The sequence below is a fragment of the Polaromonas sp. P4_F9 genome (assembly GCF_056401235.1).
In genome coordinates this window covers 1-56,530 of sequence record NZ_JBFUJT010000030.1, presented here as the reverse complement: position 1 = coordinate 56,530, position 56,530 = coordinate 1, and the positions used below count along the sequence as shown (strand labels likewise).

The window sequence follows — 56,530 nt, the reverse complement described above, 5'->3', positions numbered from 1 at the left end:
GCAGTTCGCTGCGCTTTTGCGTCAAATGTCTTGACCTGGGGTATCACAGCGCGGTTTACCAGCATGTCGCACTGGCCCGCTGTCCGCTTCATGACTTGCCGCTCGAAGACGCTTGCCCGCATTGCAATCATGCGATTGTTCCAACGTTTCTGAGCGCCATTCAGCATCCTTTCGAGTGTCCGAATTGCGATGCCGCCCTGGCTCGCACCGTGCCGCGACCTCAGGATGGACACGACGCCATGCTGGCAGACCAGATGGCCGGAGGCCGCAGGGGCATGCTGGTCGCCGAGCCGGACAACCGGCGCTGGGATGTCTATCTACACAATGCCAGGGTGTTGGTCGGTCCGCCCGGCCGCAACCTGGCATCACGGCACTATCAGCGCCTGTGTATCTGGGCTGATCGATCCAACACCCACTGGACTCATTTTTCGGAGGAAACCCTGCACCTGGTGCCTGTTCACACGCGTGGGCCAACTGAAAGCGCAGATTCGCTGGACTTGGCGCTGGCCGCAGAACGTGTGCTCATCTGGTTGCGGCAGGTCTGCTATGCGCATGAGTATTCAGCGATCCGCCTGGCCTACCGTCTAGGGAGGTACCCGCGTGGGCTGCGCATCAACGCACATGGAAGTCTGGTGGGCGCGGCTCTGTACAAGCTGGCCGTAGCCTATGACCTTGTGCAGGAGATGCAAACACTTTTCGATGCCGACGTGCTGGCGCTGGACCAGCCGGCCAAAGCCACGACCGGGCGCAAGGTGGTGCGCTACGGCGCCTCCTGCCCGGAAGAGCCAGAGCTAGACTTTCGGCTGTTGCAGCTAGAAATGTTGGGCATGTTCGCCAAGTTCCTGGTATCACATCGTCACCTGGACCCCATGTACAAAGTGAGTTGGCTGCAACTACCTCATCCCATGGAGTACGCCCCGAACTGGAAAACCGAGAAAGTCTCGAGCGGTGTGTGCTACCGCATTCGCGCCAGGGCCACCGAAATTTCCGTGCAGCGCTTGGTCATTCGCAAATGGCACGACGAGCTGGCCTACTTTAACCAGGACCCCGATACACCGAATGGGTATTGGCTCTATAACCAGCTCGATACGGTCTGGAGTGATCGGCCACCGACTGCGGACATCGTCTTCGCGCGCCGTGAACGTCCCGTAGACGTGCCCTTGCGCCCGATACGCCCACTGTCAGAAATGTTTACGCCTGGATCGAAAAAAACATCGCCTGCCTAACTATTTCAACCGCACTGCGTGGCTGTTTATTGAAGCTCAGCAAGCCGGACATCCATCATCGTGTTCGTTCATTTCGACATTTCGTCACAAACGTGTTGAGCGCTGTTTCGCGCAGTGGACAATCAGGAGCTCAATTAGATATAGAGCTATTCAAGCCTATTAGTATCTTTCGCGACCCCGTACCCCTATGCCATGGAGTGAAACAGGGCAAGAGAGTGAAAGCGGCACGACGAGAAAGTGTCGCGAAGAACACAGATCGAAAGCTGCAGGAGGCCACGGAAATTTATAAGGCTATTCGCCGCCATCTCTGGCGGCATCATGTTTGCAAGCATCGTGTTTGCGCACATCATGCGATGAAAGCGCTATGGTGGGATCTTCATGGAGAACGGACCAATGCGTTTTGCAGAACGGCTTTGGCGTTCATTCGGTGGCGCATGCAATGGGAGAGGGGGAGGGTCAGTGCTTGCAGGTGGGGTGCTATTTCGGGAGAAATTGATGTACTGAGGGACTTCAGTATGAAACTCGACCCACTGCTTGCCGAAACTCTAACGCAACCTTGTCGCGGTGAAGCGCAGTGCTTTAACCACCAACGAAAAGGCTGGTGAAGGTTGACGCTTGCTGGGGTAATAGAGATGATAACCAGCGAACTTTGGGCACCAGTCCTGCAGTACACGAACCAAGTGACCCGATTCGATGTGCTGCATCAGTTCATCTTCAGGTAACAGCGAGATACCCAGTCCAGCGAGCGCTGCGTCCACCTGCGGAGGGGCGGTGTTGAAGATCAATGGACCATCGACGCGGACATTGAGCTTGCGGCCGCGCTTCTCAAAATCCCATACATACAGTCCACCCGACGTGGGCATTCGCTGGTTAATGCATTGATGGTTGACCAGGTCGGAGGGAGTCTTGGGGATGGGATGACTTGCAAAGTAGTCGGGTGACGCCACCACCGCCATTTGCAGCGGCGGGCCTATGGGCACGGCAATCATGTCGTTGTCAATCGTATTCCCCATGCGTACACCGGCATCGAAGCGGTCGGCCACGATGTCTCGAAAGCCGTAGTTCATGTCGAACTCCAGCTTGATGTCCGGGTACTCGCGCAGCAGCGGCATAAGCTTGGGCAGAAGAACTGTGTGAAGCACATGATCGCCGCAGGTTATGCGCACGGTACCTGCAGGTTTGTCGCGCAGTTCTGTCAACGCCGCGAGCTCGGCCTCGATCTCGTCGAAGCGGTGACCAATGGCCTTCATGAGCCGTTCGCCAGCTGATGTCGGTGCGACACTGCGCGTGGTGCGCGTCAGCAGGCGGATCTTGAGCCCTTCTTCCAGTCCCCGGATCGTCTGGCTGAGTGCCGACTGCGTCACGCCGAGCGTGCCGGCAGCCTTGGTGAAGCTGCCTTCACGTGCGACTGTCACGAAAGCCAATAGATCATTGAGATTACGTCGTGGCATGCCGATTTCGCTTTCTGCGGAAATTGATTAGTTTGAGTAATAAATGTATTAAGCATTCATTATCTAGTCAATGGGCGAACTGTTTGGCAAACTTCTTTAACGCTGAAAAGCACCCTCTGACATGGCGATACGTGATTGCCTTGTCGCATATTTTCTAAGGAATCAACCGTGAAAACATCCGCAGACAACACCTTCGCCCTCCCTGTAAAGCAAGCCAGCGAGGCATCCGATCGACGTGAGTTTCTGAAGATCGCAGGCACTAGCGTAGTCGCCGTTGGCATACTGTCCACCGCCGGCGAGATATCCGCAGCGACTCCGAAAAAGAGCACCGTCCTGCCCAATGGCGCCGACAATTTCTACACGAGCGACAAGGTTACTGTGCAGAAGGTCACGTTCAAGAACCAGTACCAGATGACTGTGGCAGGGAACCTCTTTGTTCCCAAGACGCTTGACAGGAAAAAGCGTAGCCCGGCGCTTGTCGTGGGGCACCCGATGGGCGCGGTGAAGGAGCAAAGCGCGAATCTGTATGCCACCAAGATGGCGGAACAAGGATTCGTGACGCTGTCTGTCGACCTCGCATTTTGGGGCGGTAGTGCAGGTCAGCCGCGTAATGCAGTCTCGCCAGACATGTACGCCGAAACGTTCAGCGCCGGCGTCGACTTTTTGAGTAGTCAGGCGTATGTGGACAAACAGCAGATCGGCGCTATCGGCGTTTGCGGAAGTGGAAGTTTTGTCATTAGCGCCGCAAAGATCGACCCTCGAATGAAAGCCATTGCCACGGTCAGCATGTACGACATGGGCGCTGCCAATCGCGACGCGCTTAACCACTCGCAGACCCTCGAGCAGCGTAAGAAGATCATTGCGGCGGCAGTCGAGCAACGCCAGGTGGAGTTCAACGGCGGCCCAATCCAGTACACCGGTGGAACTGTCCATGAACTGACCGCAGACACGCATCCGATTCAGCGTGAGTTCTACGATTTCTATCGTACGCCGCGTGGCGAAGTCACACCCGCAGGTGGATCGCCGCGCACCACGACACATCCGACCTTGGCTAGCAACGTCAAGTTTATGAACTTTTACCCATTCAACGACATCGAGACGATCTCACCCCGCCCTATGCTATTTATCACCGGTGACCAGGCGCACTCCAAAGAGTTCAGTGAACTGGCCTACAAGCTGGCTGCCGAACCCAAGGAACTGCACATGGTGCCCGGGGCCGGTCATGTGGACCTTTACGACCGCGTACCGTTGATTCCGTTCGACAAGCTGACGTCGTTTTTCCGCAGGCACCTCGTCACGACGAACGCGGCATGACCGCGCAGGCCATCGACTCAGGCGCGGGCTGCGCCTCATTGCAGGACAGGCGAGCAGCGCAGCCCGCGCACTGGGGCGGTGTCTTCGCGATGACTTTGTGTGTTTTCGCGCTCATCGCCTCAGAGTTCATGCCGGTAAGCCTGCTGACACCAATGGCGTCCGATCTCGGAGTCACCGAAGGCATGACCGGGCAGGGCATTGCCATTTCCGGTGCTTTTGCAGTGCTTACGAGCTTGTTGATTTCGGCGATTGCTGGAAGGATTGACCGCAAGACGCTGTTGCTTGGGCTGACGGCCTTGATGTGCCTCTCTGGTGCAATTGTGTCGTTCGCTCCGAACTATCTGACCTACATGGCAGGCCGAGCCTTAATTGGCGTTGTCGTTGGTGGCTTTTGGTCCATGTCGGCGGCTACGGCCATGCAGTTGGTGCCGGCTACTGCGGTGCCTCGAGCGCTGGCGATCTTCAATGGTGGCAATGCGCTGGCGACAGTGGTGGCAGCGCCGCTCGGTAGCTACCTGGCCTCGATCGTCGGCTGGCGCGGCGCGTTTTTCTGCCTCGTGCCGGTGGCTGTCGTCGCATTCATCTGGCAATGGGCTAGTTTGCCTTCAATGCAAGCGCAGCCCCGCGTGCCGGGTTCCGGCAACGTCTTTAGACTATTCAAGAGTCGGCTAGTAGTGCTCGGTTTGCTGGCTGTCGGCATCTTTTTCATGGGGCAGTTTGCCTTGTTCACCTACCTCCGGCCGTTCCTGGAAACGGTGACGGGGGCCGATGTGTCGACCTTGTCGCTCATCCTGTTGACGCTTGGCATCGCGGGCTTCATCGGCACCACGGTCATCAGCAGGTTTCTGAAAATTGGCTTCTACGGCACGCTCGTGGCAATTCCCGTGCTGATGGCAGTCATCGCGGTGACGCTCATCGTCGTTGGCGCCTCCGTGACCGCCACGACGGTGCTGCTGGCGCTCTGGGGTTTGGTGGCCACTGCCGCACCGGTCGGCTGGTGGACATGGATTGCAAAAACACTGCCGCACGATGCAGAGGCTGGGGGCGGATTGATGGTGGCCGTGGTCCAACTCTCAATCGCACTGGGCTCGACGGTGGGGGGAATGCTGTTCGATAGTCGCGGCTACAAAGGCACTTTTGTGTTCAGCGCAAGCGTGCTGCTGATCGGCGCAGTTCTTGTCTTTTTTACAGCGCGTGCAGACCGCGGATCGCCGATATGACAAAAACCTGTGGCCCATCTTCCCTAAGAGTCCTACACCATCGCGCTTGGCGCTTGCGTGCAGAAATGTTGCTGCTGGGCCTGCTCGTCGTCGGGGCTTGCAAGGCCGACCAGCGCCCTGGGCTAAGTGCTCGGGTTGCTGCGGCCGCGGATGTCGCTGAGGCTTCCTTGAAATCAAAGGAGTTACGCATGTGGATGACCGTCGGTACGCAACGCTTCGCCATTACCCTGGCCGACACCGAGGCCGCCCGTGCGTTCGCTGCGCGGTTACCGTTGACGCTGGAGATGACCGACCTTAATGGCAACGAGAAGAAGGTCGACTTGCCGACGTCGCTGCCAGCAAACGCAAGTCGGCCCGGAACAATCCGCAATGGTGACCTCATGCTGTACGGCTCGAACACCGTGGTTCTTTTTTATCTGACATTTGATTCTTCATATTCGTACACGCGCCTCGGCCGCGTGGATGACCCTACAGGCTTGGCTCAGGTACTCGGGCGTCGCGACGTAACGGTCAAGTTCTCCGTAAATTGACCTTTCGAGGTGCGAGGTCGGTGGACTGGAGAGGTCGATCGCTCGCCTGAGTGCCATGGGCTTGACTGGCTGGAGAGATCCCGGTCGTTCCACTCTCCTCGCGCGAGGTTGCCCTGTCGTGACGATTAAGTAGTGCAGGTAATAAAGGCTTTAAGCATTCCCTATGTAGTCAATCTGAGACGCGATTGCCACACTGAGGCTTGGCGAAGAATAACCAAAAAGTCGCGCGCGAGCGTCAATGTCAATGTTTGGCCTGTCGCCAACGCATTCAACCTTTTAAAAAGGACATATTCATGCCCCACGAAATCAATACTCATGTGCCGCCTGAACTGAGTTCCGATGAAACGGCTCTTCTTGCGGAAATGCCAAACCTGAGTGGTGTCGGACAGTCACGGCGCACTTTCATGATGCAGACCGGTGGTGGCAGCATCGGGCTCTTCGCTGCCAATCTTCTGGCAACGGAGTCGGCGCTCGCGCAGATGGCACCGGTGGCGGGTGCAGCGTCGTCGCCTGTTAAGGCTCAAAACGTCGTGAAGGTCTCGTTCCAGGTCAACGGTGTTTCACAAGCACTGGAGCTCGACTCGCGCGTGGTTTTGCTCGACGCACTTCGTGAGCGTCTGGCGTTGACCGGAACCAAGAAGGGCTGCGATCAAGGCCAGTGCGGGGCGTGCACCGTGCTGGTGGACGGGCAACGTGTCTTGTCCTGCCTGACATTGGCCGCAACGCTCCAGGGCCGAGAGGTTACGACTATCGAAGGACTCGCGAAAGGTGATCGCCTGCACCCCGTCCAGGCCGCCTTCATCAAACACGATGGTTTTCAATGCGGCTACTGCACGTCAGGCCAAATTTGTTCCGCCGTCGGCATGCTGGCAGAGGCCCAGCGAGGGCAGGTCAGCCATGTTACGGATAACGTTAGCAAGACCACGACGCGTCTGACCGACGATGAGATCCGCGAACGCATGAGCGGCAATATCTGCCGTTGCGGTGCCTATCCCGGTATCGTCGCGGCTATCCAGGAGGTCCATTCGGGTCGACAGGCGGCCCAGACCTGGGGCTTCGCGACCGAAACGGAACTGGCCCTGGCCCAGAGCGACAAGAAGGAGGACAGCCATGCGACCGTTTGAATACGTACGCGCGGCAGATGCCGCCTCCGCGACGGCTGCCGTGTCGGCCCTTTCGCAAGCCAAGTTTCTGGCCGGCGGCAGCAACCTGCTGGACTTGATGAAAGAGGATATCGAGCGCCCCTCTCGCTTGGTGGATATTACCCGGCTGCCGCTGCGGGAAATCCAACGAACCCCTTCCGGCCTGTCCATTGGTGCATTGGCGACCAATACTGCGACAGCCAACCATCCGCTTGTCCGCGAGAACTATCCGCTGCTCACGCAGGCGATCGTTGCGGGCGCCTCCGGGCAACTGCGCAACATGGCCACCAATGGCGGTAACCTGTTGCAGCGCACGCGCTGCAACTACTTCTACGACACGGCCATGCCGTGCAACAAGCGCGAGGCCGGGAGCGGCTGCGGTGCGCGGGAGGGGTTGAACAAGATCCACGCCATCCTGGGTTGGAGCGAGGCCTGCGTCGCGACCTATCCTGGTGACATGGCCACTGCGTTGTATGCGCTCGACGCCAAGGTGCGCGTTCGCGCGCCGGACGCCAGCGAACGCCTGATCGCGGTCACCGATTTCCATCGCCTGCCGGGCGACACGCCGCAACGCGACAATAACCTTGAGCACGGCGAGCTGATCGTCTCGATTGAGCTCCCCGTGTCCGCGGCCGGCTTTGCGCGCAATTCGCATTACTTGAAGGTGCGCGATCGTGCTTCCTACGCTTTCGCTCTGGTCTCGGTCGCAGCCGCGCTCGACCTGGACGGCGGGAAGATCCGGCAGGCGCGTGTGGTCCTGGGCAGCGTAGCCCACAAGCCATGGCGCAGTGCCGAGGTCGAATCGGTGCTTGTTGGCCAGCGCGCCGACGAGGCCACGTTCCGGCGGGCCGCCGAAACTGCATTGCGAGACGCGCGTCCGCTAGCGCACAACGCCTACAAAGTTGAATTGGGTCAACGTTCTGTCGTGCGAGCGCTGATGCGCGCCGCACGGCTGGTTTGAGGAGAAAGGTCGTCATGGCACGCTATTTAGGCAAAGAAACCACCCGCGTCGACGGCCTCGCCAAGGTCACCGGCAAGGCGAAATACACGGCTGAGTTCCAGGTTCCGCATGTCACCTATGGTTTCATCGTGCTCAGCACAGTGGCCAAGGGCCGCATCTCGTCCATTGACACACGCGAAGCCGAGCAGGCCGGCGGCGTGATTCGCATCTTCACCCACCTGAACGCGGGCAAGTTGGGCCCGGCACCGGCGGCGGGTGCCCCGGCGCAGTGGTCGTGGCCGTTGCAGTCGGACCGTGTATTTTTCAACGGCCAACCGATCGCGCTGGTTGTCGCCGAGAGTTACGAGCAAGCCCGGCACGCTTCGAGGCTGGTGAAGGCAACGTACGAGACGGAATCTCACAACACCGACTTTTCGGTGGCGCTGGATCGCGCGCAGCCGGACCCGGATACGGCAAAGGGCAAGCCGCGCGGCAATCCTGTCGCCGCCATGCAAGCCGCGGCAGTCAAGATCGAAGCGGAGTACAGCATCCCTATCAATCACCACAACCCGATCGAGCCGCACGCGGCCATTGCGTTCTGGCAGGGAGATCAGCTGACGATCTTCGACAAGACCCAGAACGTTTATGGAGTTCAGGCGCATCTTGCGGAGAGTCTGGGCGTACCGGCCGGCAACATCCGCGTGGTGTCGCCCTTTGTTGGCGGCGCCTTCGGATCTTCTCTGAACCCCAACTATTACCCCTCGTTGGCAGCCATGGCGGCACGCGAGCTCAAGCGCCCGGTCAAGGTGGTGTACACACGAACTCAGATGTTCACTGGACACGGCTACCGGCCTCACACCATCCAGAAGATCGCTATAGGCGCCGACCGCAACGGCAAGCTGTCGGCCGTGATTCATGAGGCCTTCCACAACACCTCATCATTTGAGCCATTCTCCGATGCCACTACGGGTTTCACCCGGCAGGTCTATGCCTGTCCCAATCTGCACGCGCCACTCAAGGTCGCGGCGACGGACCTGGCCACGCCCACGTGGATGCGCGCGCCCGGTGCGGTGAGCGGCATGTTCGCACTGGAGAGCGCCATGGACGAACTGTCCTACGTGCTCAAGATCGATCCCATGGAACTGCGACTCGTCAATTACGCCGAAGTCGACCCGGAAAGCGGCAAGCCCTTCTCCAGCAAAGCCTTGCGTGAGTGCTATCGCCTTGGCGCTGAGAAGTTCGGCTGGAAGAACCGCAAGGCCGAGCCGCGCTCGATGCGCGACGGACCCCTGCTGGTTGGCTGGGGCATGGCGTCAAGCGTCTGGGGCGCGATGCAGCAGCCCGCCAGCGCACGCATCACGTTCCGGGCCAATGGCACGGCCGGCGTCACCAGCGCGACCAGCGACATCGGACCGGGCACCTATACCGTGATGACCATGATCGCGGCCGAGTTCCTCGGGCTGCGGCTGGACCAGGTGCACTTCGAGCTGGGTGATACGAGACAGCCCAAGGCCCCGGCTCAAGGCGGCTCGTGGACCACCTCAAGCGTCGGCTCGGCGGTGCAGGGCGCGGCGCTGACTATCGTTGCCAAACTGCTGGAGCTGGCGAACCGCGATGCCGCCTCCCCGCTGAAAGGCGCGAACGCCGTGGATGTGGAGATGCTCGATGGCCGCTTGCGCCTAAAGACCAATCCGTCGCGTTCGGTCGATGTTGCTGACGTCATGCGTCGTACGGGGACGACCGAAATCACCGAGACTTACGATTCGACGCCATCGCCGGAGCGCGCGAAGTACGCGACGCTCGCGCATGGCGCCCAGTTCGTCGAGGTAAAGGTCGATCCGGACCTCGGAACCGTGAAGGTTACGCGCGTGATCGAGGTGACCGCCTGCGGCAAGATTCTGAACCCGCTCGCGTCGCACAGCCAGGAGATTGGCGGCGTGGTCTGGGGCATCGGTATGGCGCTGGAGGAGGGGACCGAGATCGATCACCGCTACGGCCGCATCATGAATGCCAACCTGCAGCACTACCACGTGCCGGTGAACGCCGACATACATTCCATCGAAACCATTTTCGTAGAGGAAGACGACACTATCGTCAATCCGCTGGGCGTGAAGGGCATGGGCGAGCTCGGTATGGTGGGCATTCCGGCCGCCATTGCCAATGCGATCTTCCATGCGACTGGTAAGCGCGTGCGAGACCTGCCGATCACGCCCGAGAAGCTGCTGTGACGTCGCAAAGACTGAGAGCTAGGAAGGTGATCAGCAGCGGGCGACTTAGCCGCTAGACCAGGCATGGTCGCTTTGGGTCCAAAGCATACCGGTGCGCGAGACAGCTCGGTCCTGTTCGCGCTTTGTCCGATCATGCTCATCATGCTTCTGAGCTTCGTCACAATCGGCATGGCGTTGCCTGTGCTGCCGTTGCATGTACGTGAGGGGCTAAGGATGGGCCCGATTGCCGTTGGTCTCATCTCCGGGAGCCAGTTCGGAGCATCATTGCTCTGCCGACCCTGGGCAGGGATTATTGCGGATCGAAGCGGGGGAAAACATGCGGTTGTGGTCGGGCTGGTTGCTGCCGCTGCGGCGGGCGGCCTCTACCTTGCATCATTGCGGTTTGCAAATCTGCCCTTAGTATCGGCAGCGGTGCTTCTCGCTGGCCGGGGGGTTCTTGGTGCGGCCGAGAGCTTCATCATTACAGGCGCCCTCGGATGGGGCCTCGGAATGGTCAGTCCTCAGCAAACCGGACGAGTCATTGCATGGGTCGGCACGGCCATGTTCGCCGCCTTCGCCGTGGGCGCACCAGCGGGATCGACTTTGTATGGAATTTTTGGCTTTGGTGCAGTGGCCACGACAACGATCGTCCTCCCGCTGCTGACGTTGTTCATCGTTGGGCTGATCAAAGGCGTACCGCCCGTCGTCGCGGAGAGAGCCTCCGCGCGGGAGGTGTTGAGTGCGGTATGGTTGCCCGGTTTGGGTCTCGCATTGAGTTGCATCGGCTTTGGCGCTATCGTGGGGTTTGGATCGCTTCTCTTCCTTGACCGAGGCTGGTCGCCGAGCTGGCCGATCTTTACAAGCTACGCAATCGCCTTCATCTCGGCTCGCATCGCCTTCGGCCACTTGGCCGATCGTTTCGGCGGCGCCCGCGTTGCGCTCGCGTTTCTTATCATCGAAGCCATTGGACTTGCATTGCTGGGCCTGGCTTTGACCCAAGCGATTGCACTCGTTGGCGCGGCTTTGACAGGATTCGGATTTTCGTTGGTCTTCCCCGGATTTGGTGTTGAAGCCGTCCAGCGGGTTCTGCCTTCCAACCGTGCGCTTGCGATGGGGGTATACACGGCATTCCTTGACCTTTCGCTCGGTCTTGCCAGTCCGGCGCTGGGCTGGATCGGCGACGTTGCCGGACTTCCGATGATATTTTTGTTCAGTGCTTTTACTGCGCTGGGCGCGACAGTTGTTGCAATCGGTTTGTTCAAGCGCAAGATGGGGGAGAAAATTGCGACGCCTCACCTGTCAAGAAAGTGCATTCGCGACCTACCGAGCCGTTAAACCATAGACAGGCCACCGATATGAAGATCCAGATGACTTTGAACGGGACCGTTATTGCAACGGCCACCCTCGACACCAATGACAGCGCTATGGAATTTGCAGCAATGCTGCCGCTGGACCTGGAGTTGACTGATTACGCATCTACCGAAAAAATTGCAGACTTGCCTCGGAAGCTGTCGCTGAAGGGTGCGCCAGCAGCCTATACACCCGCCTCGGGTGACCTTGGCTACTACGCCCCTTGGGGCAATCTTGCCATCTTCTACAGGGACGGTGAATTTTCGGAGGGGCTGGTTCGCCTCGGGAGGCTTGATTCGGGAATCGACGCTGTCCGTCGTCCCATCTCCGCCATCGTTACGGTGGAACACCAGAACCCAATACTTTGAGCCGCGATAACCAACGCAAGAGGTAGGTGCGATCTGCCGGCGTAATAGAGGTGGTACCCAGGGAGGCTTGGTCACCAGTCTTCGAACGCCGAGACCAGCCAGCCCCTGCGCGATGACTGGTTTCGAGCGAACTACTGTTCCTCGAATCCCATGATCGCCTTCACTTCCAGATATTCCTCGAGCCCGTAGACGCCCATGGCGCGCCCGTTTCCTGACTTCTTGTAACCGCCCATGGGCGCTGCAGGATTGCTCGATGCGCCATTGAAGAAGACACGGCCAGCCCTGAGCCGCCGACAGAGGTCAAGCCCAGCATCGCGGTCCTTGGTAAAAGCGTAGGCGCCCAGCCCATATTCCGTGCCGTTCGCGATGTCGATGGCCTCCTTCACGTCGGAATAGGAAATCAGGGCCAACACCGGGCCGAAGACCTCTTCCTGTGCGAGCGTCGAGTTCGGGTTCACCTTCGCGAACACGGTGGGTTTGGCGAAATAGCCGCGCTCCAGGCCTTCCGGGCGACCCAAGCCGCCGCATACCAGCTCCGCGCCCTCGTCGATGGCTTTCTGTATGTATTTCTGCACCCGTTCGAATTGGCCCTGGTTGATCAGCGGTCCCATCGTGGTTGCGGAATCGAATGGGTCGCCTGGCTTCACTTTCTCCGCTTCCTTCCTCAGCGCGCCGATGGCCTCGTCGATCTGGCTTTCATGCACCAGCAATCTGGTGGGTGCATGGCACGATTGACCGGTGTTGAAGAATGCACGGCCCATGGTCCACTCGGCTGCCGCCGCAACATCTGCATCCTGCAACACGACGCAGGCAGATTTGCCGCCCAGTTCCTGGGATACACGTTTCACCGTGGGCGCGGCGGCTTCGGCCACCAGTATCCCCGCGCGGGTCGAGCCCGTAAACGACACCATATCGACTTCCGGGTGCGTGCACAGCGCATTGCCCACCGTCGCACCGTCGCCGATCACCAGATTGAACACACCGGGCGGCACGCCGGCATCGTGCAGGATCTCCGCGAAGGCGACCGCACTGAGCGGCGTGAATTCGCTTGGCTTGAGCACCATGGTGCAGCCGGCTGCCAGCGCATAGCCGACCTTCGTGCCCAGCAACTGAAGAGGCCAGTTCCAGGCGGCGATCAATGCGCAGACACCGATGGGGTCGCGACTGATCAGGTTGGACCCCTGAAAGGCCTCGAACTTGTAGTTCTTCAGCGTGGTGACGGCCTCCTTGAACATGCTCAAGGTGCCTGCGGTATGAATGGTCGCGCTCTTCGGCGCACCGAGCTCGGAGCAGACAATGTCGGCCAGCTCGGCTTGCCTTGCCGTGAAACGGGAGATGATGCTCTCGAGCAACTCGATGCGTTGTGCCGTCGAGGTCCGGCTGAAGGCGGGGAAGGCGCGCCGGGCGGCTTTGACGGCGTGGTCGGCGTCGGCCGCGGTAGCCATCGTAAGCCGCACCAGCGGCTCTTCGGTCGTAGGATTCTTACGCTCGAAGCTTTCGCTGCCGCTGACGGGTACCCATTGCCCGTCGATATAGCATTTGTCTAATGTTTTCATGTCGGTTGTCGTTGAGTACGCGGTTGATGGTAGGCCCGCTGAATGCGTCCGGTCCCTCGATGTAGCCGGAATCACGTCGGGAAAGCGTCGGATACGGCGGGGTCCGAAGTGCGGCCTTATTCCATTAAGGTGGGATTACTTTACGGGCTGCATGCGAGACCGTCCATTCGTAAATTATTGACCAACCGTAAGCTGAACTTACCGGGACCGTACCGCCCAAAAGGGTGGTGGCGCGACAGGCCAAACCACCCGCGCAGACATCGCTTGCGTTCGTCAGTTTGGTTTACCGGTGCACGCATGAAATGTGACTGGACGCGCATTTTCCAGTGCGTCAAAGTCTGGCAACCCCGAGCTGCGCCCCGCGCAGCAGGGGCGAACGCACAGGCGGCATCACCAGGATGCGCTGGACACGATTCGAATAACAAGGAGACGACATGACGCAGCAGGCAGTTGTACATGCCCCGATGGATTCCGGGGTTCCAGAAGATGCGCGCGACTTCAGCGTACGAGATCGGGTGGTCATCATCACCGGTGCGGGACAAGGCATCGGCCGGGAGTTCGCGCGCCAATTCGCGGCGGCGGGTGCGGTCGCGGTGGTCGCCGATCGCGATGAGGGCAAGGGCGCGGAAGTGGTGGCGGAGATTGTGCGGGCCGGCAGTCGTGCCATGGCGATCAAGGTCAATATCGCGGACGAACGCTCAGTGGAGGCCATGGCGTCCGAGGTGGCGCGGGTGCATGGGCGCATCGATGTCCTGGTCAACAACGCCGGTATCTTCGCCACGCTGGGCAGGAAGCCTTTCGACCAGATCTCGCCAGGCGAGTGGGACCAGGTCATGCAGGTGAACGTGACCGGAACCTTCTTGTGCGTGCGCTCCGTATCGGCTCACATGCGTAAGGCGCGGTGGGGGCGTATCGTGAACATCGCTTCGGATGCCGTTGTGCTCGGCGTGGCCAACTACCTGCACTATGTCGCGTCCAAATCGGCCGTGATCGGCATGACCAATGCCCTGGCGCGAGAACTTGGGCCGCATGGCATCACGGTCAACGCCGTGAGGCCGGGCGGGGTGGCTACCGAAGTGGAGCGCACAGTGAACCCCTCCATCGAAAGGCGAACGGCCATGATGGCCCAGCAGTGTTTGCCGCGCGGGCAGATGCCGACCGATCTGGTCGGGCTGGTCATGTTCCTGAGCACGCCCGCGTCAGACTTCGTGACCGGGCAGACCATCGCATGTGATGGCGGCCTCACGCACTGCTAGGTCGAAGCCACCCCTCAGGAGCAACCCTCATGCTACAGATCGTTCGATCCTTCATCCTTGCCGGCTTGGCAGGCCTTGCCGCCCAGCCATCGCTGGCCCAGCAACTCACGTTCCCAACGCCGATCCGGCTGATCGTGCCCTTCGGCGCCGGTGCGCAGACTGACGGCCTCGCGCGGGTGGTTGCGGCGCAACTCGGGCCTCGGCTGGGCACGAACGTGATCGTGGAGAACCGGGTCGGCGCGTCCGGCCTCATCGGCGCCAGCGCGGTGGCAAAGGGCCCCCGGGACGGATCAATGCTGCTCTTTCATTCATCCAGTTTGGTGACGACGGCCGCCACGGTTGCCAAAATGCCGTTCGACGTGTCCGTCGACCTGACGCCGGTGGCGATCGTGGCCAATGGGCCGATGATCGTCGGCATCTCCGCCAAATCGGGCATCACCACGCCAGCCGGCCTGGTGGCGGCGGCACGCGCCAACCCCAACGGTTTGAAGGCGAGCTCAAGCGGCGTCGGAACAGTAGGCCACCTCGCCGCCGAACTGCTGAACGAGTCGGCCAAAACCCAGATGATGCATGTACCGTACAAAGGGGCCTCGCAAGCCGTGGTCGACCTGTCGGCGGGTATTGTGGACATGCTGGTGGGTTCGTACTCGACTTTGGCGCCGCAGATCAAGGCCGGCAGGATCATTCCGGTGGCGGTGACATCGGCGCAGCCACATCCGGCGTTTCCGGGTATACCCACCATGGCATCCGCGGCCAACGGCTACACCTCGGGAATCTGGTACGGGGTGTTCGCGCCAGCAGGGCTGTCGATGCCTGCGCTGCAGCGCCTGAACCGTGAGATCAACGAGATCTCGCAGTCTCCTGAATTGATGGCTCTGCTGAATGCCGACGGTGCGACCCCACCCATGCTGGCCTTGGACAAAGCCGACCAGTTCGTCAAGGACGACTACATGGTCTGGAAAAGGTTGGCCATTGAGAAACACATCGTGGCTGAATGAGCGCCCCGATGAAGCAATCTTTCGGTGGCGTGTTGGATGCCGCCTTTTTCGCAAGGCACGCAGCAGTGAAGCCAGCCCCGCGTGCCTTGTTGTCATCAACCCTGGACATGAGTACATTGAAGCATGAGCTACCCTCAAAACCTGAAGACCCTTCGCGAATTGCTGGGGCCTGACCTGCAGATCAGTTTCGTCGTGAAAGACCTGGACGCCGCACTTGATTTCTGGACGCGGCAGATGGGCGTCGGCCCATTCGTGGTGTTCGAGAAGTCCCTCGGCGACCGCCGCTTCGTGCACCGTGGCGAGGTCAGCGACGTGCAGATGTCAGTCGCGCTGTCCTATCGCGGTGAGACCCAGATCGAGCTGATCACCCAAGCCAACGACGCGCCTTCCATCTACTCTGAGTTTTTTGCCTCGGGCCGGGAAGGCTTGCAACACATGGCATTTGCTGCAGCCGATTACGAGCAGGCCTGCAAGCGCTTTCAGGCCATCGGTTTCGAGGAGTTGAGTTCGATCCACATGCCCGACGGAACCAAGAACGTGAGCTATTTCAAGAGTCCTGAAAGCATGGGAGTCGTTGTGGAACTGGTGCCCATGACATCTGCACGCCGGACCTACTACGACCGCATCAAGGAACTCGCCGCGTCGTGGGATGGCTCAGAACCGGTGCGGCGCTACCGCGACAGTGTCGAGTTTCTGGCCAAAGGCTGCAGCTGATCGGCGCCGGTCGGGAGCCGGCTTCGTGCGCGTGCCTGAAGCCTGTGCGCAGCCGTCATTCCGAGGCTTGGATGTTGTTGTCCTTGATCACTTTGCCCCAGCGTTTGGCCTCGCTTTTCATTGTGGCGCTGACGGCCGGCGCATCCTTGCCTTCTGCAAAAAAGCCGATGGCGTTCAAGCGGGTCAGGACCCCCGGGTCCTGCAAGGCCTTGGCAAACGCGTCATGTTCTCGCTGGATGACTTTGGCAGGCGTGGACGCGGGCGCCATGAAGGCGTACCAGAGCCGCGGATTGAAATCGGCAAAACCCAGTTCCTTCATGGTGGGCACACCGGCGAGTTCCTGGATCCGGGAATCGGTCGTCACGCCAAGCACCCGGATCCTGCCCGACTTGAGCAACGGAAAAGCCTCCGCGGTGGAAGGGAAGAAGAGCTGCACCTGGCTGCCCATCAGCCCTTGCATGGCGTCTGGGCTGCCGCGGTAGGGAATATGGTTGCCGGTGCCGGCCAGCTCGTTGACCAGCCTGGCAGCGGCGAGATGGGCCAGGGTGCCGGCGCCGCCGGAGGCGTAGGTAATGCCTTCCTTCGACTTGATCGCAGTGGACAAGTCGGCAAATGACTTGAAAGGCGAGGCGGCCGGAACGGCCAGCACCATCGGCAGTGAGCCGACCCCGAGTATGGGCGCAAGATCGCGCTCGAGGTTGTAAGGGACGTCTTTCAATACGGACACCACCACTCCCGATGAGGGCATCGCCAGGATGGTGCATCCATCGGGCTTGGCGTTTACCACAGCGCTGGTGCCGATGGCGGTGGCGGCGCCGGCGCGATTCTCGATCACGATCGGCTGCTCCAGAATGGTGCCCGCCTTTTCCGAGATGATCCGGGCCACGATGTCACCGATGCCGCCCGCCGGGTTCGGCACGATCATCTTGATGGCGGAGCCGGTACACGCGTGGGCGGCCTGCAAGCCGGTGGTGGCCAGCAGTGCGGCGATCGCCAATGCGAGCGGGCCGCGGAAGGCGCTTGTCTTTTTCATTCATGTCTCCTGTCATTTGTCAAAACGGGCCGCCGGTAATGGCCGGTAGAGCCATCGCCTGGTCACTTGAAACGGTTCGTCAGTACGCCGAGGCCGGCGATCTCGATGGAGACCTCGTCTCCGGGCTTGAGGAACCGCGGGGGATTGAAGCCGATGCCCACGCCGGCAGGCGTGCCGGTTGCGATCACGTCTCCCGGCAACAGTGTCAGGCCGGCCGAGATGGTGGCGATCAGCGTGGGAATGTCGAACAACAGATCCGACGTATTGGCCTGCTGCCGGAGCTCACCGTTCACCCAGCATTTCAGGTCGAGATCGTCGCCTTTGACTTCGTCGGCCGTGGTGATCCAGGGGCCCATCGGGCAGAAGGTATCAAGGGCTTTGCCCAGGAACCATTGTTTGTGGTTGCGTTGGCGATCTCTTGCCGTGACGTCGTTGACGATGGTGTAGCCCCAAATGTGCTGGAGCGCGTTCTCCGGCGTGATGTCTCGCCCGGCCTTTCCGATCACCAGGGCCAGTTCGGCTTCGTAATCCACCGACGACGTGATGTGCGCATGCAGCTCGACGGCTTCGCCATGCGCGACGACCGTGGTCGCGGGCTTGGTGAAGACGGCGGGAAACTCGTCGATCTCGGCGCCCTTCACCGCACCGGCCTCGAAACCGCTGCCCGCGAATTCCTTGGCGTGTGCGCGGTAGTTCTTACCCACGCAGAAGATGTTGCGCCGTGGCGTGATCGGCGCGCAGAGCCTGACTTTGTCCAACGCCACCACAGGGCCGTCGAGCGGCAATTCCCCGCGGAGCGTCTCGAAGCGTTCAATGAGAACGTTCATGTCGGAGATCGATGGGTCCAGCGCGCGAATCGACTGCCCGTCTGGCTGAACGACGCCGATGTGGCGCTGGCTGCCATCCATGAAACTTGCAAACTTCATTTTTATTGTCCTTGGTGTTGTCTGACCGATGGGAAAGGCGGGACACGGCGAGGCGTGTCAGAACCTGGGTAGAACGATGCGGAGAAACTTGGATTGCGCCACCGCTGTGATGGGGTACGGGCCTTCATTGGCCAGGAATTCGAACGCGGCCTGCGGGCCATGCTCCTTGCCGTCGAATCGCACCCGTCCCTCGGCAAGAAACATCAATTCAATCGAACTTTCGCAACCGGCCTGGAACGTGGCACCGGCATCGATGCGGACGAAGCCCAGGCGCATGTTGCGTTCGGTGAACGAGCCAAGCCATTTGGTCGAAACTCCAGGCGCCTCGTCTGGAATCCATGCGTAATTGTCTGGGTCCATCATGACCAGGTCTTCATACCGCGGCTTGGGGTAGACCAGCTTTCTTCCCATGGCCTGTTCAAGGCAGGCTTCGGAGCCATCCTGGTTGTGCTTCTTGCCGTGTTCGTCTATCCACGTGTAGATGCCGGCCTTGAATTCGCCCTTCAGCTTCAGGATGTCATTCGCCGCCTCGCGGTCGGCAACGCTGATGAAGCCGTCGCCACTGGCACCGCCGAGCTGGCAGACCATCATCTCGAGTCCTTCCGGCCGGTCCTGCGGGCCGTAGTAGACACCCTCCGGAAAGTAACCAACCCAACCCTCCTTCATGACCTTGCCCTTGGCATACGGATAGGTTCCCTTGAGCACATAGCGAACCTGGTCGAAGTTGTGGCGATGGCGAGGTGTTGTCCACCCCCCTGCGCCGGTGCGGCCCACGTTGAGCAGGTAATTGTCCGGCGCGCCGTCCTTGCCCGTGAGCAAAAATTTTTGCTCAAGAACGCCATCGCGCATGCTGCCGACGACACCCGACTCGGCCGATGCAGCCACTGAAACTCGCATGTGATTCTCCTGTGATTTGAACGGAGCGAATGGTCTTTCGATCCTGGAATGGGTAAATTCTAGGAGTGCATCTCGAACATATCCAGAGGTGAAACTCCGGGGCTATAACCCCGGGTTATTGGTCATCAGCCAAAGACTTGTTTGTTGCTTGACCCCGTATTGGCTTGCACGGAAGATCTCGATCATTGAAAGCGAATGCCACTGACGTCGATCAGAAAGCGCTTTCTCGGCGACCGGTTTGGCTCGGGCAAAGCCAAGCCCGTCCGGGGTGAAATCAAACAAGACCTTCAGGAGATGTCATGGCTGTTTCAGCGAAAGACCTAGTTCGAAACGGTGTCAAGGAGAAGCTAGCCCGCGACGAGCTGGTGGTGTCGATGACCGTTCGCCTGGTGCGCACCATCGAGATCGCTGAAATTGCGCGGTCCGCCGGATTCGATACCTTCTACATCGACCTGGAACACAGCAGCTTCTCCCTGGAGACCACCGCGCAAATCTGCATGGCCGGGCTTGCGCTGGGGATCACCCCGCTAGTCCGGATTGCGAATATCTCGCCCCAATCGATCGGCCGAGTGCTGGACGGCGGCGCGCTTGGCGTCATCGCCCCCCATGTTCAATCGGCCAGTGATGCCAAAGCCATCGTCGATGCCGCAAAGTTTCCTCCATTGGGGAATCGGGGATTCACCGGTTCGCTGCCGCACCTTCGATTCAAGGCATTCCCGACCAAAGAAGTATTTGCCGCCATGAATGACGCCACGATGGTGGTTGTCATGATCGAATCGGCCGAGGCACTTGCCCAGGTGGATGAGATCGCTGCCGTCACGGGCGTGGACATGCTTTTCATCGGATCGAACGACCTGGCATCCTCGATGGGCATACCGGGCGAGCTCGATCATCCATTGATTCGCGACGCCTATGTGCAAAGCATCGCCGCGTGCCGAAAGCATGGCAAGCACCTCGGCATCGGCGGACTGGTTGCTTATCCGAAGTTGGCCGCCGAGATGGTCGAATTGGGTTGTCGCTACCTCTCGACTGGCACCGACTTGTCCTTTTTGCTCAACGGCGCCACTGCCAAGGCCAGGCAGGCGCGGGGCGACTGAGAAACGGCTTCGCCCAACAGCAAGTCAAAGGGGAAAAGACTTCCCCGAACGCCGGGCGACCCACGCCCATTACAACCATTGAACCGTCAACCACAGAAGGAGCTTCACCATGGCCAAAGCCTATTGGATCACGACCTATCGCGCGATCACCCAACCCGACGCGCTTGCCGAATACGGCAAGCTGGCCGGCCCCGCTATCCAGGCCGGCGGCGGCCGCTTTCTCGCCCGAGGCACGCCGGCACAGGTGTACGAGGCAGGGGTCGGCGAGCGCACCATTCTGATCGAATTCGACAGTGTCCAGCAGGCGATTGCCACACATGATGGCGCTGCGTACCAGCAGGCCCTGCGTGCTCTGGGCGGGGGAGCCGACAGAGACATCCGGATCATCGAAGCGATGGCCTGACAGCACGCGCGCATCGCCGTGAAGGCGGACTTCACGGCGTTCCTTCGTCCATCCGCGCGCGGATTCCTGACGTAAGCAAATCTTAACGAACGCTCCAGAAAAGCCGTCTTGACCCCCATCTCGACAACTTCAATACTTGGAGCACCTGGCGCCTGAAGAAGATGTGAATGCGGTCTGACCTAGCGACGCGCCGCATTTGAAGGTTCCGGGCATTCGTATGAACGTCCATGGTGAGAGAAAAAACTCACGTCATGCCAAACAAAGAATTAGGAGACAACAAATGATTACAAGGCGAGCCATCCTGCAAGCGGCCTCAGGTCTTGCTTCGGTCGGCATTCCGGTGTCAAAGGCATTCGCCCAAACCACATACCCGACGCGCCTCATCAAGATCGTGGTCGGCAATGCGCCAGGCGGAACGGACGATCTGATCAGCCGTACCCTCGGCCAATACATGACCAGCCGGTGGTCTCAGCCGGTCATCGTCGAGAACCGCGGCGGCGCTTCCACGACGATTGCCGGAGGCTACGTCGCATCGGCGCCGGCCGATGGCTACACGATGCTGTGTCTGATCGGCACCAGCATTGTGCAAACGGTTCTACGCGACAAGATGAGGTATAGCCTCGACAGCTACGCGCCGATCGCGGGGGTTGGTGGTTTTCCCTTGGGGCTGGCTGTTTCCGCTTCGGGCAATATCAAGACGATGGACGACCTCAAGGCCGCAGCCAAGGCGCCTGGTGGCGTGAAGTTCGCATCGGGCGGCGTGGGAACCATGGGGCACTTGAACGCCGTCAAGTTTCTGAAGACGATCGGCGGTACCGGATTGCACGTGCCCTACCGTAACAATCCCGAGTGTCTGCAGGCCATCGCGGGTGGATTCGCGGACATGATGTTCGCCTCGGTATCCGAGGTGGCTCCGATGCGGGGTGACGGCCTGTTGCGCGTGTTGGCTGTGTCGTCGCAGGAGCGGTCCAGCAATCTTCTGGATGTCCCGACCACGCGCGAGTTGGGTCTTCCACAGATCAACACGGTGCTGTGGCATGGATTCGTGGCACCCGCCGGTACGCCGCCCGACGTCGTGGCCAAGATCGCAGACGTCATTACCAAAGGCGTGAACGAGCCTGACTTCCAGAATCGGTTCAAGTCGATGGCATTCCAGCCCGACATCAAGACTGGCGCAGCACTCACTTCATTCCTCGCGGGCGAAGCAGCCCGTTGGCGTGAAGTCATCACAGAGAACAACATTCGGGTGACCGACTGACCCCAAGGCAACTATGAAAAAGTATGGTCTGTACATCAACGGAAATGAAGTCGAGCCTCAGCGAGGCGAATGGATCGAGACGGTGGATCCCTACCGCGGTGATGCCTGGGCCTTGATCCCGCGTGGAGGCGCTGAGGATGTCGAGCGTGCCGTCGCCGCGGCCAAGCTGGCGATGACCAAGGGTGCGTGGGCCACCATGTCGGCCACCAAGCGCGGCAAGGTCCTGCGCAGCATTGGCGATGTGGTGGCGAAGAACGCCGTGCGCCTGGCCGAGATCGAGGCCAGGGACAACGGCAAGCTGCTTGCCGAAATGCATGGCCAGCTCGCCGCCATTGCCGAGTGCTGGTATTACTACGCCGGTCTGGCCGACAAGATTCAGGGCTCATCGGTCCCGATGGAAAAGCCCAACACCTTCGCGTTCACCACACGTGAACCCATCGGCGTGGTGGCCGCGCTCACGGCCTGGAACTCACCTTTGTGGTTCGCTGCGGTCAAGGCCGCTCCGGCCATGGCCGCGGGATGCTCGGTGGTGGTCAAACCTTCGGAATTCGCCTCGGTCAGCACACTGGAGTTCGCAGCGCTGCTGAAGGAGGCCGGCGTGCCGGATGGTGTCTTCAATGTGGTCACGGGGCTGGGGCAGGAAGCCGGAGCGGCCCTGGTCGAGCATCGCGACATTGCCAAAATCACTTTCACGGGATCCGACGTAACCGGCACGCGAATTTACGAGACCGCGGCCCGCACGTTGAAGCGGGTTTCACTTGAGCTGGGTGGCAAGTCCCCGAACATCGTGTTCGCAGATGCCGATCTTGATCTGGCTGCGGCTGGCGTTGTCTCGGGCATCTTTGGTGCTGCAGGCCAGATGTGTTCCGCCGGTTCGCGGTTGTTGGTCGAAAAGTCGATCAAGGAGGAGTTCACCCAAAAGCTCTTGCAGATGGCGAAGAACATCCGTCTCGGTGATCCCATGGACCCGGCCACCAATGTAGGACCCATAGCGACGCCACCTCAGTTCCAGAAGGTCCTTCATTACATTGCAGTCGCCAAGGAAGACGGCGCGCGATGCATCCTCGGGGGAAAGCCGGCCGTGGGGCCGGGTTTGATCGGCGGTCAGTTCGTCGAACCGACCATCTTCGACGGTGTTACCAACGGCATGCGTATCGCACAAGAAGAGGTCTTCGGCCCGGTGTTGTCGATTATTGAATTCGATGGGGAAGAGCAGGCCGTCGAGATTGCAAACGACGTTGACTTCGGGCTGGTTGCGGCAGTCTGGACGAAGAGCATCGGCAAGGCGCTACGCATGTCGAAGAGCCTTGAAGTCGGCACCGTCTGGATCAACACCTACCGAACCTACAGCTACATGATGCCCTTCGGCGGCATGAAGCGCTCGGGGATCGGGCGTGAGCAGGGTATCGAATCGGTCAACGAATACCTGGAGACGAAGAGCGTGTTCATTTCCACCGCGGAGGGTTCGCCAGCGAACGCTTTCGTCCAACGATGAGCGTGACGGACATCGATGTGGATCTTCAAAAACGACAGAAAGGGTAGATAACGATGGCTGAGAAAGAAGTGAACCAGGCTGGGAGCGCGGCGCCGGCGCCTTCGAACAGGCTCGCAGGAAGGCGGCTGGTTGTCACAGGCGGCGCTTCCGGCATAGGCAGGGCGGTGGCTCGGTTGTTCGCCGCGGAAGGCGCGTCGCTCGCGTTGCTCGACCGTGACGCGCGGGTTGCAGAGACGGCCCATGAAATCGGCGCCACCAGCTATGTCGTCGACATCACCGACGAGAGCGCGGTCATGAAGGTCATCGAGCAGGCCGGCCTGGCGATGTCGGGCATCGACGGCGTGGTCAACGCGGCGGGCATCATGTCCAAGGGGCTCACCACCGAAGTGCCCGCCGATGCCTGGCGCCGCATTCTGGAGGTGAACCTGACCGGCACATACATCGTGGTCCGAAGCTGCTTGCCGTGGATGCAACGAGAGCTGGACGGGACGATCGTCAATATTGCCTCCGCTGCGGGCTTGCTCTCCAACGCGCCGGGCCTGACTGCCTACGCGGCATCGAAAGGTGGCGTCATTGCATTGACACGCGTGCTTGCGGCTGAACTGGCGCCAAAGATCCGTGTGAACTCGGTTTGCCCAGGTATGGTCGACACACCAATGGCCGACGGGTACCGGGCCAACGTCGGCAACTACGCCTTGAAGCGGCTGGCCGATCCCATGGAAATCGCCCGAGCGATCCTGTTCCTCACGGTCTCGGATTCCTCGTATGTGACCGGGGCAGCCCTGGCAACGGACGGCGGGCGGTCCTTTCACTGAGTATTGCATCCAGACTACGAGCCTGTTGTCCACGGGCTCGTGGCGCTGGTTAAAAGGGTCACATGCGCGTGCCGTCGCCGCGACCCCTTGCGTCTCGACAGCCTGCCCGGCAGCAGCGCACCCGCCTCAGTACGATGGTTAGTTTTTCTAACGTCTTAGGGCATAAAAACCAAATAGACGCCATTCCAGCGCCGGTCTACATTTTCAATGTCAATGGCAGCGGCAACGCCGGACGTCATATGCATTCGGATGAACTGAAACTCACAAATAGGAGACCCGATGAACTTATCCAAACGAATTTTGCTGCTGTCGTTGTCAATGGCCGCGGTGTTGCCGACCGCAGCGTGGACACAGGCCTTTCCGAACAAACCGGTGAAGATCATTCTTCCTTTTCCCGCGGGCACGGGTCCGGATGGGGTGATGCGCCTCGTGGGCGAGAAGTTGGGCAAGCTCTGGAATACGTCGGTCATCATCGACAACCGGCCTGGCGGCAACGGCTGGATCGCGGTCGAGGCAGCCAAAAGGTCCGCGCCCGATGGCTACACATTTCTGCAGGTCGATGCGTCCTATATGACCATCCAGCCGCATCTGTACAAGAAGATGCCGTTCGATCCGTTTCATGATTTCGAGCCAGTGGCGCCGATGTACCGCACGAACTACTTCATCGTGGTGGCAGCGGATTCGAAATGGAAAAGCGTTGCCGACCTGGCCGCCGCGGCCAAGGAGGCCAAGGGCCAACTGACCTACGGATCGTCCGGCGTGGGCGGTCAGTTGCACATCAATGCGGCCATGCTGGAAACCGCTCTCAATCTTCCGATGACCCACATACCCATCAAGGAAACCCCGCAGATCTACGTGAGCATCGCGCGTGGCGACATCGCCTGGGCGTTCGGCACGGCGGCCACCGTCGGCCCTTTGGCCAAGTCAGGCAAGGTGAAGATGTTGGCGCTGGCGGCACCGCAGCGCCACCCGAGCTACCCAGACATTCCTACGGTGCGCGAGTCGGGCGGCCCGGCCAGCGTGGAGGCGCGCACCTGGGTGGCGCTGTTCGCCCCGACGGGCGTGCCCAAGCCAATTGTTGAGAAGGTCAATGCTGACCTGGTACGCGTCATGTCCGAGCCCGACATCCGCGAGCGTCTCGATGCCGTCGGTTTCACGGCCTGGGCCGGCAGTCCTGCGCAACTGCGCAAGGTGATGGACCAGGACTACCAGCAATTCGGCGAAGTGATCAAGTCGCTGAAGATTACGCTGGACTGACCGACCGGGCCGTGCAGGCTTGCTCTGGCGGCAGGCCCGTGGTCCGCCACCGCCACGCTTGATCAATCGAAACGAGCGCATGGACCCCAGAAAACTTCTCTACCTCGCAACCATTATCGAGCAGGGCAGTCTGGCCAAGGCTGCGAAGCAACTTGCCGTGTCGCAGCCGGCGTTGTCGAAATCGATGGATCGGCTGGAGAGCGAGTTCGGTGTGCGGCTGCTCGAACGTGGACCCACCGGTGTTACGCCGACGAAACCGGGCGAGCTCGTCTATGCACATGCGAGATTGATCCGCGAGGAGATGAACCTCGCCAAGACCTGTTCCGAGCGCGACGACGCCCGGGCGAACGTAGTGACCATTGCCACCTTGCCGAGTCTTGCGAGCAACGTCATTCCGCTCTCCGTGGCGCGCTGGCGGGAGGCTCACCCGAACGTGCTGCTGCGTGTCGTGGAGAAGGTGCAGATCGAACTGCTGGTCGGGCTGCAGCGGGGCGAGTTCGATTTCGTCGTCGGCCAGACCGAGTTCTTCGACATTCTTTTCGACGGGCTGAAACAGCGGGTCTTGTTTCGCGACAAGTTGTCCGTTTTCGCGCGGGCTGACCACAGTCTTTTCCAACAGGACACAGTGGACTGGAGCGACGCGGCGAAGTGCCCCTGGATCTGCCCCATGGTCGGTTGGTCGCAGCGCACCGTGCTTGAAAGGCTGATGGACGTGGAAGGGATTCGCTTGCCAGTGAACCTGGTGGAATGTGGATCGATCGACTTCACCAGAACACTCATCCGGTCGAGTGACCATCTGGCGATGCTGCCCATTCATGCAGTCGCAGCCGATGTGAGCGCGGGGTTCATCAAGGCGTTGCCATTGGACGTCTCGTCGCTCAAGCGGAACATCGCGGTGGTATTCCGGGAGAACGCGCCCCTTGCAGCCGTCAGCCAGGATCTGATCGGGCACATTGAAGAAACAGGCCTGGCGCTGACCCAGGCTTAGCCACGCGGCGCATGTCGATCGCACGGCTCTCGGACCATCCTCGCAGAGCGTCGGTCAGATTTGCTGACTCGTGATGAACTAAATCCAAATGGACATGGCTCAGACGGACATCTAGAGTCGGGTGTTGCCTTGCGTAGCTCGGGTGGTCTGACGCTCCTTGATATTTTCAGGGGTGCTTTTGGGGCTATCAAGCGCGCACCAGCAACATCGGTATGAGGCACTGCCATTCTTCGTGGCTTGCCCTGTTGGCTCAATATGAACGGAGAGACTCATGATTAAAGTCGGCGACACACTTCCCCCTGCCACCCTGATGGAATATGTCGAACACGAGGGCGAAGGCTGCAGCCTGGGCCCCAATCCAGTGGATGTAATCCAGGCAAGCGCAGGCAAGACCATTGCTTTGTTTGCCTTGCCCGGCGCCTTTACGCCAACCTGCTCGGCGAGCCATGTGCCAGGCTATGTCGAACACGCGGAGGCTTTCAACGCGGCGGGAGTCGATGAAATCTGGTGCGTGAGCGTCAATGATGCCTTCGTCATGGGCGCATGGGCGAGGGACCAGAAGACCGGCGGCAAGGTGCGCATGCTGGGCGACGGCAGCGCCGTGTTCGCTACCGCCACCGGCCTCGCGCTGGACCTCACGGCACGCGGCATGGGTGTGCGCAGCAGCCGCTATTCGATGTTGGTGAAGGACGGCGTGGTGTCCAACCTGAACGTCGAACGCCCCGGGGCGTTCGAAGTCAGCAACGCGGAAACGCTGCTGGCCCAGGCGCGGGGCTGAACCGGTTTCAAGCGCATGATGGAGCGGGATTTGCGGTAAGGGCGCCTTACCGAGCCCGCCCGGAAATGTGTCTTGACCCGTTGCTCCATCTTTCAAATAATTCAGGCATTGATTGTCAGCGGTTGGTGATCTGGAGACACATGATGAACGTTGGTTATATCGGTCTGGGTGCGATGGGCGGAGCGCTGGCACGCCAGATCATCGGGAAATATCCATTGAGGGTGTTGGACCTCAACGCCACGGTCGTGGCGGACTTCGAGAGGAAAGGGGCCACGGCGGTGTCAACAGCCGCGGAAATGGCTCGGCAGTGCGACATCATCCTGATGTGCCTGCCTCGCAGCTCGGATGTCAGCAACGTCATCTTCGGAGCGAACGGGCTTCTCGAGGGCCTTTCTCCGGGAAAGATCCTGATCGACCAGACCAGTGGCATGCCTGACCAGACCCGCGCATTTGCCCGGCGTCTGTCGGAAGGGGGCGTGGTGCTGTTCGATGCGCCCGTGTCGGGCTCGATGGCGGCGGCTGAGGCGGGAACGGTGTCGATCATTACTTCGGGACCCAAGGATGCCTATGAGCGGGCCAGGCCAGTGCTTGAGGCCATCAGCCGCCATGTCTACCGTTGCGGGGACCGCGTGGGCAACGGCCAGACCATGAAGTCTGTGAATAACCTGATGAACACCGGCTGCCGATTCTCTACGCTCGAAATCGTTGCTTTGGGTCGCAAGATGGGCTTGCCCCTTGAGGTGATGACCGAAGCCATCAACCACACCACGGCGCGCAACTTCACCTCCACCGGCATGCTCCATGCGATCGCCGAAGGACGACAAGCCACGAAATTCGGTCTCGCGTTGCAGTTGAAGGACACGAACCAGGCGCTGTCGCTCAGCCTGGAGAGTTGTGCGCCCATGCCGATTACGACCATCGTACGGGGCCTCCTGCAGATCGGAGTCAACACGTTGGGAAAGAACCCGCAACTTGAACAGATGATCGGACTCATCGAATCTTTGGCCGGTGCGCGTTTCGTAGACCCGGCGCCGGCGGCGCAGTCGCAGATGGAAAGGGCTTGAGATGAAGATTGGATGCGTGAACTTCGGGCCACTTGGCCAACACCTCGTTCAGCAACTCGCACGGCAATATGAAGTGTCGGTGTTCGACGCGACACACAACGCTGGGAGCGAACATGCCGCGGAGCTGGCGACGCTTGTCAGGGACAGCGATGTGATCATGGTCTGTGGCAAGGCGGTAGAGGAGGATTTGCGCGACGTGACCTTCGAGCACGGCGAATTCGCGGAGAACCTGTCGGCAGGCAAGATTGTTGTTGACCTGACTGCGGGCGATCCGGAGGCGACGCGGGCGCTTGCTGAAGCGATGAAGCAGCGCGGTGTGCAACTCGTCGATGCACCTGTGCATGCTGAAATCTGGGCTGATCTCCAGGCCCACGCCGCGATTTTTTGCGGCGGCGATCCGGACGCGGTGGCCAAGATCAAGCCTTTGCTCGAAGTCATCACGCCCCGGGTCGTGGTTGCCGGCGCTTCCGGCAACGGCCATGCGACTTATCTGGTCGTCCAAGCCATCGCCATATGTAATCGCGTGGTGACCTGCGAGTGCGCGGGCCTCGGCGCCCGACAGGGTTTGTCGATGCGGGACATGGACACCGTGCTCAACAACAGCTCCGGCCGCAGCAGTGCGTCCGAGCGCCTGCTGCCGAGTTTTCATTCCGCGCAGCCCACGGCCGACGTGCCTCTGGACTCGGTAGTGCGTGACCTTCAGCTCTTTTCCAAGGCGGCTGCGAGCTTCGGTGCTCCGGTGCTCATCGGCAACCTGGCACGCAGTATTGTCGAAATGGCGTTCAACGACCTGGCGGACCATGCGACGCTGGACGACATCGCCCGCTTCTACGAATCGGTTGGAGACTTCAGGTTCGCCGAGGCGTAACGTTCGACGGATTTCGGCGAACCGCAAGACGACCGGTGCGGCGTGCGGGTTTGCCCGTGCCCTCGCAGGGCGACCCCACAGGCGGGTGTTGCGGCGCTGGAGCGGCTACAATCGTGCCCGGCCCCGCGATGGCGACCTGGCCTCGTCGATGGCCATCCGGCGAGGTCCGTCACTGGCCGCACTACTGGTAATCCATGGAACTCCGACATCTTCGCTATTTCAAGGCTGCCGCGGAGGAAGAACACTTCGGGCGGGCCGCAGAGCGCCTGCATGTGACACGGCCAGCCGTGTCGCAACTGATTGCCGATCTCGAGAGCGAGCTTGACACGCAACTGTTCGAACGACTGGCGCACCGCGTCAGGTTGACTGAGGCCGGCAAGGTGCTGCTGCCAAGGCTGGACGCGCTGATGAACGACCTGCACGACGCACTGGCGATGACCAAGCGCGTAGGCGAAGGCAAAAGCGGCGCACTCACCATCGGATACGGGTCACTCACATTGCTTCACTCGCTCTTTCGTGGCGCCATCAAGCGCTTTCGCGAGGAGTTTCCCGAAGTCACTCTGTCGCTGGTGGAGCAGGTGACGATCGACCAGCAGAAGGCCCTGGAAGACAGGAAGATCCAGGCGGGCTTCATGCATTTCGGGCCCGACAAGACATTTCTGCGCAAACGCAAGACCACCCCTTTGGTGACGGGCCAGGATCGCATGGCGCTCGAATGGGTGAACATCCAGGCAGGCAAGGTGGGCGTCGTGATGTTGAACGAGCATCCCCTTGCAAGAAAGAAGTCGGTGAAGCTGGCGGAGTTGGCGAACGAGCGGTTTGTCGTCGTGCCCCGGGGCATCAGCAGTCCGGCACATGGCGCCATCCTGGAGTTCTGCCGCAAGGCCGGCTTCGAGCCGAGGATCGTGCAGGAGGTGAGCACCACGGTGTCGCAGCTGAACCTGGTCTCCGTGGGCATGGGGATCGGCCTGTCCATCATAGGGAAAAACTTTATGTACCCACCGGACCTGACGGTTCTGCCGATCAGCGACATGGTTTATCCGACGACGTTCGTGTTCGCCTGGTTGAAGGGTGAGCGTACGCCAGCGCTGGACCGCATGATCGAGATTGTCGAGTCGATCGCAGGCTGACGCCCGGCATGCGTCGGGGCGGGGCGGTGTTCACACCACGGCGGGCCGTCGATCGATGGAGCCTCGTTCCAAGCGGGGCCCATCGGCCCGCGAGGCTTCACGCCATCAGGGTGCCGCCGTTGACGTCGTAGACCGCGCCGTTCACATAGGCGGCTGCGTCCGATGCCAGGAAGTTGATCACCGCGGCGGCCTCTTCCGGCTTGCCGTAGCGCACCATCTGCGCCTTGCCTGAACGGTATTCGGGCGCGTTCATGATGCGCTGGGTCAGCACCGGCCCGGGCGCGATCGCATTGACCGTCACGCCGGACTGGCCCGATTCGACGGCCGCGCTGCGCGTGAGCCCGATCAGGCCATGCTTGGAGGCGGTATAGGGCGTGCTGCCGTTGATGCGCCCGGTGCGCCCGGAAGTCGAAGCGTTGTTGACGATGCGGCCCCAGCCGCGCGCCTTCATCTGCGGCAGCAACTCACGCGTGAGAAGGAATGGCGCGGTGAGATTGATCGCGAAGACCTCGGCCCAATGCTCGCTGGTCACCTCCTCGAGGTTGAACTTCCGGTCGGCCTGTTTTGGGTGGATGCCGGCATTGTTGACAAGGATGTCGATGCGCCCCTGCCAGGCCAGCGCATCGCGCGCGAGCGCCACGACCTCGGCTTCCTGCGCAAGATTGACGACGAAGCCAATGGTCGGCACGTTGTGCCTTTCGCCGAGCTCGGCGGCCAGCCGGTGCACCTCCGGGTTGCGGTCGACCAGCGCGACACGGTGTCCGGCAGCCGCGAACATCTCGGCGCAGGCCATGCCGATGCCGCCCGCGCCGCCAGTGATCAACGTGATTCTCTCGCTCATACGCCAACTCCGATTGGGAGGGAGGGGTGGATGTCGGGTGTGCCGCGCACAGGGGCAGGAAGTTTGCGTTTCATTCGAAGTCCGGTGGTTCTGAAGGCCCCAGGCTCGCATCGTTGCTGACTGCTCTGGGATACAGGAACTTTATGACCTTCGTGGTGAATCGTCCATTTGCATTAAGTTGACGAGCCGTAAGAAAAACTAACAGCATCGCCAGCCGCGGAACGCATTGGCCGCGGTAAAGGGGTTTGGCGTGCCATGGGTCCAGGGCCCAAGCTTGGGTTGTACCAGGAACAAAGGTCTGGCATTGTATAAACTAATCCCATATAATGGCATTAGTTAAAAATTGCCCAGGTTGGGTACAGGCAGCCCGGGCAATACCAAACCCTCGAAGGAGCGCCAAATGATGAATGCATGCCGATGGGCTGAAGTACGGCTGGCCCACGCCCTCATGGCGGTTTCGCTTTGCCTGGGCATGTTGAGCACATCCGCGTTGGCCCAGGTTTACCCGGACAAATCCCGCGCTGTCAGGGTGCTCGTTCCGTTCGGCGCGGCCAGCTCGACCGATGTCCTGGCCCGCGCCCTTGCCAAAGGCATCTCGGATGTGGCCGGACTGAATGTGATCGTCGACAACAAGGCCGGTGCCGAGGGCCAGATCGGCATGGCGGCCGGCAAAGCCGCACCGCCCGATGGCTACACCTTGGTGATGACGACGAGTTCGACCCAGGTGCTCAATCCGCACATGATTCCCAACCTCGCCTACGACCCGGTGGCCGACTTCACTCCAGTGGCCGGCATCGCCAAGTTCGCCCTGATCTTGAATGCGGGGCCGTCGGTCACTCAGCCCAACCTGCACGAATTCCTGAAGGCTGCACGGGCGAATCCGGGCAAGTTCAGCTTTGGAAGCGGCACCGCCACCACGCGCCTGGCCGCCGAGTTGCTGCAGAGCGTGGGTGGCGTCAAGCTGCTCGCCGTGCCGTACAAGTCGCAAACGGACGCGATCGTCGGCTTGGCGGGCGGGCAGGTGGACATCGTGTTCATGGACCTGCCGGGATCTAGCCCGCACCACAAGTCCGGCCGTGTTCGGCCCCTGGCCGTCACCGGCACGTCCCGCATGTCCGCCTTGCCCGACGTGCCCACTGCGCAGGAGGAGGGGCTGGCCGGTTATGAGGTTACCGGATGGTGGGCGGCGTATTTCCCGGCGAAGACGCCGCCGGCCATTGTTGCGGCGATGCGCGACATTGTGGAGAAAGCCATGAAGACCCAGCCGGTGAAAGATGCGTTGACGACGTTCGCTTTGGAGCCGCTGCGGTTATCAGGCGAAGCCTTCGCCGCGTTCCAGCAAAGCGACAGCCAACGCCTCGGCAAGCTCGTTCGCGAGGCCAATCTCGCGGGCAAGCCCTAGCAACACCATTACTTCCAAGTTTCTCCAGATTACTGCCCTGAAAGCCCCATCATGTCCAAAGCCAATGACGCGTCTTCCCCCGAGCTCCAGCTGGGCCTCAACCGGCGCGAGACCTTGCGGCGCGCCGTTGCACTCTGTGCGATTGCAGTTCCCGGTTATGGCGCGGCCCAGAGCGACTACCCAAGCAGGCCGATCAAGCTGGTCGTGCCGGTGGCACCGGGCTTTGCGACCGACTACATCGCCAGGTTGCTAGCCGAGAGCCTCAGGGTGAGCATGAACGCCACCATCGTCGTGGAAAACCGTGCCGGCGGTGGCGCAGGCAACGTGGGATCGGAGTATGTCGCGCGAGCGAAGCCCGACGGCTACACCCTGCTGTTTGCGTCGCCCGGGCCTTTGACGATCAACAAATTCCTGTATCCGAAGCTGGGCTTCGATCCCGCGGAATTCGTGCCGATTTCGGTGGTCGCGTCGGCGCAGAACGTGCTGCTCGTGCGGGCAGCCTCGCCCTTCAAGAGCTTGCGCGAGATCATCAGCCATGCCAAGGCAAACCCAGGCGCATTGAGCTACGCGAGTGGCGGTGCGGGCACGACGCAGCATCTCGCCGTGGAGATGCTGAAGTCGCAGACGGGCCTGGACATCTTGCACGTTCCGTACAAGGGCTCGGCGGCGGCGATGTCGGGTTTCGTCCAGGGCCAGGCCGATCTCTTCGTGGCCGAGTTGGGCAACAGCATGCCCTTCATAAGAGATGGCAGAGTGCGCGCCATCGCCGTGGGAAGCGCCAAGCGCATGCCCGCCTTGCCCGATGTGCCGACCATGGCGGAAACCCTGCCGTCGTTCACGACCTCGGCCTGGTATGGATTGGTGGCCCCGCCGGGAACACCCGCGGCTATCGTTGCGAAGCTGTCCGCCGCGGTCTCCGAAGCGATGAAGCAGGCCGATGTCATCGCCAAGCTTCAGGGCATGATGATCGTGCCCATCGGCGGCACGCCTGCCGAAATGGCCAGTTTCACCCAGGAGGAAAGCGCACGCTGGGGCAAGTTGATTCGCTCGGCGAAGATTGCCGTCGACTGAGAAAGTGTGGAATGAACCTGCTGGGTACCCCGGTGCTGCCCCTGCGGTCCTCACTGTACGCACAGCGTGGTCGCGCGGTGCCTCGCTTCGGTACGGCTCCGGACCTCGGCACAGTCTCGGGGCGCTCGCGACGGTTCCTTCACACTTTCTGAAGACATCCTCGGCCGAGTACCCGCGTCGAATTGCCCATTCCTGGACCGCCGGTACCACGGCCCGGCCGCGAAGGAACGGCCCTATTGGTTTTCTAGAAACCGTTGTGCGTCCAGTGCCGCCATGCAACCCGTGCCGGCACTGGTGATGGCCTGGCGGTACACATGGTCCTGCACGTCGCCGGCGGCGAAGATGCCGGGAACGCTGGTCATGGTGGCGAAGCCTTGCAGGCCGGTGCGGGTGACGATGTAGCCGTTGTTCATCGATAACTTGCCTTCGAAGATATCGGTGTTCGGCTTGTGGCCGATGGCGATGAAACAACCCTTGAGCGCCACGTCGTGCAGCGCACCGTCGAGGGCGTGGCGCAGGCGCACGCCGGTCACGCCGCTTGCATCGCCGAGCACCTCGTCGAGCGTGTGGAAGAGCTTCAATTCGATCTTGCCCGCCGCGACCTTGTCCATGAGCTTGTCCACCAGGATGGCCTCGGCCTTAAACTTGTCGCGCCGGTGCACCAGCATCACCTTGCTGGCAATGTTTGATAAATACAACGCTTCTTCGACCGCGGTGTTGCCGCCGCCGACCACACAGACCTCCTGGTCGCGGTAGAAAAACCCATCGCAGGTGGCGCAGCCCGACACGCCACGGCCCTGGAGAGCGGTTTCCGATTCCAACCCGAGGTACTGCGCCGAGGCCCCCGTACACAGGATCAGCGCGTCGCAGCTGTAACTGCCGCTGTCGCCCTTGAGCTTGAAAGGCCGCTCGCTGAAGTCGACCTCGCTGATGTGGTCGAAGATGATTTCGGTGTTGAAACGCTGGGCATGTTCGAGGAAACGCTGCATCAGCTCCGGCCCCTGCACGCCGTGCACGTCGGCCGGCCAGTTGTCGACTTCGGTGGTGGTCATGAGTTGGCCACCCTGCGCGATGCCGGTGATCAGCACCGGCTGCAGGTTGGCGCGCGCTGCATAAACGGCGGCCGAGTAACCGGCAGGGCCGGAGCCCAGGATCAGCACCTTGGCGTGTTTGCTTGGGTTCATGATTGCACAGCCTCAGACAACCATTGGCCGTGTCGCACCGTCCATCGACAGCACCGAGCCCGAGATATAGCCAGCGCGCGGCGATGCCAGAAAGACCACCGCAGCGGCCACGTCCTCCGGCGTCGCCAGCCGTCCGATGGGCAACGACTCGCGGGCCTTGATCATCGCCGCATCCTCGGAGATGTTGCGTTGGCGGGCATCGGCCTCGACACCCTCCGCCAGCCGGCCGGTAGCCGTCTTGGACGGGTTGAGCGCATTGACCCGCACGCCTTGCGGCGCATAGGCCAGTGCCAGGCCGGCGGTGGCCAGCATCAGGGCGGCGTTGGCTGCGCCGCCGACCAGGTGCGTGGTGATGGGGATCTTGCCGCCGATGCCGATGACGTTCACGATCGCGCCGTGGCCACGTACGGCCATGCGCTTGATCAACGGGTCCATCACGTTGATGTAGGTGAAAAACTTGGCGTCCATGGCCGCACGCCAGTCCTGTGGCTCGAGTTCCCTGAACGGCTTCTGGCGAGCCGCGCCGGCGGCGTTCACCAGCACGTCGATCGGTCCATGGGCCGCCTCGGCCTGCTCTATCACCGCCAAAGCACTTTGCGCATTAGTGAGGTCGGCGGTCAGGCCGTGGGCAAGCCGGCCGGAGATGTCGAGTTCCGCGCAAGCCTGCGCCAGCCGGGCCTGGTCACGCCCCACCAGGCTGACGGTGCAGCCTTCTTGCAAGAACTCACGGGCGCACGCCAGGCCGATGCCCTTGGAGCCACCCGTGATGAAAACATGCTTGCCCTTGAGTTGGAGATCCATGGTGTCTTTACCTTTTGTATTTGTGGGGTCACGGCTAGGCGGCCACGCTGTTGCGCAGGATCTGATCGGACATCTTCTCCGCCACCATGATGGTTGGAATGTTGGTGTTTCCCCTTGGGATAGTAGGCATGATGGAGGCGTCAACGACGCGCAGCCCCTGCACGCCGAACACCCGTCCGTCCGAATCGACCACGGCTCGCGGGTCGTCCTCGCGCCCCATCCTGCAGGTGCCGACGGGGTGGTACACACCAGAGACCTCGCTGCGCACAAATTCAAGAAGAGCCTCTCGGTCCTGCGACAGGCCCTTGGTGTCGAGCGACTTGCCGGTCATGCGGGCCAGGATGCGGTCGGCCAGCGGCATCGGCATTGCATCCAGCAACAGGGCGAATACGCGCGCCTGCAATGCGTTGCGTTCGGTCAGGGCGTTCCATTTGCGAATGCGGTCGCCGACCCGCACGATGAAGGGCGTCCCGATATGCGGTGCCACGTGCTCGGAGGCCAGCATGTCGAATATGCGCAGCAAGCCTTCCGCCAACCGGAGCAGATCGCCTTCATGGTCGCCGAAGCCGAACTCCACCAGCGGGGCGCGGGCGGCGTCGGCACTCGACAAGCGCACCCGGCCGGTGCCTTGCGGCTTCAGCAACACGGCATTCAGGCTTGCCAGGCGCAGCCCCATCGCGTTCCACGAAGTCTTGCTTTGGATGTTGATGTAGAGGTCTGATCGGGGTGCGTTCGGCACGCTGGAAGACAGGCGCATGCAGGTGGTCGGATGCGTGCGCAGCGCCGGGTCCTGGCGGAAATCGCGGCCGAGAATCGCGCCGACGAAGAGCGCGGCATGGTTCTGCAGGTTGCGGCCTACCGCGGGGCGGTCGGCAATCACCGGAATCCCTAGCGTCGCGAGCGCGGATGCATCACCGATGCCCGAGCGCAGGAGCATCGCAGGTGAATGGATGGTCCCCATGCTCAGAATGACCTCGCGGGCGCTGAAATCGACGGCCTGTCCAGCGGCTTCAGCGGCGAGTCCGACGACACGGTTGCCTTCGAATCGAAGTGAGCGCACGGTCGAGCCCGCCATCACGGTGAGGTTGGAGCGCCGCCGCACTTCAGCCGTCAGGTAGCCAGCAGCGGTGGTCACGCGGCCAGCCTTGCTGTTGCCGATCGGCGTCATGCCATAGCCGTCCCGAAAGTCGGCGTTCATGTCCGGCACATAGGCCATGCCCGTGCCGACGGCGTAGCGGTAAAGCGCCTGGCTGAGGGGAGGCCACGCGTCGCGGGGGATTCTTCGAATCGGGATTGGACCGGCGTTGCCGTGCGAAGCGTCCTGGAAGTCCTGGTCCGATTCAAGCTTGCGGAAATAGGGCAGGACGTCGTTCCAGGCCCAGCCCCGTGCGCCTAGCGCCTCCCATTCCGCATAGTCGTCGGCCGTGCCGCGAAACGCCACCATGCCCGCTACCGACGAGCCGCCGCCCATGACCCGCGCCTGCGGGAATTTCACCGCGCCGCCCGCGGCGTCATTGCGCCAGAAGGCCTTCACATCGGGCCAGAAATAGTCTTGGTTGTAGGAAGACAGCGGATAGGGGTCGAGCACGTCTTTGGCCTCGCCCGAGGGTGCCGTGTCTTGCGCGGCTTCAAGCAGAAGCACCGTGGTTTTAGCGTCGGCGGATAGCCGGCTCGCCAGCACGCAGCCAGCGGATCCGGCGCCGACGATGATGTAGTCATAAGCTGTTTGCATTCGAGTTTTTTCTGTACGCGACCGTGTGGCGGAAGGCTTCCAGGTCAGCCCGCGATGACCGGCTTCGGCGCGGTGGGACGGGTAATCGAGTGTGGCGCGGCGCGGGTTCCCGCCGGTACTGCGCGCCAATGCAGCGAGCGAAGTTCGCCGAATTCGTGCGGCATGCGTTGCCAGCTATCGCCTCCATCCGTGCTTCGGAACAGCTGTCCGAGATTGGTGCAGAGGAACATCAGGTCGGGATTGGACGGATGCAGGGCGACGCACCACAGCGTGCTGTTCAGTTCGCCCGGCAGGGACAGGCGTTCCCAGCTGTCTCCGCCATCCCGGCTGCGCAGCAGGCGCCCGTCGTTGCCGGGGGGGCCATTGCCATTGGTGAGGAACACGGTGGCGGGATCGTCCGGGCGGGTCACCACACAGCGGGTGTATTGCCAGGGCGAATCGAGTTCCACGAAGCGCCAATGCTCGCCCTGGTCCTCACTGAAATGCAGGCCGCGGTTGGTCGAAGCGATGATGCGCACCTGGCCGGCCGCGGTGCGTGTCACGGCGATACCGTGAACGTCGGCGGACACCAGGCCATCGGTGAGGAGCTTCCAGTTCAATCCTCGGTCGTCACTGCGGTAGATGCCGCCGATCTCCACCGTGGCCCACAAGGTATCTGGCGAGAATGGATCGAACAGCAATTGCGTGACGCGGGTCGGGCCCATGTTGATGTCGGAAAACTTGGCGATGCCCGGCGCGGCGAGCTCGGTCCAGCTGACGCCGTCGTCGCTCGAGCGAAACAACGCGGCGGGCCGCGTTCCGGCGAACAGGGTATGCGGGTCCTTGGGATCGTGCGCCACCGCCCACACGTCGCCCAGCCCGGGGCAGATGGCATGCCACCGCGCCGTCCGCTCGTCCCAGCGGTACACGCCTTCATCCGTACCGGCGTGCAGGGTCTCCGGTGTCTCGGGATGGCTGCTCATGGCCCATACCCGCGCCTCCAGGTACATGCCGGAATGGCTGTTCGGATGGACCCAGGTCTCGCCCAGGTCGTCGCTGAACCAGGCGGAATGGCCTGCGGTGCCAGCGTAGAGATGGATCTCTTGCGCAGGGACGGAACGAGAAGCGCCAGCTGCGCTTGAAACAAGAGTGGTTTCGGGGTTCATGTCTGGCCTGAAAGTTTATGAAATTATCCCATGATATGACACTTAATGCAACAGCTGGACTTGGCACCGTGTTTGCCGCCTTTCGCACCAACGGATGCGAGATCGAGCTTGCTGCAAGATTGCTTCTTGTTATAAACTAGTCCTGATATGTGGGATGTTATACAAATTTTTTTGGTCCACGTCGTCACATTGCTGTCCAGCCGGCCCGCGCGCCGGCCTTCGCCTGATCGCCCCGTCGCGGTCACACCTGCCTAGCCCTAGGCCAACCCTTTAAGAGCAAAACATGGAAACAAAAGTATTGGTTCACGCACCCCAGGACTCCGGTGTTCCGGCAAGCGCGCGCGATTTCAGCGTCGCCGAACGGGTGGTGGTCATCACCGGCGCCGGCCAGGGCATCGGCCGGGAATTCGCCAGGCAGTTCGCGGCGGCGGGAGCTTTTCCGGTGGTGGCCGACCTCAACATCGAAAGCGCCCAGGGCGTACTTGCCGAGATCGAAGCCGCGGGTGGCCGCGGCATGGCGGTCAAGGTGGACATCGGCGACAGGGCCTCGGTGGACGCCATGGTCCAGGCCACGCTGGCGCAATACGGCCGTGTCGATGCCTTGATCAACAACGCGGCCATCTTCGCGACGCTCGAGAAGAAGCCCTTTGACCAGATTGGCCTGCAGGAGTGGGAGCGGGTCATGCGGATCAACATCACCGGCGTGTTCAACAGCATCTGCGCGGTGGCACCGGCCATGCGCGAGGCGGGCTGGGGTCGCATCGTGAACATTTCCTCGGATGCGGTGCGGCTTGGCGTGGCGAACTACCTGCATTACGTTACCTCGAAGTCCGCGCTCATCGGCATGACGAATGCGCTGGCGCGCGAACTCGGCGGCCACGGCATCACGGTGAACTGCATTCGGCCGGGCGGTGTGTCGACCGAGGTGGACCGAACGGTGAACCCAACGCTCGAACGGCGTCAGCAGCAGTTGGCCCAGCAGTGTGTGCCGCGTAGCCAGGTGCCAGCGGACCTGGTGGGGTTGGTCATGTTTCTAACCTCGCCTGCATCGGCCTTCGTGACCGGCCAGACCATTGCCTGTGATGGCGGCCTGACCCATAGCAGCTGATTCTGCTGGTCAGCCGGTGGGCGTCGCCGGTGTTGGTCCCGTCTTCGGAAAGTGCCGCGTTGACCGGCGGAAGTCTAGCGCGCGGTGTTGCGCGCCGACACCGAGCCGAACGCCCTCGGTGGGCTGACCAGGTCGGTGTCCTCATTTACCAGGGCCTCGCTCAGCTGTTTGCCTGCGGCCACCACCGCCTCGCAGAAGCCGTGCATGCGCTTGCGGTCCAGCCGATCCTCGGCGCCTGCCACGCCGATGCTCCCCACCACCAGGCCATCGGCGTTGAACACCGGTGCCGAGACGCCGAACACACCGGGATTGAACTCGCCCTGGCTGACCACGAAACCGTCGCGCCGGATGGCGGCCAGGCTTTCGCGGAATGAGGTCCAGTCGGTGCCCAGGCCGGCCAGCGCGATGGCGCGCTGGTGTTGCTGGAAGATGCTGCGCAAGCGGTGCGGCGGCAAGTAGGGAAGAATCACCTTTGACGCGGCACCCGAGAACAGCGGGCGGCGCTGGCCCCGCGAGAACAGCACTGGCGGGCTGCCTTCTGCCAGTTCCTCGCGGATGCACATCACCGTGTCGCTGTAAAGCGCGCACAGCAGCGCCGAATTGCCTGTCAGCTCGACCAGGGGCCGCAGCACCTTGGCGCCGCTTTTGTACAGCGGGTCCGACATGCGGATTTGCCGGTCGAACTCGACGATGCGTGGGCCAAGCACATAGCGGCCGTTGGACACGGCTTCGATCAGGCCCGCGGCGTGCAGCGCCTTGATGTAGCGGTACGAGGTCGACCGGGAAGTGCCCAGGTAGCTGACCAAGTCGATTGCCGGGCGGACGGACATGCCCGGCGTGAACAGGTCCAGCAGGCCGAGCATGCGCTCGAAGCTGCTCTGCGTGTCGCCTTCGGTTTTACGTTTCGCGGCCTTCGGGGCGGCAGGGGATTTTGTTGTACGTGTAGCCATGATCAAGGATTGTCTGTGGAAGAAATCCCACCAGTCTATGACAGAGTGGATAGAACTATAGCCGAGTACCCCTGGCGGAAGGGGCGCCTGGCGCGGCTCCGATGCTGGAATGACACCCCGAAGGACTCGAGGCTCAGTCTGGCTGCGCGAGAGAGATCAGTTCCGCCACGTCGCCGGACTGTTCTATCCGCCAGCAGGCGTCCAGCAGGCGCATGGACGCGGCGGCGTTCAGCAGCAGCCCGGTTTGCCCCCGAAACTTGTCGGCAAGGTCGGTATCGGTCATCGGATTGGCGACGCTGCCTTTGCAATGCTGGATGGTTTTTTCGTTCCGCCGGCCGCTCTGGCAGGTGACCGAAAGTTCGGCCGCCTCGGAAGTAAGTTTTTCGTCCGGCTCTGCTTCGATGGCGTCGCGCAGACGGACCACCTGAGGATCGTCGATGACCGACTGTTGGCCTTCGGCAAGGCCTGCACGCCCGAAAGCCAGTGCGACGGCGATCCAGTGGTAGAGGCTGACCTTGGCCTCCAGCGCGTTCGCCGGATGCCGCCGAAAGCCCAATGCCAGCGCGGACGGGTGCAGCCGTACGCGCACGCCGGCGATCGGGTCGCCGGGCGCGTGGTGACCCTGGTGCCAGACGATAGCTGCATCCACCGCGGGATGGATCACCACGCCGCAGGGATAGGGCTTGTACGCCAGTGCGGTGACCTCGAAATTCGTCAGAAGTCCTTCGGTCAGGTAGGCCAGGTGCGGCTCCATAGCGAACAGGTCCGTGAAACCGTATTGGCCCTCGAGCGGGGCCGCTGGCCCTTCCATGCCTTGCTGCGCGAGCAGAGCGGAGCGCAAGCCACCCTGCGCGGCGTTACCGAAGATCATCGTCGCCGACATCGTGCCGTGGGCCACGCGCAGGCCGGAAGCCTGCTGTGCCGCATGGCCGATGGCCCAGCCGATGGCGCGGGCGTCCAGCTGCATGGCCTTGGCCACGCCGGCGGCGGCGCCGATGCCGGCGGCCACACCCGTCTGCGACCAACCGATGTGGCCCCGCGCCGGCGCCACCGAAATTGCCTTGCTGACCCGGGCAGCGACTTCGACGCCGGAGATCAGCGCCAGCAGGAACGTGTCACCGGGCATCGGCCTCTGACCGGCAAGCGCCAGCAGCGCCGCCGCGACGGCCCCGGTGGGATGCAGGATGGTCTGCGCATGGGTGTCGTCGAACGAGTAGGCCGCCGAACTCAAGGCATTGAACAGGCTGGCGCTCAGTGCGTCGGACCGCTCCCGACGGCCCAGCAGACCCGAGGTCGGTGGGCCGCCGAACGGCAGCAGGGCGCGGATGGCGGTTTCCACGATCTCGTGGCGGGCTCCTCCCACGCAGCAGCCTACGATGTTCACCAGGGCCCGCTTCGCGGCGTGGCGCGCGCTGTCGGGCACCGACGCGAGTTCCAGGTCGTGCACATAGCGTGCAAGCTCCGCCGTGGGGCCCGTAGGGCGCTTTGATTCAGGCATGGTTCAGGCTTTTTCCGAAGACCACTGTGGCGCCACGGCGGCTCCGCCTTCCGGCAACGATTGGGACTGCATGAACAGGAACACCTTCATGCTGTCTTCGTCACGGTAGCCGGCGGCTGCCGCCTCGCGGTAGAGCTCGAGAATGCGTGGCGCCAGCCATAGGGGCGCGCCGTGGCGCTGAGCCTCTTCGAGCATCAGCGCTTCGTCCTTCAGGCCGATCGAAAGCGGGCCGTTGTACTTGAAGGTTCCGCTGAGGATGGCGGCAGGGATCTTGTGCGTGGTCGTGTAGTTCTGGCCCGAGCCGGCGTTCAGCACGTCGTTCAGTACTTTGGGGTCGAGGCCCGCCTTGACACCCATTGCCAAGCCTTCGAAGACCGCCATGCGGCCGGCCGCGGAGACATGATTGTTGATCACTTTCGCAACCTGAGAGATGCCTGGCTTCGCGCCGAGGTAGATCAGTTTGCCGGCCATCAGGTCGAGTGTGGCTCGGGCGAACGCGAAGTCGGGTTCGCTGCCTGAGGCCAGTACCGCCAGCGTGCCGGCCCGCGCGCCCGGCGGCCCGCCGCTGACCGGCGCGTCGATGAGGCCAATACCGCGCGCGCGCAGCTCTATGGCGATCCGGTCGATGATGGCACTGCCCAGCGTGGAGGTCTCGATGTAGACGCGCAATGCGCTGCCACCTGCGACCCCGCGCTCGCCCAGCGCAACGGCCAGACTGGCCTCGCGCGACGGCATGGAGGCGATGATCAGTTCGCAGCGGTTTGCCATGTCCAGCGGATCTTCGGCCACCTGCGCACCTTGCGCGACCAGCGGCTTCAGGGCTTCGGGGTTGCGGTCGCATACGGTGAGGTCCACGCCCTGCTCGAGCAGCCGCAAGGCCATGGGCTGGCCCATGTTGCCGACGCCGATCAAGCCAACTTTGATGCCGGTCATGGCTGTTCTCCCTTCGTGGACGGCAGTGGAGAAGCGCCTGCGGGCAGGGGGAGTCTGGCAGTATTCAGGACGAACGCAAGCATGGAGTAGTAGCCGCAGACGGCGAGCAAGTCCAGCGAAGCCGGCTTGCCGAAGGTTTCCGCCACGGCCTCGAACGAGGCGTCGGAAGGCTCGCCCCGCCACACTGTCTCGTGCGCGAAGTCGTGCACGAGGGATTCACGGTGGTCCATGTTCTCGGGTCTGTTACCTCGGGACACGGGTTCGATCACCGCCTCGCGCAGTCCCGCTTCACGTGCGATCCGCGCATGCGCGACCCATTCGTAATCGCAGGCCCAGCGCCGCGCCGTGACAAGAATGGCAATCTCGACAAGTGCCGCCGGCAGGCCCGTGCCGTAGCGAAGATGTTCGCCGAGCGCCTGTACCTTGCTGGCCAGCGCCGGGTTGTGGATCAGGGCCAGGAAGGGGCCCTTGAGCGCGCCGCGTGGTCCGCTGGCGATGACATCGGCGACCTCGCGCTGCTGCGCGCTCATCTGTTCGCGTTCAAGAATGTCGAATCTGGTCATGGGAGTCTCGGGTTAGCCCGCCTGCGCGAGCTGGAAAATTCGGTCGTGGCTGAGTGATGGAATACGCGATCGTGCCAGCGCTACCTGGCCGAGGTCGATCGGCGCACAGATCACCTCGGGCGATTCCCCGGCGTCCGCCAGCACCTGGCCATTCGGGTCGATGATCATCGCGTGTCCGTAGGTCTGGTGGCCGCCGGGATGTTCGCCACAGGTCGCCGGAGCGATCACATAGGCGCCATTTTCGATGGCCCGCGCTTGCAGCAGGGCTTTCCAGTGCACAGTGCCGGTCTGCCGCGTGAACGCCGCGGGGACGGCAAGCACCTCGGCACCGGCCTGTGCCAATGTGCGGTAGAGCTGTGGAAAACGGACGTCGTAACAGACCGACATGCCGATGCTGGCCCATGGGGTCCGTGCCACCACGGCGCGGTCTCCCGGCGTATAGGCCGATGATTCGCGAATCACCCTGCCGTTCTTCAGTGTGGCGTCGAACATGTGGATCTTGTCGTAGCTCGCCACCACATCACCACTGGAGGACAAAAGGAAAGAGCGGTTGACCAGACGGCCCTCCGGACCCTTCAGCGCCAGCGAGCCGACCAGCATCCACACCTGGTGCTTGGTGGCCATCTTCTGCAGCTTCCGCAGGGACGGATCGGCTTCCTCCTCCTCGGCATTGGCCCGCATCGCAGTGCCGCTGACATGGAGAAAGGTGGCGTACTCCGGCAAGGCGACCAGTGCCGCGCCCTGTTCCTTTGCGGACCTGACGCCATCCAGCACCCGGGCCAGGTTGGCGGCCCGGTCTTCCCCGGGACACAGTTGCACGCAGCCCACGATGAATGGAGCGGCGCTCATCCCCCGTGGATTCCCAACATGGCGCGTGCTTCCGCGGGTGTCGCCAGGCGGCTGCCTATCAAGTCGACAATGTTGGCGGCCTTGCGTACCAGCGAAGCGTTGTCGGGTGCAAGTTCCCCCTTGGCGATGTAGAGGTTGTCTTCAAGCCCGACGCGGATGTGGCCCCCAAGGATCAGAGCCTGCGCCACCATGGGGAACTGCGAACGTCCCACGCCGAAGGCCGCCCATTCGGCGCCCTGCGGCAACATGCTCTTCATCGCGGCCAGCACCTCCGTGGTGGCCGGGGCACCCCAGGGCACGCCCATGACCATCTGGAACAGGGGCTTGTCGTCGAGCAGGCCGCGGCGAATCATGTCCAGGGCCAGGGCGATATGACCGGTGTCGAAGACTTCGAGTTCTGGCTTGACCCCTGCGCTGCGAATCGCCGCCGCGATGGTCTCGACATGGCCCGGCACGTTGATCAATGCACCCTTGCCGAAATTCAGCGTGCCCATGTCGAGGCTGCAGATGTCCGGCTTCAGCGCGACGATGTGCTGCACCCGTTCGAGCGGAGGGCGCAGGTTCGACCCTGGCTGCGCCTGGTTGGTTTCGGTGTCGCTCGGCACGAAGCGGGCTCCGGGGCCCGTGGTCAGGTTGATGATGACGTCGCTGCCGCTGTCCCGGATCCGGTCAACGACCTCGCGGTACAGCGCCAGCTCCATGCTTGGCTTGCCGGTCTCCGGGTTGCGGACATGGATGTGGGCAATGGCCGCACCGGCCTTGCAGGACTCGATCGCGGCGTGGGCGATCTGCTCAGGGGTGACGGGCACGGCCTGGAATCGGCCTGCGGTGTCGTCGCCGCCTGTGACCGCGCAGGTCAGGATGACTGGTTGTTTCAAGGGAATTCCTCAGGTCTGGATGATATTTGCAAATTATCCTGACGACAAACTGTTTTGTCAATAAGTCCCGCATATTGGGATTTATGATAAATTTGAGATGGGGCGCTTGGCTGACCCAAGTCGACGCAAGACGTGATCCAGCCCACGATTCGTGTCAACAAGAACTTGCCTTCATCATCCTGTGCTTATAAAATAATCTCGCAAAACGGGACTATATTATAGAAAGCGCCGCTTCTTGCCTGCCCGTGCGTGCGACTGGACGGCACTGTCGAACTCAACCAGGAGATTCAATGCGTGGAGTCGTTTTCATGGGCCATCGGCATCTGGAGCTGATGGAATTCAAGGATCCAGAGCCTGGACCGGACAGCGTGGTCATCGAGATCAAGGCTTCCGGGTTTTGCGGCAGCGACCTGCATCACTACCGAGGTCCCCGCGGCGAGTCGCTGCGTGTGAAGAGCCCAGAGTTCCTGCGCGAGCGCGGGCTCAGCTTCGAGGACCCGATCATCGCGGGACACGAACCCTGCGGTATCGTGGCAGAGATCGGGAAAAACGTTGATCCCAAGGCGTTTTCCAAGGGCGATCGCGTCATGGTCTACCACTATGACGGATGCCGCTACTGCGATCAATGCCGTACAGGCTGGGTGCAAATGTGCGAGCGGGGCTCCACGGTCTACGGACAGACCGCGCATGGCGGCCACGCGCACTACATGAAGGCACCTGCCAAATCCCTGATCCATCTGCCTTCTGAGATCAGCTTTGCGGCGGGGGCCGCGGTGTCTTGCGGCACCGGCACCGCGTTCGCCGCACTCGAACGCCTTGACGTGAGCGGCCGCGACACGTTGGCCGTGTTTGGTCTCGGCCCGGTCGGCCTTTCGGCCATCCAGCTGGCGAAGGCCATGGGTGTCCGCACAGTGGCTGTGGATGTATCGGCGGAGCGTGTGGCCCGCGCACTTGCATTTGGCGCCACCGCGGCATTCGATTCGAGCCAATGCGATCCGGTCGAGGCCATCATGCAATGGAGTGCGGGCAAGGGCGTCTCTACCGCCATCGACTGCGCAGGGGTGGCCGCGGCTCGCCATGCGGCTGTGCGCGCGACTTCAACCTGGGGACGCATTGCCTTCGTCGGTGTCGGCGGTAATGTGTCTTTCGATGTGACAGCCGACCTGATCCTTCGACAGCGCACCGTCATCGGGCACCTCACGTTCTCCGATGTCGCCATGGCCCGCTGCGTCCGCTTCGTGGCTGACCACGGCATCGACCTGGACCAACAGTTCAGCGACCGCTGGACCCTGGACGATGCCGCGCTCGCCTACCAGGAATTCGACAAGCAGACCGCGGGTAAAGCCGTATTCGAGTTCTGAACGCACTCTTCAGCAGCACCTTCAAGGATCATCCGTTGAACGCCATCTCCACCGAAACCCACGCCAGCCCGTTTCTGGCGGAACGCAACAAGAAGCATTTTGTCGACGGCCGATGGGTGGGCTCCGCGTCCGGCGAATGCATCGACACATTCAATCCCGCGACCGGCGGCCTGCTGGCCACCCTGGCCAGGGGCCGGCACGACGAGATCGATCGGGCGGTGGGGGCTGCCCGGCGTGCTTTCGAAGGCCCATGGCGGCGGTTTACTCCGGCACAGCGGCAGCGGCTGATCATGCGTTTCGCCGAGCTCTTCGATCAGCATTTCGAGGAACTCACGCTGCTCGAATCGCTCGACATGGGGGCACCGCTGCACACGCGGCTGCGGCCGGGCAAAACGGCGATGTTGCAAACCATCCTCTACTACGCGGCGCAGGCCAGAAATATCCAGGGTGAAACGCCCCACAACTCCTTGCCCGGTCAGGTCACGACGACGATCGTCAAGGCGCCCGTCGGCGTGGTGGGGGCAATCATTCCCTGGAATGGGCCGCTGTTCGCGCAAATGCATGTCCTCGGCCCCGTGCTCGCGACGGGCTGCACGGCGGTCATCAAGCCCGCTGAAGATGCGTCGTTGACCATCCTGCGTACGGCCGAATTGCTGATGGAGGCCGGGCTGCCTCCGGGGGTCGTCAACGTGGTCACGGGTATCGGCGCCGAGGCCGGCGCGGCGCTGGCGGCACACCCTGACGTCAACCGCATCGCCTTCACCGGTTCGACCGCGATAGGCCGGGAAATCATCAAGGCCTCCGCCGGTAACATGAAGCGCTTGCAGCTCGAGCTGGGCGGCAAGTCGCCGGACATTGTGTTCGCCGATGCCGACCTGGACAAGGCCATCCCCGGCGTGGCGATGGGGGTGTATGCCAACAGTGGCCAAATCTGCTTCGCCGGCACCCGCGTGTTCGTGCAGCGTGGCATTCAGGCAGAGTTTCTGGAGCGGATGAGTGCTTTCAGCAAGACGCTGAAGGTGGGCGACCCCCTTGCCTCGGACACGGTATTGGGGCCCCTGATCTCGCAACGGCAGCTCGACCGGGTTTTGGGCTATGTCGAGCAAGGGAAGGGGGAGGGCGCGGCGCTGGTCTCGGGTGGCAAGCGCCTCCTGGGCGAGTTGGCCAATGGCTACTATCTGGAACCTACTGTTTTCGGCAACGTGGCCAACCACATGGCGGTGGCGCAGGAAGAAATTTTCGGGCCAGTCGCGTCGGTCATCCCCTTCGATACGTCCGATGACGTGCTGGCTCTGGCCAATGCCACGCCGTATGGCTTGGCCAGCGGCGTGTGGTCCTCCAATGTGAACACCGTGATGAAGATGGTCCATGGCATCCAGGCCGGCACGGTATGGGTCAACTGCTACGGTCTGGTGGATCCGGCCGTAGGTTTCGGCGGTTACAAGGAAAGCGGCTATGGCTGGAAAGGCGGGGCGGCCCAGATCGACGGCTACCTGTTCCAGAAGGCGGCCTACATCAACGTCGCTGCGTGATGCGCGAGCACATCGAAATGAAGCCACTCGACGTCCAGGCACTGATCGACCGCGCAGCAATTCAAGATGTTTTGATGCAGTATTTCAGCGCTGTAGATGCTGGCGACAAGCGCGCTGTACGGGCGTGTTTTACCGAAGACGTCTTGGCGCAATACGAGGGGAGGCCGGTGATTCGCGGCGTCGATGCATTGCTCGCACAGATTGTGCTCTTCGAGAATCTGGCGTCAGGTGCCTGCCGGATTTCCACCCATTTCGCTGGCAACCTGCGCTTCAAGGATGTGCAGCTTCAGCGGGCGGAAACTGAGCTGAATGCCTTTGCCTGCCTCGTCGATGAGGGCGGGGCCACGGTCGCCATCCGAAGCCTGCGCTACTTCGACCAGCTGCGCAAAGAAAATGGCGAGTGGAAAATTGCCGCACGCCTTCACACGCTGGATTGGTCGACGTCGGCGCACTGCGCTTTTGCGAGGCGGTTTGCTGAGAAGTTGACGGTAGTGAGCTTGTCAACAGGCAAGAGTTAGCAGATGTTTTCCGAGAGCGAGTCAGAGCCTCAATCCATCGTCAACTTACGCTCGACCACCACGCGCCGCAGTGCGGTGTAGATATCCTGAATTTCCTTTGCGAACTCTTGAGGCGAGCCGGCCACCACCATGGCGCCTCCACCTTCGATCTTGCTTTTCACCGTGGGATCGATGCCTGCCCGACGCGTTGCTTCATTGATTTTCTGGACGATGTCCAGAGGCAAGTCCTTGGGCCCCAACAGGCCGTAGTGGTTCATGAAATTCAGCGCAGGAAGGCCCACCTCCGCGAACGTCGGTACGTCCGGCAGCACGCTGAGCCGAGCAGGTGAAGTGAGCACAAGCGGAATCAGGCGACCGTCCTTGATGAAAGGGAGTGCGGATGTAATGCCATCTGCAATGACGTCAACCTGCCCAGCTGTCACTGCGATCAACGCAGGGCCAGCTCCCCGGAATGGGATGTGAACAATGGAGGTGCCAGTCAGCAGTTTGAAAAGCTCGATCTGCAGATGTGCAATTCCGCCGATGCCAGGTGTGCCATACGTATAGCGGCCTGGGTTCCGTTTGACCTCGGCGACGAACTCACGAAAATTTCGAGCGGGAAATCCGGAACGGACACACAGGATTTGGGCTCCGCCCGCCACGTTGACAATTGGAGTCAGATCCTTGATCGGGTCGTAACCGGCTTTGGGATTAATCGCGGGGATGGCCCACACCGACAGCGAGGCCATGAGGAGCGTATAGCCGTCCGCCGGAGCACGGACCACTTCCATCGTCCCGATAGCCCCACCTGCACCGCCGCGGTTGTCGATGATGATCGGCTGGCCAAGATGTTGTGACAGCGAACCGACAACGATGCGCGACACAAAATCCACCGAACCTCCGGGCGCGAACGGAACAATCAGCTTGATCGGTCTGCTGGGATAGGTCGCTGCATGGGTACACCGGACAGGAAGTGCGGCTGCCGCGAGGCTTGTCGTGAGTAAAGTTCTACGTCGCATGGGTCATCCAGACAAATTCAATAAATCCCTAACAGTGGGAATAAATTATTGTCGCAGGGACCGGAAGCTTGCCGGCCCTGGGTTTTCCCTGCGTCGGCAACCTATTGAAATAGTTCAAAGAATTTGGAGCAGCTGGTTTCCGCATCCAGACTTGCTCCAATGGCCATGGCAGTCGCCAGCTGCTCTGAGGTTCTGGGCACCATTGCAACCGCGTTGCATTCTTCGAATTTTTGCCGGATCGATGCCCAGTCCATGGGTGCGCTGGGGCTTCCCGGCACGTCGACGCCAGTTCTGGAAAGAGTTCGGCCGTCCGTGGTGAGTATTTCGATGTGGCCAAGCGGCATCTCTGCTTTCCAGTCGAATGCACTGTTCGGAACCGGAATGACCTTCTGCGCCATGGCCAGCACCACCGGATTTCTCAGCTCGGCAACCGTGAAGTCGACGAGACCCAGGCCACGCTTGGCGGCTGCGACCGCAACCAGAAATGGCAGGCTGAACTTCGCATCGACGAGTGTTGCAGGTGCGCGGCGTGATGCTACCGGCTCGCACATCGTCTGGTGATAGTCGCCAACGTGCACCCTGACTGCTTGGATATCCTCTGGCCGGAGCTTGTGTTCTACAACGAGACCGATCGTGGCATGAATATGGCTGTGAGAGGTTCCCACGGCCGGCCAACGCTTGAACAAAGTCCGGTCGCCGATGTATTGCTGTCCAAGCCCTTGCAGGATGGCTTCACGGTTGTATTGACCCCCGAAGTACATTTGAAAGAGCCCATGAGGACCTTCGAAAACTTTTGGAACGCCGGGGACATTTTTTTCTGCGAGCAACGTCGCCAGGACCGCACCCTTGGCGGAAAAGCCGGCGTACATGGCGCGGAGGTCGCTGCCCACGGAGTTGATGACTTCCATCGTGCCACTGCACTGCATCAGGGCGATTCCAAGCGCATGTCGGGTCTGGTCACGGGACAATTTCAAAACACGACTGGCGGATGCGGTGGCGCAAAAAACGCCCACCACGGTTGAGAAGTTCCAATCCTTTCTCCAGCCAAGATTTTGAATGAAGCGGTTGAAGAGGTCATGGCCGATCGCAATGGAGGTGATGAGTTCCTTGCCGCTCACCGTGCCCACCCGCTGCGCCAGGGCAATCACCGCCGGTAGCACCGAGCTGCCACCGTGCTGGCCCCAAGGCGACTGATCATCAAAATCCAGGCTGTGAGCCATCGCACCGTTTGCAAATGCCGCCATCACGGCAGAGGTCCGGAATCCGCAGCCGACCACCATGCACTCCGGCTTGCCACCGGTTTCCTTGGCCACCTCAATGGCGCCTTGAACGGCGGGTTCCAGGCCACTTGCCGCAAGGGTCACGCCAAGGTGGTCGATCAGCGCCATTTTTGCGGAGACGACCACACTAGGCGCCAACTTCTCGAAGTGAGAAGAGACGACGTAGTCGGCAAAATTCTCGCAAAGATCGGAGGCTACATTGGTCAGAGGAATCATAGGTGTGATCCAAGTCAGAGGGGAGCAGGCCGCGTGATGCGCAGGTAACGGCTCAACTGGCCACAAAGCTGCGGTGGGCTTCTTCGATCCAGTCGAGTGCCTGTGCGGCTTGTGGCAGCACGAAGGTCACGCCAATGCCGGCCAGGATGACGCGCTCCAGCTGTTCCTTCGCCACTTTCATCTCGAAGAGTCGGATGGCGTGTAGCTTGAACGGCACCTCATGGCCCAGAAGGGCGAGCTGGGACGTGACCACGACCTCGCACCAGCGGCGTTCATCGGCGTCTTCGAACTGCAGCAGGGCGCTGCGCATTTCCTTGTAGCGCGTGACAGCGGCCGGGTTGACTTCGGCGACGCGTACGGTCGATGCCTTCATAGTGTTTTTTCTTTCATGTTGGGGTACGCAAGCTGTCTTTTCAGTAACGCGCTCAACCTGAGAGCGTCACCACACTGCGCTAGACGCGTCGATGGTCGAACACAAACTTTTTCCATCGAACAATGGTGTAGCTGTTGAAGATTCCGTGGACAAAAAAAGGATCATGTTCGATGTAGTCCACGGCTTCCTGTCGGCTTTGCACGTCGAGCAGAATCAAGCCGCCATTGGGGAAATCGTCATCGTCGGGGAAAAGCCCCCCGCTGGCGATGATGCGGTCTGCATTGCTGGACACATAGTCGATGTGTATCTGGCGAAGACTACTCTTCCTGGATTTATCGGTTTGTGGGTCGTCGAAAAATGTGATGGCAAAGGGCATGTCTGGCTTTCGGTGTGCAACTGTGTTCAGTAATGGATCAGGGTGTTTGGAGCCGCTGGCTTGGACGAGGTGCACTTTCTGCTCATTGAAGATCTCAGCCAGCGTTCCACTTCGTCCACCGACGATGAATCGAGCGCTCAGGTTACGACCTTCCAAAGCTGAACCGCGCGGTTGGCACATCGCGCGGCGCCAACTGTGAGGCAGCTGACTTTAGACGTTCGGGCTGGAGGTAGTCCATTCGTAAATTGTTGACCAGCCGTAAGCCGAACTTACCGTGGCTCGCTGCAATTCCTCTTGTCAAGCTTTATCCGGCGCCGTAAAATTTATCCCGTTATATGGGACTTGGTTAAGCATGGCAGATGCGAGAACGGTTTGAACTCAGAGCGTTCCCCACGCCTGCCCCACGGCTGACATCAACATTCACAACAGGCGCCGCTGGTGCGTCACAAGGAGACAGAAAATGAAGTACTTGACCTTTTTACGGACTCTCGCCATCGTGGGATGGATTTCGCTATTCATGGGCGCAGCGCACGCGCAGGCCTTCCCCACAAAGCCTATCAAGATCGTAGTGGGTTATGGGCCAGGTGGCGCAGCCGACCTGACGGCCCGAGTCTATGCAGAAAAGCTTTCTGCGGTGCTGAACACCCCGGTCATTGTTGAAAACAAGGCGGGCGCGTTCGAGCAGCTGGCGGCACAGGCCGTGCTGGCGTCCCCGCCCGATGGCCACATGCTTTGGTTGGGTACGGCTGGTGCATTGACGATGGGGCCGGGTGTCCGCTCAGACATACCGTATGACGTGATCAAGAACTTCACTCAGGTTGCGAGGATCGGCGAAGTTGAAGCTGTTCTTGCTGTCCGAAACGAGCTGCCCGTAAATTCCCTTCCCGAGTTGATCAGTTATGCCAAGGCGAACCCGAACAAATTGTTCTTCGCCACCGCGGGGGTCGGATCGGGTAACCATCTTCTTACCGAGTACATCATGAACGTGACAGGCATCAAGATGACGCACGTGCCGTTCAAGGGTGACGTCGACGTCGCACGCGAACTGACAGCGGGCACAGTTGACTTTGGCATCCCCGTTGCGGCACAGGCGGTGCCATTCGTGAACGACAAGAAGTTCAAGGCGATCGCCGTCACGGGAACGCAGCGCTTGAAGGCACTGCCCAAAGTGCCGACGATGGGTGAGAGCGTCGATGCGCTGAAGTCCTCCGGTGTTTACTCGATTTATGCTCTGTTAGGGCCGGCCGGTATTCCTGCATCAGTCGTCCAAACCTTGAACGAAGCGCTCAACAAGGTGGCCCGTATGCCAGAAGTGTCGCAGAGGCTTGACGGCATCTACGTGAAAGCCACCACCTCGGCGCCGAACGAGGTCCGCCAGTACCTTGAAACAGAGGGGAACAAGTGGCGTGAACTCGGAAAGACATTGAATATCAAGTTCAACTGAATCGGTTTCATGAATTACGACTCTGCGCAGTGGGACGATATCGTCATAGGAGCAGGAAGCGCGGGCTGTGTCGTCGCTGCCCGGCTCAGCGAGAACACCTCGCGTCGCGTCCTTTTGCTGGAAGCCGGCCCGCGGGATGTCTGGCTCATGAAACCGTTTGGTCTGAGCTACTACCTCGACCTCTCTCGTTACGAGTGGGGCTTCTGGTCCCAGCCCGACTCGACGCGGAATATGCGAACCGACCACTGGCGGCGCGGACGTGTGGTCGGTGGCAGCGGCACCATCAACGGGATGAACTACGTGCGCGGCGCCCGCGCCGACTACGACCGGTGGGCTGCCATGGGCAACGTCGGTTGGTCGGCCGACGATGTCATGCCTTTGTTCCGGGACATGGAGCGCTGCGAGCCGGGCTACCACTCGCCGCCCGACTACGCCATCCGTGGGAACTCCGGGCCGCTGCCTATACGAGAGGTGCGGCACTGCCATCCGCTCACCGAGGCGTTCCTCAAAGCTGCACAGTTGGCCGGTATTCCGCAGACGCCCGACTTCAATGGTGCGCAACAAGAAGGCGTCGGCTACGGGCAGTTCAATCAGCGCCGGGGGATGCGAGTCAGCTCGGTCGATGCCTGGCTGAAGCCGGCGCTGCGGCGGCCGAACCTGCACCTGATCACGGACGCGCTCGTCACAAAACTGCTGGTCAAGAATGGCAGCGTCGAGGGAGTGACTTACGAGCGCGATGGCGTCGTAAGCCAGGTCAGGGCTGGGCGTGTGATCCTTTGTGGCGGGGCGATCAACACGCCGCAGCTGTTGATGTTGTCGGGCATCGGCGATGGGCAGGACCTGCAGTCACTTGGCATTGATGTCGCACTGCACACTCCGGGTGTGGGTCGTAACTTGATGGAGCATCCCCTCATCAGGCCGACCTGGCGCGTGAAAGGGACGAGCTACAGCCCCACGAACAACATGTTGCGGATGGCAGGCTTTGGCGCCAAGTTCTTGCTGACTGGACAAGGTCCGCTCGCGACCATCACGGAAGCCATGGCATTCCTGAGAACTTCACCTGCCGAATCCATGCCGGACGTGCACATGCTGTTTTCGGTCGCAGGCGCAGTCAACGATGACGAACGTCAGTTCTACAAAAGCCTCAAGGTGCTCCCTTATCCGTCATTCTCAATGGTGCTGGACAAGAGCTACCCCTTGAGCCGCGGCACCGTGCGGCTCGCCAGCTCAGACCCAAGGGCGGCACCATTGATCGCTCCTAACCTCCTGGCGGATCACAGGGATGTGGAAACCTTAGTGAAGGCAATTGGAATCGTGCGTCGAATCGTTTCTATGTCGCCGTTGGTCGAGATGGTGATGGATGAAGTCGAGCCGGGCGCACACGCTACATCCGAAGCAGCGCTGGTTGAGTACGTCAAGGCTCGCGCAGGGCTGGCTTATCACGCGTCGGGTACCTGCCGAATGGGAGTCGACGAACAGTCAGTGGTGACGCCGGACTTGAAGTTCAGAGGACTGGAGAATCTTTGGATCGCGGATGCGTCGGTGATGCCAGACCTGATTAGCGGAAACATCAATGCTGCATGCATGATGATTGGCGAGAAGCTTGGGCGACAACTAAGCAGATGATCCGTGACGCGCGGCGAAAAATTCGACTACTTCATCATCGGGGAGCCCATCAGCTGGAATCAACTTACGTCAGTTGGCAGTAACGTTGAATTCCGTCGAAATCTGATGCAGTGGTGGTATGAACCCCTCGATCGCGACTGCCCAGGCTGAGAGCTTTATGGGGTAATCGTATCTTTCGTGCAAATTGATACGGTTTGCGTGCAAACCCAAGCTGGATAAGGCTTGCGAGGTCACGCCTCGGTAGAAAGACCAGCAAATTTCAGCATCTTCTCGCCCAACATCGCCGCTGAATACGCTATGCATTAAAGTCTGCCAATCATCCACTCTCCGATGATTTAAATGGCCAGTTTCGAATATCGGTACATAGGCGCCGAGAGTTTGCCGGCTCGACTCTCGGAATTTGACGTTCAGCAATACTTCCGGCTGTCCAAGACGGATGTTGAGGCGATCAGTGCGCGGTTTCGGGCGGACCGGCGAGCTGGCGTGGCGGTCATGTTGCTCTTTTTGCGAGCGTCCGGGCGACCTCTTGATCGGGTGTCGACTTTGCCTCGAGCACTGCTGCACCATGTGGGAGAGGCTATTGGAGGGCGCGCGCCCACCATTGCTTCTCTGCGCAGTATCTATCAGCGTCGGCCAACCCACTATGAGCACCAGCTCTGGGCCAAGGAATACCTTGGGCTCAAAGACGTCGACAAATCCACTAGCGATTTGCTTGTCGCCTATCTGAACGCCCAAGCTAACGAAGTCAGTTCTGTGGACGAACTGGTGACCAGTGCCTGCCGCTGGCTGTATGAGCGCAAACTCCTGATTCCAAGTGACCGGCAGGTTCGCGATTTGGCGCGTAAGTGCTACGCCAATGTCGAAGCCGCCATATTGACCACGGTGCAGGCGACCGTACCTGCGAACTTGCTGGCGCGTTGTCGTGAAGTTGTTTTCAGCCCACGAAAGGACGGTTCGTCAACGACTTTGGAGTGGCTTAAAACCCCGCCAAAACGCCATAGCCCCAGCACGTTCACCGAGACGCTTGAAAAAATCAGCTTCCTGAAAGGCTTGGGCACCCACGAGTGGACATTCGACTCCATCCCGCTGGAAAAACAGCGTGGTTATGCGCAAAATATTCAGGTCAGAAGGCCGGTGATGAATCGCAGGCTGACGGATTCAAGCCAAGCCATCGAGCTGATCTTCTTCCTGCGAATCACTTTGCTGGAACTGACTGACGGGTTGATGTACCAGTCGGCCCGCAGGGTGTCCGACCTGGTGCGCCACGCCTATGAAAAAACCCAGGCCAAGCAAGCCCGGTCTTCCGTTGAATACCGTGAGCGTCTCCTTATATCTTTCAAATAGTTCAAACTTCAGTGGTCAGGACATGGTTGAGAGTCTTGATTGCTGAACCGGTTGACTCACCGCTGTGCAGCCTGTGTCTCCTGCGAGCCCGAGCTCGAATGACAGCCCAGGGCGCACGGTGGTGGTCTCTTTGTTCTGCTGCATCCCGAATGGTTGACCGAACACATTTCGTATTCATAAGGCTGGGAGCCGGAGAACTGCTATGAGTGAACCTGTTTACGTAGGT

The 56,530-nt window shown here is 61.2% G+C and carries 52 protein-coding genes and 1 pseudogene (1 of these 53 cut by a window edge); 32 read left to right on the top strand and 21 right to left on the bottom strand.

Going from position 1 to position 56,530, the window contains the following annotated elements:
• Window positions 1-1,226: the 3' portion of a hypothetical protein gene (locus tag AC1DUB_RS22095; RefSeq protein ID WP_477731329.1), read on the top strand. It extends 286 nt beyond the left edge of the window; the window shows 1,226 of its 1,512 coding nt (coding positions 287-1,512); its start codon lies beyond the left edge, outside the window; its stop codon occupies window positions 1,224-1,226.
• Window positions 1,227-1,771: 545 nt separating this feature from the next.
• Here the strand turns inward: AC1DUB_RS22095 and AC1DUB_RS22090 are convergent.
• Window positions 1,772-2,677, bottom strand: coding sequence for a LysR family transcriptional regulator (locus AC1DUB_RS22090; protein ID WP_477731328.1), 906 nt, complete (start codon window positions 2,675-2,677; stop codon window positions 1,772-1,774).
• Window positions 2,678-2,956: 279 nt separating this feature from the next.
• On the opposite strand from AC1DUB_RS22090, the gene AC1DUB_RS22085 reads away from it, so the two are divergent.
• The 8 genes from AC1DUB_RS22085 to AC1DUB_RS22050 all read left to right on the top strand — a co-directional run bounded on the left by AC1DUB_RS22085 (window position 2,957) and on the right by AC1DUB_RS22050 (window position 11,748).
• Entirely contained in the window at window positions 2,957-3,991 is a 1,035-nt protein-coding gene (locus AC1DUB_RS22085) for an alpha/beta hydrolase (RefSeq protein WP_477731343.1), read from the top strand.
• Window positions 3,988-5,211: an MFS transporter gene (locus AC1DUB_RS22080; RefSeq protein WP_477731327.1), complete on the top strand. Its 1,224-nt coding sequence runs from the start codon at window positions 3,988-3,990 to the stop codon at window positions 5,209-5,211. The genes AC1DUB_RS22085 and AC1DUB_RS22080 overlap by 4 nt, the downstream gene beginning before the upstream one ends.
• A gap of 188 nt (window positions 5,212-5,399) precedes the next feature.
• Entirely contained in the window at window positions 5,400-5,741 is a 342-nt protein-coding gene (locus tag AC1DUB_RS22075) for a cyclophilin-like fold protein (RefSeq protein WP_477731326.1), read from the top strand.
• A gap of 293 nt (window positions 5,742-6,034) precedes the next feature.
• A complete protein-coding gene (locus tag AC1DUB_RS22070) occupies window positions 6,035-6,865 on the top strand; it encodes a 2Fe-2S iron-sulfur cluster-binding protein (protein ID WP_477731325.1) in 831 nt (276 codons plus the stop codon).
• A complete protein-coding gene (locus AC1DUB_RS22065; protein ID WP_477731324.1) occupies window positions 6,852-7,844 on the top strand; it encodes an FAD binding domain-containing protein in 993 nt (330 codons plus the stop codon). Before AC1DUB_RS22070 ends, AC1DUB_RS22065 begins: the two co-directional genes overlap by 14 nt.
• A gap of 14 nt (window positions 7,845-7,858) precedes the next feature.
• Entirely contained in the window at window positions 7,859-10,051 is a 2,193-nt protein-coding gene (locus AC1DUB_RS22060; protein ID WP_477731323.1) for a xanthine dehydrogenase family protein molybdopterin-binding subunit, read from the top strand.
• A 63-nt stretch (window positions 10,052-10,114) separates the two neighbouring features.
• Entirely contained in the window at window positions 10,115-11,365 is a 1,251-nt protein-coding gene (locus tag AC1DUB_RS22055) for an arabinose transporter (RefSeq protein WP_477731322.1), read from the top strand.
• Window positions 11,366-11,385: 20 nt separating this feature from the next.
• Window positions 11,386-11,748: a cyclophilin-like fold protein gene (locus AC1DUB_RS22050; RefSeq protein WP_477731321.1), complete on the top strand. Its 363-nt coding sequence runs from the start codon at window positions 11,386-11,388 to the stop codon at window positions 11,746-11,748.
• A gap of 131 nt (window positions 11,749-11,879) precedes the next feature.
• Here the strand turns inward: AC1DUB_RS22050 and AC1DUB_RS22045 are convergent, their stop codons facing one another.
• Window positions 11,880-13,304 carry an aldehyde dehydrogenase family protein gene (locus AC1DUB_RS22045; protein ID WP_477731320.1) on the bottom strand — a complete coding sequence of 475 codons (1,425 nt, stop codon included), beginning with the start codon at window positions 13,302-13,304 and terminating at the stop codon, window positions 11,880-11,882.
• A gap of 434 nt (window positions 13,305-13,738) precedes the next feature.
• Between AC1DUB_RS22045 and AC1DUB_RS22040 the strand changes: the two genes are divergently transcribed.
• The 3 genes from AC1DUB_RS22040 to AC1DUB_RS22030 all read left to right on the top strand — a co-directional run bounded on the left by AC1DUB_RS22040 (window position 13,739) and on the right by AC1DUB_RS22030 (window position 16,272).
• Entirely contained in the window at window positions 13,739-14,560 is an 822-nt protein-coding gene (locus AC1DUB_RS22040; protein WP_477731319.1) for an SDR family NAD(P)-dependent oxidoreductase, read from the top strand.
• 29 nt (window positions 14,561-14,589) lie between these two features.
• Window positions 14,590-15,558, top strand: a complete 969-nt coding sequence (locus AC1DUB_RS22035; protein WP_477731318.1) for a Bug family tripartite tricarboxylate transporter substrate binding protein — start codon at window positions 14,590-14,592, stop codon at window positions 15,556-15,558.
• Between the two features lie 123 nt (window positions 15,559-15,681).
• Window positions 15,682-16,272, top strand: coding sequence for a VOC family protein (locus AC1DUB_RS22030; RefSeq protein ID WP_477731317.1), 591 nt, complete (start codon window positions 15,682-15,684; stop codon window positions 16,270-16,272).
• A 55-nt stretch (window positions 16,273-16,327) separates the two neighbouring features.
• On the opposite strand, the gene AC1DUB_RS22025 is transcribed toward AC1DUB_RS22030, so the two are convergent.
• The 4 genes from AC1DUB_RS22025 to AC1DUB_RS22010 form a co-directional block, all read right to left on the bottom strand.
• Window positions 16,328-17,305: a Bug family tripartite tricarboxylate transporter substrate binding protein gene (locus AC1DUB_RS22025; protein ID WP_477731316.1), complete on the bottom strand. Its 978-nt coding sequence runs from the start codon at window positions 17,303-17,305 to the stop codon at window positions 16,328-16,330.
• A gap of 62 nt (window positions 17,306-17,367) precedes the next feature.
• Window positions 17,368-18,231, bottom strand: coding sequence for a fumarylacetoacetate hydrolase family protein (locus tag AC1DUB_RS22020; protein WP_477731315.1), 864 nt, complete (start codon window positions 18,229-18,231; stop codon window positions 17,368-17,370).
• Between the two features lie 57 nt (window positions 18,232-18,288).
• A complete protein-coding gene (locus tag AC1DUB_RS22015; RefSeq protein ID WP_477731314.1) occupies window positions 18,289-19,128 on the bottom strand; it encodes a cupin domain-containing protein in 840 nt (279 codons plus the stop codon).
• A 102-nt stretch (window positions 19,129-19,230) separates the two neighbouring features.
• Complete coding sequence (locus AC1DUB_RS22010) at window positions 19,231-19,410, bottom strand: hypothetical protein (protein WP_477731313.1); 180 nt, start codon at window positions 19,408-19,410, stop codon at window positions 19,231-19,233.
• Window positions 19,411-19,427: 17 nt separating this feature from the next.
• Between AC1DUB_RS22010 and AC1DUB_RS22005 the strand changes: the two genes are divergently transcribed.
• The 11 genes from AC1DUB_RS22005 to AC1DUB_RS21955 all read left to right on the top strand — a co-directional run bounded on the left by AC1DUB_RS22005 (window position 19,428) and on the right by AC1DUB_RS21955 (window position 30,281).
• Complete coding sequence (locus AC1DUB_RS22005; protein ID WP_477731312.1) at window positions 19,428-20,225, top strand: HpcH/HpaI aldolase family protein; 798 nt, start codon at window positions 19,428-19,430, stop codon at window positions 20,223-20,225.
• 109 nt (window positions 20,226-20,334) lie between these two features.
• Window positions 20,335-20,628, top strand: coding sequence for a DUF1330 domain-containing protein (locus AC1DUB_RS22000; protein ID WP_477731311.1), 294 nt, complete (start codon window positions 20,335-20,337; stop codon window positions 20,626-20,628).
• A 280-nt stretch (window positions 20,629-20,908) separates the two neighbouring features.
• Window positions 20,909-21,886, top strand: a complete 978-nt coding sequence (locus AC1DUB_RS21995) for a Bug family tripartite tricarboxylate transporter substrate binding protein (protein ID WP_477731310.1) — start codon at window positions 20,909-20,911, stop codon at window positions 21,884-21,886.
• Window positions 21,887-21,899: 13 nt separating this feature from the next.
• The gene (locus AC1DUB_RS21990; protein WP_477731309.1) at window positions 21,900-23,381 is read left to right on the top strand and encodes an aldehyde dehydrogenase; all 1,482 of its coding nucleotides are present in this window, start codon (window positions 21,900-21,902) and stop codon (window positions 23,379-23,381) included.
• A gap of 53 nt (window positions 23,382-23,434) precedes the next feature.
• A complete protein-coding gene (locus AC1DUB_RS21985) occupies window positions 23,435-24,196 on the top strand; it encodes an SDR family NAD(P)-dependent oxidoreductase (protein ID WP_477731308.1) in 762 nt (253 codons plus the stop codon).
• 279 nt (window positions 24,197-24,475) lie between these two features.
• Window positions 24,476-25,453, top strand: coding sequence for a Bug family tripartite tricarboxylate transporter substrate binding protein (locus AC1DUB_RS21980; RefSeq protein ID WP_477731307.1), 978 nt, complete (start codon window positions 24,476-24,478; stop codon window positions 25,451-25,453).
• Between the two features lie 79 nt (window positions 25,454-25,532).
• On the top strand, window positions 25,533-26,441 hold the full coding sequence (locus AC1DUB_RS21975; protein WP_477731306.1) for a LysR family transcriptional regulator: 909 nt from the start codon (window positions 25,533-25,535) through the stop codon (window positions 26,439-26,441).
• Window positions 26,442-26,712: 271 nt separating this feature from the next.
• Complete coding sequence (locus AC1DUB_RS21970; RefSeq protein ID WP_477731305.1) at window positions 26,713-27,219, top strand: redoxin family protein; 507 nt, start codon at window positions 26,713-26,715, stop codon at window positions 27,217-27,219.
• A gap of 140 nt (window positions 27,220-27,359) precedes the next feature.
• Window positions 27,360-28,283 (top strand): NAD(P)-dependent oxidoreductase, encoded by a 924-nt coding sequence (locus tag AC1DUB_RS21965; protein WP_477731304.1) that lies wholly within the window; start codon window positions 27,360-27,362, stop codon window positions 28,281-28,283.
• A gap of 16 nt (window positions 28,284-28,299) precedes the next feature.
• Window positions 28,300-29,151, top strand: coding sequence for an NAD(P)-dependent oxidoreductase (locus AC1DUB_RS21960; protein ID WP_477731303.1), 852 nt, complete (start codon window positions 28,300-28,302; stop codon window positions 29,149-29,151).
• A 194-nt stretch (window positions 29,152-29,345) separates the two neighbouring features.
• Entirely contained in the window at window positions 29,346-30,281 is a 936-nt protein-coding gene (locus AC1DUB_RS21955) for a LysR substrate-binding domain-containing protein (protein ID WP_477731302.1), read from the top strand.
• Window positions 30,282-30,378: 97 nt separating this feature from the next.
• On the opposite strand, the gene AC1DUB_RS21950 is transcribed toward AC1DUB_RS21955, so the two are convergent.
• Window positions 30,379-31,122 (bottom strand): SDR family NAD(P)-dependent oxidoreductase, encoded by a 744-nt coding sequence (locus AC1DUB_RS21950; RefSeq protein ID WP_477731301.1) that lies wholly within the window; start codon window positions 31,120-31,122, stop codon window positions 30,379-30,381.
• A gap of 400 nt (window positions 31,123-31,522) precedes the next feature.
• Between AC1DUB_RS21950 and AC1DUB_RS21945 the strand changes: the two genes are divergently transcribed.
• The gene (locus AC1DUB_RS21945; protein ID WP_477731300.1) at window positions 31,523-32,524 is read left to right on the top strand and encodes a Bug family tripartite tricarboxylate transporter substrate binding protein; all 1,002 of its coding nucleotides are present in this window, start codon (window positions 31,523-31,525) and stop codon (window positions 32,522-32,524) included.
• A gap of 51 nt (window positions 32,525-32,575) precedes the next feature.
• Complete coding sequence (locus AC1DUB_RS21940; RefSeq protein WP_477731299.1) at window positions 32,576-33,595, top strand: Bug family tripartite tricarboxylate transporter substrate binding protein; 1,020 nt, start codon at window positions 32,576-32,578, stop codon at window positions 33,593-33,595.
• 233 nt (window positions 33,596-33,828) lie between these two features.
• On the opposite strand, the gene trxB is transcribed toward AC1DUB_RS21940, so the two are convergent.
• The 4 genes from trxB to AC1DUB_RS21920 are packed head-to-tail and all read right to left on the bottom strand — an operon-like array spanning window position 33,829 to window position 38,457.
• Window positions 33,829-34,779 (bottom strand): thioredoxin-disulfide reductase, encoded by a 951-nt coding sequence (gene trxB, locus AC1DUB_RS21935; RefSeq protein WP_477731298.1) that lies wholly within the window; start codon window positions 34,777-34,779, stop codon window positions 33,829-33,831.
• 12 nt (window positions 34,780-34,791) lie between these two features.
• On the bottom strand, window positions 34,792-35,580 hold the full coding sequence (locus AC1DUB_RS21930) for an SDR family oxidoreductase (RefSeq protein ID WP_477731297.1): 789 nt from the start codon (window positions 35,578-35,580) through the stop codon (window positions 34,792-34,794).
• 34 nt (window positions 35,581-35,614) lie between these two features.
• Window positions 35,615-37,312 carry a GMC family oxidoreductase gene (locus tag AC1DUB_RS21925; RefSeq protein WP_477731296.1) on the bottom strand — a complete coding sequence of 566 codons (1,698 nt, stop codon included), beginning with the start codon at window positions 37,310-37,312 and terminating at the stop codon, window positions 35,615-35,617.
• Window positions 37,313-37,356: 44 nt separating this feature from the next.
• Window positions 37,357-38,457: a WD40/YVTN/BNR-like repeat-containing protein gene (locus AC1DUB_RS21920; RefSeq protein WP_477731295.1), complete on the bottom strand. Its 1,101-nt coding sequence runs from the start codon at window positions 38,455-38,457 to the stop codon at window positions 37,357-37,359.
• A 283-nt stretch (window positions 38,458-38,740) separates the two neighbouring features.
• Between AC1DUB_RS21920 and AC1DUB_RS21915 the strand changes: the two genes are divergently transcribed.
• Window positions 38,741-39,565: an SDR family NAD(P)-dependent oxidoreductase gene (locus AC1DUB_RS21915; protein ID WP_477731294.1), complete on the top strand. Its 825-nt coding sequence runs from the start codon at window positions 38,741-38,743 to the stop codon at window positions 39,563-39,565.
• A 74-nt stretch (window positions 39,566-39,639) separates the two neighbouring features.
• On the opposite strand, the gene AC1DUB_RS21910 is transcribed toward AC1DUB_RS21915, so the two are convergent.
• From AC1DUB_RS21910 to AC1DUB_RS21885, 6 genes are all read right to left on the bottom strand, one after another.
• Window positions 39,640-40,515, bottom strand: a complete 876-nt coding sequence (locus tag AC1DUB_RS21910; protein ID WP_477731293.1) for an IclR family transcriptional regulator — start codon at window positions 40,513-40,515, stop codon at window positions 39,640-39,642.
• A gap of 133 nt (window positions 40,516-40,648) precedes the next feature.
• Complete coding sequence (locus AC1DUB_RS21905) at window positions 40,649-42,013, bottom strand: MmgE/PrpD family protein (protein WP_477731292.1); 1,365 nt, start codon at window positions 42,011-42,013, stop codon at window positions 40,649-40,651.
• A gap of 3 nt (window positions 42,014-42,016) precedes the next feature.
• Window positions 42,017-42,946: an NAD(P)-dependent oxidoreductase gene (locus AC1DUB_RS21900; protein ID WP_477731291.1), complete on the bottom strand. Its 930-nt coding sequence runs from the start codon at window positions 42,944-42,946 to the stop codon at window positions 42,017-42,019.
• Window positions 42,943-43,509: a carboxymuconolactone decarboxylase family protein gene (locus tag AC1DUB_RS21895; protein WP_477731290.1), complete on the bottom strand. Its 567-nt coding sequence runs from the start codon at window positions 43,507-43,509 to the stop codon at window positions 42,943-42,945. Before AC1DUB_RS21895 ends, AC1DUB_RS21900 begins: the two co-directional genes overlap by 4 nt.
• Window positions 43,510-43,521: 12 nt before the next feature.
• Window positions 43,522-44,358, bottom strand: a complete 837-nt coding sequence (locus tag AC1DUB_RS21890; RefSeq protein WP_477731289.1) for a carbon-nitrogen hydrolase family protein — start codon at window positions 44,356-44,358, stop codon at window positions 43,522-43,524.
• The gene (locus AC1DUB_RS21885) at window positions 44,355-45,236 is read right to left on the bottom strand and encodes a beta-keto acid cleavage family enzyme (RefSeq protein WP_477731288.1); all 882 of its coding nucleotides are present in this window, start codon (window positions 45,234-45,236) and stop codon (window positions 44,355-44,357) included. The genes AC1DUB_RS21890 and AC1DUB_RS21885 overlap by 4 nt, the downstream gene beginning before the upstream one ends.
• Before the next feature lie 290 nt (window positions 45,237-45,526).
• Between AC1DUB_RS21885 and AC1DUB_RS21880 the strand changes: the two genes are divergently transcribed.
• Genes AC1DUB_RS21880 through AC1DUB_RS21870 form a run of 3 tightly spaced genes read left to right on the top strand, consistent with a single transcriptional unit; the run spans window position 45,527 to window position 48,647 of the window.
• Window positions 45,527-46,597: a zinc-dependent alcohol dehydrogenase family protein gene (locus AC1DUB_RS21880; protein WP_477731287.1), complete on the top strand. Its 1,071-nt coding sequence runs from the start codon at window positions 45,527-45,529 to the stop codon at window positions 46,595-46,597.
• Between the two features lie 35 nt (window positions 46,598-46,632).
• Window positions 46,633-48,129: an aldehyde dehydrogenase family protein gene (locus tag AC1DUB_RS21875; protein ID WP_477731286.1), complete on the top strand. Its 1,497-nt coding sequence runs from the start codon at window positions 46,633-46,635 to the stop codon at window positions 48,127-48,129.
• A gap of 17 nt (window positions 48,130-48,146) precedes the next feature.
• Window positions 48,147-48,647, top strand: coding sequence for a nuclear transport factor 2 family protein (locus AC1DUB_RS21870; protein WP_477731285.1), 501 nt, complete (start codon window positions 48,147-48,149; stop codon window positions 48,645-48,647).
• A gap of 29 nt (window positions 48,648-48,676) precedes the next feature.
• Here the strand turns inward: AC1DUB_RS21870 and AC1DUB_RS21865 are convergent, their stop codons facing one another.
• The 4 genes from AC1DUB_RS21865 to AC1DUB_RS21850 form a co-directional block, all read right to left on the bottom strand.
• Window positions 48,677-49,645 (bottom strand): Bug family tripartite tricarboxylate transporter substrate binding protein, encoded by a 969-nt coding sequence (locus AC1DUB_RS21865; protein WP_477731284.1) that lies wholly within the window; start codon window positions 49,643-49,645, stop codon window positions 48,677-48,679.
• Window positions 49,646-49,746: 101 nt separating this feature from the next.
• Entirely contained in the window at window positions 49,747-51,141 is a 1,395-nt protein-coding gene (locus tag AC1DUB_RS21860; RefSeq protein WP_477731283.1) for an MmgE/PrpD family protein, read from the bottom strand.
• A gap of 52 nt (window positions 51,142-51,193) precedes the next feature.
• Window positions 51,194-51,514: a hypothetical protein gene (locus AC1DUB_RS21855; RefSeq protein ID WP_477731282.1), complete on the bottom strand. Its 321-nt coding sequence runs from the start codon at window positions 51,512-51,514 to the stop codon at window positions 51,194-51,196.
• Between the two features lie 79 nt (window positions 51,515-51,593).
• Window positions 51,594-52,070: a YciI family protein gene (locus AC1DUB_RS21850; RefSeq protein WP_477731281.1), complete on the bottom strand. Its 477-nt coding sequence runs from the start codon at window positions 52,068-52,070 to the stop codon at window positions 51,594-51,596.
• A 280-nt stretch (window positions 52,071-52,350) separates the two neighbouring features.
• Here AC1DUB_RS21850 and AC1DUB_RS21845 point away from each other — a divergent pair, with 280 nt between their 5' ends.
• The 3 genes and pseudogenes from AC1DUB_RS21845 to AC1DUB_RS21835 form a co-directional block, all read left to right on the top strand.
• Complete coding sequence (locus AC1DUB_RS21845; protein ID WP_477731280.1) at window positions 52,351-53,334, top strand: Bug family tripartite tricarboxylate transporter substrate binding protein; 984 nt, start codon at window positions 52,351-52,353, stop codon at window positions 53,332-53,334.
• A gap of 9 nt (window positions 53,335-53,343) precedes the next feature.
• Window positions 53,344-54,960: a GMC family oxidoreductase gene (locus AC1DUB_RS21840; RefSeq protein WP_477731279.1), complete on the top strand. Its 1,617-nt coding sequence runs from the start codon at window positions 53,344-53,346 to the stop codon at window positions 54,958-54,960.
• Between the two features lie 339 nt (window positions 54,961-55,299).
• Window positions 55,300-56,289: pseudogene (locus AC1DUB_RS21835) on the top strand (DUF4158 domain-containing protein); the annotation flags it as partial.
• Between the last annotated feature and the right edge of the window lie 241 nt (window positions 56,290-56,530).

Excerpts from the sequence above, each read along its gene's own strand:
- AC1DUB_RS22090 (WP_477731328.1), bottom strand. The coding sequence starts at position 2,677 with ATGCCACGACGTAATCTCAATGATCTATTGGCTTTCGTGACAGTCGCA.
- AC1DUB_RS22080 (WP_477731327.1), top strand. The coding sequence starts at position 3,988 with ATGACCGCGCAGGCCATCGACTCAGGCGCGGGCTGCGCCTCATTGCAG.
- AC1DUB_RS22075 (WP_477731326.1), top strand. The coding sequence starts at position 5,400 with ATGTGGATGACCGTCGGTACGCAACGCTTCGCCATTACCCTGGCCGAC.
- AC1DUB_RS22070 (WP_477731325.1), top strand. The coding sequence starts at position 6,035 with ATGCCCCACGAAATCAATACTCATGTGCCGCCTGAACTGAGTTCCGAT.
- AC1DUB_RS22065 (WP_477731324.1), top strand. The coding sequence starts at position 6,852 with ATGCGACCGTTTGAATACGTACGCGCGGCAGATGCCGCCTCCGCGACG.
- AC1DUB_RS22060 (WP_477731323.1), top strand. The coding sequence starts at position 7,859 with ATGGCACGCTATTTAGGCAAAGAAACCACCCGCGTCGACGGCCTCGCC.
- AC1DUB_RS22055 (WP_477731322.1), top strand. The coding sequence starts at position 10,115 with ATGGTCGCTTTGGGTCCAAAGCATACCGGTGCGCGAGACAGCTCGGTC.
- AC1DUB_RS22050 (WP_477731321.1), top strand. The coding sequence starts at position 11,386 with ATGAAGATCCAGATGACTTTGAACGGGACCGTTATTGCAACGGCCACC.
- AC1DUB_RS22045 (WP_477731320.1), bottom strand. The coding sequence starts at position 13,304 with ATGAAAACATTAGACAAATGCTATATCGACGGGCAATGGGTACCCGTC.
- AC1DUB_RS22040 (WP_477731319.1), top strand. The coding sequence starts at position 13,739 with ATGACGCAGCAGGCAGTTGTACATGCCCCGATGGATTCCGGGGTTCCA.
- AC1DUB_RS22035 (WP_477731318.1), top strand. The coding sequence starts at position 14,590 with ATGCTACAGATCGTTCGATCCTTCATCCTTGCCGGCTTGGCAGGCCTT.
- AC1DUB_RS22030 (WP_477731317.1), top strand. The coding sequence starts at position 15,682 with ATGAGCTACCCTCAAAACCTGAAGACCCTTCGCGAATTGCTGGGGCCT.
- AC1DUB_RS22025 (WP_477731316.1), bottom strand. The coding sequence starts at position 17,305 with ATGAAAAAGACAAGCGCCTTCCGCGGCCCGCTCGCATTGGCGATCGCC.
- AC1DUB_RS22020 (WP_477731315.1), bottom strand. The coding sequence starts at position 18,231 with ATGAAGTTTGCAAGTTTCATGGATGGCAGCCAGCGCCACATCGGCGTC.
- AC1DUB_RS22015 (WP_477731314.1), bottom strand. The coding sequence starts at position 19,128 with ATGCGAGTTTCAGTGGCTGCATCGGCCGAGTCGGGTGTCGTCGGCAGC.
- AC1DUB_RS22005 (WP_477731312.1), top strand. The coding sequence starts at position 19,428 with ATGGCTGTTTCAGCGAAAGACCTAGTTCGAAACGGTGTCAAGGAGAAG.
- AC1DUB_RS22000 (WP_477731311.1), top strand. The coding sequence starts at position 20,335 with ATGGCCAAAGCCTATTGGATCACGACCTATCGCGCGATCACCCAACCC.
- AC1DUB_RS21995 (WP_477731310.1), top strand. The coding sequence starts at position 20,909 with ATGATTACAAGGCGAGCCATCCTGCAAGCGGCCTCAGGTCTTGCTTCG.
- AC1DUB_RS21990 (WP_477731309.1), top strand. The coding sequence starts at position 21,900 with ATGAAAAAGTATGGTCTGTACATCAACGGAAATGAAGTCGAGCCTCAG.
- AC1DUB_RS21985 (WP_477731308.1), top strand. The coding sequence starts at position 23,435 with ATGGCTGAGAAAGAAGTGAACCAGGCTGGGAGCGCGGCGCCGGCGCCT.
- AC1DUB_RS21980 (WP_477731307.1), top strand. The coding sequence starts at position 24,476 with ATGAACTTATCCAAACGAATTTTGCTGCTGTCGTTGTCAATGGCCGCG.
- AC1DUB_RS21975 (WP_477731306.1), top strand. The coding sequence starts at position 25,533 with ATGGACCCCAGAAAACTTCTCTACCTCGCAACCATTATCGAGCAGGGC.
- AC1DUB_RS21970 (WP_477731305.1), top strand. The coding sequence starts at position 26,713 with ATGATTAAAGTCGGCGACACACTTCCCCCTGCCACCCTGATGGAATAT.
- AC1DUB_RS21965 (WP_477731304.1), top strand. The coding sequence starts at position 27,360 with ATGATGAACGTTGGTTATATCGGTCTGGGTGCGATGGGCGGAGCGCTG.
- AC1DUB_RS21955 (WP_477731302.1), top strand. The coding sequence starts at position 29,346 with ATGGAACTCCGACATCTTCGCTATTTCAAGGCTGCCGCGGAGGAAGAA.
- AC1DUB_RS21950 (WP_477731301.1), bottom strand. The coding sequence starts at position 31,122 with ATGAGCGAGAGAATCACGTTGATCACTGGCGGCGCGGGCGGCATCGGC.
- AC1DUB_RS21945 (WP_477731300.1), top strand. The coding sequence starts at position 31,523 with ATGATGAATGCATGCCGATGGGCTGAAGTACGGCTGGCCCACGCCCTC.
- AC1DUB_RS21940 (WP_477731299.1), top strand. The coding sequence starts at position 32,576 with ATGTCCAAAGCCAATGACGCGTCTTCCCCCGAGCTCCAGCTGGGCCTC.
- trxB (WP_477731298.1), bottom strand. The coding sequence starts at position 34,779 with ATGAACCCAAGCAAACACGCCAAGGTGCTGATCCTGGGCTCCGGCCCT.
- AC1DUB_RS21930 (WP_477731297.1), bottom strand. The coding sequence starts at position 35,580 with ATGGATCTCCAACTCAAGGGCAAGCATGTTTTCATCACGGGTGGCTCC.
- AC1DUB_RS21925 (WP_477731296.1), bottom strand. The coding sequence starts at position 37,312 with ATGCAAACAGCTTATGACTACATCATCGTCGGCGCCGGATCCGCTGGC.
- AC1DUB_RS21920 (WP_477731295.1), bottom strand. The coding sequence starts at position 38,457 with ATGAACCCCGAAACCACTCTTGTTTCAAGCGCAGCTGGCGCTTCTCGT.
- AC1DUB_RS21915 (WP_477731294.1), top strand. The coding sequence starts at position 38,741 with ATGGAAACAAAAGTATTGGTTCACGCACCCCAGGACTCCGGTGTTCCG.
- AC1DUB_RS21910 (WP_477731293.1), bottom strand. The coding sequence starts at position 40,515 with ATGGCTACACGTACAACAAAATCCCCTGCCGCCCCGAAGGCCGCGAAA.
- AC1DUB_RS21905 (WP_477731292.1), bottom strand. The coding sequence starts at position 42,013 with ATGCCTGAATCAAAGCGCCCTACGGGCCCCACGGCGGAGCTTGCACGC.
- AC1DUB_RS21900 (WP_477731291.1), bottom strand. The coding sequence starts at position 42,946 with ATGACCGGCATCAAAGTTGGCTTGATCGGCGTCGGCAACATGGGCCAG.
- AC1DUB_RS21895 (WP_477731290.1), bottom strand. The coding sequence starts at position 43,509 with ATGACCAGATTCGACATTCTTGAACGCGAACAGATGAGCGCGCAGCAG.
- AC1DUB_RS21890 (WP_477731289.1), bottom strand. The coding sequence starts at position 44,358 with ATGAGCGCCGCTCCATTCATCGTGGGCTGCGTGCAACTGTGTCCCGGG.
- AC1DUB_RS21880 (WP_477731287.1), top strand. The coding sequence starts at position 45,527 with ATGCGTGGAGTCGTTTTCATGGGCCATCGGCATCTGGAGCTGATGGAA.
- AC1DUB_RS21870 (WP_477731285.1), top strand. The coding sequence starts at position 48,147 with ATGAAGCCACTCGACGTCCAGGCACTGATCGACCGCGCAGCAATTCAA.
- AC1DUB_RS21865 (WP_477731284.1), bottom strand. The coding sequence starts at position 49,645 with ATGCGACGTAGAACTTTACTCACGACAAGCCTCGCGGCAGCCGCACTT.
- AC1DUB_RS21860 (WP_477731283.1), bottom strand. The coding sequence starts at position 51,141 with ATGATTCCTCTGACCAATGTAGCCTCCGATCTTTGCGAGAATTTTGCC.
- AC1DUB_RS21855 (WP_477731282.1), bottom strand. The coding sequence starts at position 51,514 with ATGAAGGCATCGACCGTACGCGTCGCCGAAGTCAACCCGGCCGCTGTC.
- AC1DUB_RS21850 (WP_477731281.1), bottom strand. The coding sequence starts at position 52,070 with ATGTGCCAACCGCGCGGTTCAGCTTTGGAAGGTCGTAACCTGAGCGCT.
- AC1DUB_RS21845 (WP_477731280.1), top strand. The coding sequence starts at position 52,351 with ATGAAGTACTTGACCTTTTTACGGACTCTCGCCATCGTGGGATGGATT.
- AC1DUB_RS21840 (WP_477731279.1), top strand. The coding sequence starts at position 53,344 with ATGAATTACGACTCTGCGCAGTGGGACGATATCGTCATAGGAGCAGGA.